A 57,671-nucleotide genomic window follows, 5' to 3' on the forward strand; every position below is an offset into this window, starting at 1 on the left:
TTATTCAGTCTACCGCTACTGTAAATGATAAAAATCAGACCTAAGGTGTATTTTTTTATCGTCTTTTAGTCCGTTGTTGCCTGCAAAATCCTTCATTTCAAAAAAATAGCAGTGAAATAAGACGTAGGTTCTTTCAAACGTTAGATTTTTAATCCAGCTTCAAAGAATCTATTGGCATCAAATTTCTCTGCTATTTGTTATGCTTAGATTTAATTGCTATTTGTAAAAAAGTTAATTCAAAGCACCTAGTAAGAGCTATTTAGGCAATAGGGAGCTTTAACAAACCGCGAAATACATATTTTAATTGATCCACTCCATTATAAAATCAGCTAAGGCTGAAATACCTTTTTTACATTATTCAGCTTCTTCAATATCTTTTGTTATATCGGCTAATTTTATTTCATTTGCTAAATATTCCGGACTTTCTGTCGGAAAATGTTGTCGAAATTCAGCTAATTCCATTACGTCTACTTGTCCTTTTGTCAACTTGAAATCCAAGACATGACCGCCGAATTTATGGTCATCACTAATAAAATGTAAATGAAAACCTGCTGCAGCCGCCCCATGAAATAGCTTGGGCGTAAAAAAACCCACGATTGTCCCAGAAATTTCAGCGGCTGAAAATTCGGGTTGGTTGCGTGCAATTTCGACAAATCTTGGATAGGGTTTAACTTGTTTAGGTGCTATCCGTACATGCATATGCTTAAATGTTCCCGCAATTTTGATAGCCGCAAATAGATTATGGCTAATTTTATTTAAAATTTCTGCTTTTAATTCATCATCTGTTATAGCAGAGCTTGGAAATTGAAGATCGGATTCAAAATGAGTAACCGCTGCATAAGGCGTCAGTTCTTCTCCGCTTAGTTGATGAATGGCCCCTGTCTGGTCAGCATGATAGATTACACCGTCTAAGAAAATGACTTCTCCATTGGAACCTTCCAATGTCCCTAACCCAAAATCACCATAGTTAGACAACGTGCCAATTTTCTCTGTTCCCTCCATTAAATCTTGCATCAAACCGCCTAAAGTTCCATGTTGATAAATATAATTTTTAGTTTTCACTAACATATCAAATCTCCTCTTATTTCAAACTTAACAAAGAAAATAAACCTTTTTTACTTTATTAAGTGGCCACTGTAGCTGCTGGTTATCTTTTAATAAAATTGATCGGGCAAAATTGTTTTACCTAATTCCTTGTTATCAGAATAATCAATTGGAATGTCAATGATTACAGGACCTTCTGTTTCTAAGCCCGTTTGAATTGCCGCCTCTAATTCCGCTTTTGAAGTTGCCCGTAATCCTTTTGCACCAAATGCTTCGGCATATTTTACAAAGTCAACTGGACCAAAATGCACCCCTGAAGAACGATCGTATTTCATTTCTTCTTGAAATTCCACCATATTATAGCTGCCATCATTCCAAATCAAATGAATAATTTTTTGTTTTAGGCGCACTGCCGTTTCAAGTTCTTGGGCTGAAAATAGGAAGCCGCCATCACCAGAAATTGAAAAAATTTGCGTATTTGGTCGTACTAACGCCGCTGAAATTGCCCACGGTAACGCAACACCTAGTGTCTGCATCCCATTACTAAATAAAAGCTTGCGTGGTTCATAACTGCGAAAATGTCGTGCCATCCAAATATAGTGGCTTCCGACATCTACAGTCACTGTCATTTCATCGGAAACATTTTTTTGCAAAGTATCAATCACTTCTAATGGGTGAACACGTCCAGCGTGAGGCGCACTTTTTTGCATGCCATTTTTCAATTTATCTTGTAGCGTAACCAGGTAGTTATTCGCATCTGAGGATAGGCGATAATCCACAATCTTGCCACTTAATTTTTCAATCGTTTTAGCGATACTGCCAATCAATTCTGCTTCTGGTTGCATATATTGATCAATTTCCATCGGCACTTCATCAATCACGATAATGCGTGCATCTTTTTCGGCATTCCAGTTTCGTGCTTCATATTCAATGGGATCATAGCCAATTGCTATTACTAAATCACTACGTTTTAATAACATATCACCAGGTTGATTTCGAAATAAACCAACACGTCCAAAGAAGTGATTTTCTAATTCCCGTGAGATAATACCCGCACCTTGGAAAGTTTCTACTACTGGCATTCCGGTTTTTTTAACTAACATTCGAATTGCAGCTGTTTCTTTTTGCCCAGAAGCACGCATTCCAACTAATAATGTTGGTAATTTGGCTTCATTAATTCGTTTCACTAGATCATCTATATCCTCATCAGAAGCAGCTCCCAACTTAGGCGCTGACAGAGGCTTGATTGCATCACTGTTTACCACACCATCGGTAACATCTTGCGGAATTGATAAAAAGCTGGCCCCTTTTTTAGCTGTTTTCGCTATCCGATACGCATTGGCAATGCTTTCTGAAAGATTTTCTGGATCTTGAATTTCTGAACTATATTTTGTGATTGGTGCAAATAATGCTGCATTATCCATACTTTGATGTGTTAATTTGGAAAGATCAGAACGTTTGACCTGTCCAGCTAATGCTAAGACAGGATCACCTTCAGCTGTTGCGGTTACTAATCCTGTCGCCAGATTACTTGCGCCAGGACCGCTAGTTGCGATTACTACACCTGGTTCTCCCGTTAAGCGTCCAATTGCTTGTGCCATAAAAGCAGCGTTTTGCTCGTGACGCGCCAAAATCAACTGCGGGCCATGATCTTCTAATGTATCAAAAACACCATCAATTTTTGCACCGGGAATGCCAAAAATAAATGGGACATTATGATTTTCCAAACTATTGACAATGATTTCTGCACCTTTTTTACTCACTGTATTACATCTCCTTAAAAACTGTATCACTAACGATTATTAATTTAACACTTATTCCTTTGTTTTTCAACAATGTAACACTATCGTATATTGTTTTACTGAAAATTAATTATTTTTTCAATTCATTTAATGTTTATATTTATTTTTGCTATTTGAAACTACAATGTTCAGCTGAATAGTCAGGTATAAAAATAGCGAGCGCAAAAAGTTAGATTTTTGGTCTAACTTTTTGCGCTCGCTACAATACTGAGACATTTTTTTATACTAGAAACGTTAAAATTTCCGATTACCTCATAATCAAATAATCCTAACTACCTTTAAAAAAAGTCACTACCAGCCCAGTGGTTAATCGGGCCAAATTTATGCCCGATGAAAAGTTCAGCTGCAATTGCCTTATTGACAAATTCTTTAGCAATTTTTACCGCTGTCAACACATCGTTTCCTTTGGCCAACTCAGCTGCAATACAAGCTGACAAAGAATCTCCGGTACCATTTATTCGCTCTGTTTTAAAGTATGGGGCTTTTAACCAATGACTTTCTCCTGTCGCTAATAACAAGTAATCCACAACTTCTGTTTGTTTTTCATCCTGATGGGCACCTTTTATTACCACATTTTTAGCTCCCATCTTCTGTAAAACAAGAGCTGCTGTTTCAAAATCTTTTGCGGTATTTAATTTTATGCCCGTTAATTTCTCTGCTTCATAAAAATTTGGCGTTAAAACGAAAGCTAAAGGAAGTAATTCTTCCTTTAAGGTTGCCAAAGCTTCTTCTTCAATTAACATATTGCCGTGTTTTGTCATAATAACCGGATCAACAACTAAAGGACCAAAATCATACAACTGGTAATTTTTAACAATCGTTCGAATTAGTTCTGAATTTCCTAACATGCCAGTTTTGCTAGCGCGAATCTGGTAATCTGCTGCTAGTAATTCAAATTCTTTATCAATAAATTCTGTCGGTAATGTTACACTGGCCTCAATCCCGTAGGAATTTCCAGCGACACAAGCAGTCATAACGGATGCCCCATAGACCTTTCTTGCAAAAAAAGTATGTAAATCTGCTTGCATTCCGGCTGAACCATCACTATCAGAACCAGCAATAGTCAGCGCTTGTGGATACTGTTCCATACCTGTCAATCTCCTTTTTAAATCGTGTAATTTTTGTTTGAAAAATGCGGAACCTTTTCTCTCGTTTATTTGACGACAATCCTGCGCAATAATATGATACCATCGTCATTGGGAAAACTTCCTAGCGCTTGTCTAAGCTATAAGTATCGCGTTATAGCAGACTAGTCACCTTCAGGGTCTTAACCCTAATTTTCAAGCAATAAAATGCGCCATCGCAAAAATCTAGTCTAAAGTAGCTGAAGGTAGTTTTCTAGTTTATTCAGAACTTTAAAGGCTGATATCTCTCTTTGCCATTTGGTGCAGTCTTCTTAATTATATTTCCTTTACCCTTTTTTAACGTGGCTATCAGTGTTTTAAAATCACCCGTAGCACTAGTTGAAGTAACTAAATCCAAGCTGAATATATTATAGCATTGATAGCTTTTTTACAGGTATTCTAACTATTCGCATTTGTTGCAAATTTTATTTGCGATATTCTTTGCTTGATTTTACTAACACACTAGATAAACTGGCTCCTTTACTTTCTATGTTCAACTGAATACTACTAGGGGGGAAAAATCTCTAAAAATTTTTTATTACTTATCTCAGACACTCTGACTTCTATTTTGAAATCTATTATTTTCTTAATAAAACAACAAAAAAAGAGTTAAAACGTGAAAGTTCTAACTCTAAAAATCATTAAATTACAATGTATCTATGGTACTGCACTCAGGTTTAGTCTTTAGTCAAAATTCCTACGCACTCCACATGGGTTGTTTGTGGAAATAAATCAACCGGTTGGATTTTTTTACATGTGTATCCTTTTGCCTCAAAATCAATTAAATCTCGCGCCATTGTACCTGGATTACATGAAATATAAATAACTTTTTCTGGATTCATATCACAGGCAGCATTAATGAAGTCTGTTGTTAATCCTTTTCGTGGTGGATCAACGAAAATAACAGCTGGCTGCATTTCTTCTTTTGACCACTGTCCCATCACCTTTGTTGCATCCCCAACAAGATAAGTCGCATTATCAATTTCATTTAATTTAGCGTTTTTCTTTGCATCGGAAACGGCAGCTGGAATGGATTCCATCCCGTACACGTGTTTAACGCGATCTGCTACAGACAAACCAATTGTACCAATACCCGCATAAGCGTCAATGACAACATCATCTGGTTTTAGGGCAGCCATTTCAAAGGCTGTTTCATACAATACTTCTGTTTGTTCTGTATTGACTTGGTAGAAAGATTTTGCTGAAATTCGGAAAGTTTTTCCTAGCAATGTATCTTCAATGTAGTCTTGACCATAGAGAACTTTTTCATGTTCCCCTAAAATGACATTCGTTTTTTCAGTGTTAACATTTTGCATAACACTAACGACTTCTGGAATTTCTTTATGAATTTGAGCGGCGATTTCTTCACCTTTAAAGAATTTATTGCGCAAGGTTACCAATACCACCATCATTTGACGAGAATAATGACCTTGACGAATAACAATATGGCGCAGTAAACCTTCGTGTTGTTGCTCATTATACGCTTTTACATTGAAGCGTTCCAAAATATCGCGAACTTTAATAATCGCAGCATCAATAGCGGGATCTTGAATATAAAAGTCTTCAATCGCTACCAAGTCGTGACTGTTCTTACGATAAAAACCAGTTTGTAGCTGTCCATCTTTACGCCGTACTGGAATTTGGGCTTTATTGCGGTAGCCGGTAGGTTTTGCCATTCCGATTGTGGGTAAAACAGGAATATCTGGCATTTTCGCAATTTTTTGTAAAACATTTTCAATCTGCTTTTGTTTAAAAAGCAGTTGTTCTTCATATGTTAAGTGGCTTAATGGTGCAATCCCGGTACGCAATAGATCTTCGTTTGCAACTTCAACCCGTTTTGGGCTTTTTTCTAAGTAAGAAACAACACGCCCAATACCAAATTTTTTACCGACTTTAATTACTTTTAAAATAACTTTTTCACCGGGAAGTGCATTGTCTGCAAACAATGGGTAATGATCAATCTTTGCGACCCCCATTCCTTCATAAGTTAAATCTGAAATCACAACTTCGTACTGACTATTTTTCTCCACTGGATATACTTGATCTGTTTTTTTCATAGTTCCTCCTAAATTTAGAACAAAAAACAACCTTAACGGCTGTTGACTGACTTTGCTTAAAACAATCCTTGTTTATTCTAAGGCATAAACTTGACTTATACAACCAAAAACTCCACATCCGCTAAGAGGAATGTGGAGTTTATAATTATTTCTTATCATTTGAACTAGCGATTTGACCATCGCCATCAATATCTTCATCCGTTAGTTTTTCAACTTCTTTAATAAAGTCACGACTAACCTCTTCATAGTCAGCCTCTTCTTCTTCATAACCGACAATTGCATCGTCTGGAATTGCATCTAGATTCGCATACATTTCAATATGATGATGGTGGTTGACAAAAGTCATTGGGGCATCACCGCCGTATTCACCATCTAAATTAATCATCAAGCGATTTTTCTCACCAACGGTATCAACTTCTAAACGATTCGTTTTGGTATAAATAATCCGTTTATCATTGATATGTTTCCCACCATTTAGCATTAAAGCGACCAGATGGACAATTTCAAAAATATTAGCTGTCTTGACAATAATCAAAGAAAACTTACCATCATCTAATTTGGCATCTGGTGCAATTTGTTCAAAACCGCCCACTGAATTCGTCAAAGCTAAGAAAAACATGGAAGCATTGCCTTCGTATTCGCCTTCGTCATATTTCAAGTGCATTTTAATTGGTTTTACCCGTGGCAATAATTCTGCCCCTTTGGCTAAGTATGCCAAGTAACCAAAAATACTCTTTAACTCTGAAGGCACTTCATACGTCAATTCTGTCAAATGCCCACCAGCAGCAATATTAATAAAATAATTTTCTTTTGCCTGACCAATATCCATTTTGATCGTTTGTTTTTTCAAAATAACTTCTGCCGCAGATTTCAAATTATCTCGCGGAATTTTTAAGGCTCTAGCATAATCGTTGGTTGTTCCTGCAGGGATAATTGCCATTTTGGGACGTTTTTTTAATGGTGCGATACCATTCACAACTTCGTTAATAGTACCATCACCACCTGCTGCAACAATTAAATCAAAACCAGCTTTAGCAGCACGGGTAGCTTCATTTTTAGCTGAGTTTGGTTCAGGGGTTGTTGCAAAAGCACTAGCTTCAAAACCGGCTTGTTCCAATACCTGCAAGATATCGGCCAAGCTGCGTTTTGTTGCCTCTTTACCTGATGTTGGATTGTAAATCACGCGTGCTTTTTTCATACTCTTATTAGCGTTTGGCCAATTCAGTCTGTAACAATTGGTTAACCACGGCCGGATTCGCTTTCCCTTTCGTTTGTTTCATAATTTGTCCCACTAAAAAGCCAACTGCACGATCTTTACCATTTTTAAAGTCTTCAATTGATTGCGCATTACTATCTAACACTTCATTAATAATTGGCAATAATTGAGCAGGATCAGATAACTGTACTAATCCTTTTGCTTTTACAACTTCACTGGCATCGCCACCGTTTTGAATTAATTCTCGGAAGACTTTTTTAGCGATTTTAGAGCTGATTGTGCCATCTTGAATTAAGACAATCATGCCTGCTAAGTTTGCTGGTGTAAGTTTTGTTTCTTCTAATTCTAGCTTTTCACTATTTAAATAAGCAGAGACTTCACCCATCAACCAGTTGGATGCAAGTTTGGCATCTGCACCTTTTTGTAATGTTGCTTCAAAGAAATCAGACATTTCTTTTGTTAAAGTTAAGACTTTAGCATCATATTCTGGTAAACCAAAATCATTCATATAACGTAAGCGACGAGAAGCCGGTAATTCAGGTAATGTTGCTTTTACTTTTGTGATCCATTCATCATCAATGACAAAACGAGGAATATCTGGTTCTGGGAAGTAACGGTAATCACTTGAACCTTCTTTGACCCGCATCAAAATTGTTTTGTTAGTTGTTTCATCAAAGCGACGTGTTTCTTGTTGAATTTCGCCACCTGAAAGTAAAACTTTAGCCTGACGTTTTTCTTCAAAAGCTAGTCCTTTTTTAACAAAGCTCATGGAGTTTAAGTTTTTTAATTCCGTTTTGGTACCAAATTCCTCTTGCCCGTAAGGTCGAATCGAGATATTGGCATCACAGCGCATAGAGCCTTCTTCCATTTTTACATCTGAGACATCTGTAAATAAGATAATTGAACGTAACGCTTCTAAATACGCATACGCCTCTTCTGGAGAACGCATATCTGCTTCTGAGACGATTTCGATTAGCGGCGTTCCTTGACGATTTAAATCCACATAAGAGTAACCACCAATACCGTGCATATTTTTACCAGCATCTTCTTCTAAATGAACCCGCTCAATGCGAATTTTTTTCTTTTGGCCTTCTACTTCAATTTCAATCCAGCCATCATGTCCGATTGGTTGGTCAAATTGGGAAATTTGGTACGCTTTAGGATTATCTGGATAAAAATAGTTTTTACGGTCAAAGTGCGTTTCTTTTGAGATTTCACAGTTCAAAGCTAAAGCTGCTTTCATCCCGAATTCGACGGCTGCTTTATTCATGACTGGTAATACCCCTGGATAGCCCCAGTCAATTACGTTAGTGTTACTATTTGGTTCAGCCCCAAAGTGAGCTGGCGCTGGTGAAAAGATTTTAGAGTTGGTTTTTAGTTCCACGTGAACTTCTAACCCAATAACTGTTTCAAAATTCATTATTTATTCCCCCCTAAAATCACTGGTTTTTGTAAATGAAAGTCAGTAGCACCTTCAAATGCTGCTGCTGCTTGATACATTGTAGCTTCATCAAATTGTTTGCCGATAATTTGTAAGCCCACTGGTAATCCTTCAGAAAAGCCTGCTGGGATAGACATCCCAGGAAGTCCGGCTAAATTGACTGGAATTGTTAAAATATCACTCATATACATCGTGATCGGATCATTAATTTTCTCACCTAAGCCAAAAGCTACAGTTGGTGAAGCAGGTCCAATAATTAAATCGTAGTCATTAAAGACTTTGTCAAAATCTTGTTTAATTAAGGTCCGTACTTGTCCAGCCTTTTTGAAGTAAGCATCATAATAGCCAGCGCTTAACGAGAAAGTTCCTAACATAATTCGACGTTTGACTTCTGTACCGAAACCTTCGCTACGAGATTTTACGTAAACATCTTCTAGATTTTCCACATTTTCAGCGCGGTATCCATAGCGAATGCCATCAAAACGTTGTAAGTTTGAGCTTGCTTCAGAAGAAGCGATAATATAATAAACCGCAACACCATATTTTGAATGGGGCAGACTAACTTCTTCAACTGTAGCGCCTAATTTTTCAAAAGTTGCCGCAGCTTTTTCAATCGCCGCTTTAACCCCAGGTTCCACACCTTCACCAAGATATTCTTTTGGCAAACCAATTTTTAAGCCTTTTACGCCTTTTTCAAGGTTAGCCGTAAAATCAGGAACTGAAATACCCGAGCTCGTGCCATCTTTTTCATCATAGCCACTAATTGCATTTAAAGTCAGTGCGTTATCTTTCACGTTTTTCGTTAATGGTCCAATTTGGTCCAAAGAAGATGCAAAAGCGATCAAGCCGAAACGTGATACGCGACCATATGTCGGTTTCATCCCCACAATTCCATTAAAAGCAGCAGGTTGTCGAATTGAGCCACCCGTATCACTACCTAAAGAAACCAGCACTTCTCCTGCGGCTACTGCTGCGGCAGAACCGCCCGATGAACCACCGGGAACTTTTGTTTCATCCCAAGCGTTTTTGGTCTTTTTAAAATAAGATGTTTCACTACTACCGCCCATGGCAAATTCGTCCATGTTTAATTTACCAACAGGAATCATATCAGCTTGATAAATTTTATCCATGACTGTTGCATCATAGATTGGTTCAAAATTAGATAAAATTTTAGAAGCAGCTGTAGTTAAAATATCCTTGGTTACAATATTGTCTTTAATCCCAATCGGAATACCCGCTAAAATATTATCTTCAGCAATTCCTTTTAAATCTAAAGCTTTTGCTTGTGCCAATGCTTTTTCTTCACTAACTGTAATAAAAGCATCCACTTTTGGTTCTGTTTCTTTAATGCGCGCAATTGTTGCTGCTGTTAAATCAGTGGCTGTGATTTCTTTTGCAACAAGTAAATCATGTAATTCGCTTAAATTTTTATCGTAAAAGTTTTCCATTAAGCGCCAGCCTCCCCATTGTCAATAATTGCCGGCACTTTAATAAAGCCGTCTTCTTTTTCTGGTACATTTTTCATTAAATCAGCCCGATTCATTCCAGCCTCTGCACGGTCAGGGCGCATAACGTTAACGGTTTCCACTACATTGGAAGTAAAGGGAACGCCGGTTGTATCAACTTCTTCTAAAAGTTCTACCATTTCGATAATTTTACCCAATTGATTGGTAAATTCTGCTGCTTCTGTTTCAGAAAATGAAAGTTTTGCAAGCTTTGCTACATGCTTAACTTGTTCTTCACTAATTGCCATACTACCCCTTCTTTCTTGCCACTAAGTATTTAAACGTGGTGTGTAAAATACTTTTTCTTTTCTATAATGAAATAATTCCGCCTATTTTTCAAGTCACTAATTGAAAATATAAGAAATAATCTCTTTTTGTTCGGGTTTTTTCGCTACGAAAGCTTGTGGTCCCTCCACAGAATTAATTTGAACTTCGACATTACCATTCACCGAGTCAAAAATTGACTCTACTTGTTTTCCGACATATTGCGTGAAACTTGTAATTTCAGTTTTACTATAATACTTTGTTTCAATCGTAATCGTTAAGTTTTCTGCCTGCTCATCGACATAATAAATCTCACCGGTAACACCTACTAAATTTGGAAAGAAATTTTGAACCGCCGATTGAAAAGAATTAAACTTCGTACTCATGCCATCTTGGGTCGCGATATTTTTGGCATCGGCAGCTACAGGAAGTGCCAAATGACTTTCGTTAACTCCTTTAAAATCAGCAATCGTCGTATCCCCGTTTTTGCTCACCGCGGTATAGATGTAATTTCCTCCGTTGATATCTTCTTTACTAGCTTGTTCAAAGATGCCAACCACGATGGGGATATTTTTCAAACCATCCATTTTACGTACTCTTGTAAGGACAGCGTTGATCGTTTTTCTAGCATTGGCCATCAATTCATCCCGGGAGATTTGCGTTTGACTATCATCGCCATAATAAACTGAGTTAAAAGCAAAGCCCAAAGACATTCCCGCTAAAGTTTTCCCATCTTCTTTTAGGAAATCTTGTTCCATTAATTGTTGAAAAATGATAGGTTGGCTTTTGTCCGCAGGATTTAATCCTTGATTATTTTCGTCTGAATTACGTTCCAACCATTTTTCAATTGTATCATAGTCTAACTTTTGACCTTCTTGGAAAAAATATTTGTCAGGTGAAAAAGTCTGATGGGATAAACGCAACAATCCTGTTTCAAAATTATCTTGATTGTAGCCACTGTTTAGTTTTGTGGCATTTAATTCTCTAGCTGCACTCGTTTTGTAACGACCATCATTAATCACAGCTTGATATTCGGAGCGGTCAATTCGACCAGTCGTCATATTCTCGCCATTATTTTTTCCGCCATTGTCTACATTTGTAACGCCTTTGTCTAAATTGCCGCAACCTGTAAGCAACAGTACTAATGCGCTTGTTAAAAACAATGATTTAATCTTCATTAACTAAACTCCTATCTAGCGCTTCTACCATCTGCTCTTCATTCCAGACAGTAATGCCTAACTCTTCTGCTTTTGAAAGCTTACTACCGGCATCTTCTCCCGCAACTACAATATCAGTTTTTTTCGACACGCTACCAGTAACTTTCCCACCAAGATTTTCAATTTTTTCTTTGGCTTCATTGCGATTGTAATGGGTTAATTTACCCGTTAAAACAATTGTTTTACCATTAAAAGGTGAATCAATTTCTGATTGCTGAACAACTCTTCCTTTAAAGGAGAAGTTAACGCCTGCTGTTTTTAACTCTTGTAGGAGTTCGTGTACCTCTTCGTTTTCAAAATAAGTCACAACACTATCAGCAATTGTTTCACCCAAAGTATCCAATGAAATGATGCTTTTTTTGTCTGCTATGGCAATTGACGCTAAGTCGCCAAAGTTTTCGGCTAAGATCTTTGCCGCTTTGGCACCAACATGGCGAATTCCCAAACCAAACAACAAACGCTCAACAGAATTATCTTTACTAGCGGCAATCGCTTGTAAAATATTGTTGGCCGATTTTTCTTTGATTTTAGGTAACGTCAACAACTGCTCACGCGTTAAACTATATAACCCCGCAACATCGGTTAATAAGTGGTGGTCATACATTTGAGCCAGTACTTTGGGCCCTAAACCATCAATATTCATCGCGTCCCGGGAAACAAAATGACGTAAGCCTTCTTTGATTAAGGCAGGACATTTGGGATTAATACACCGTAAAGCCACTTCATCGTCTAAGTGGACCAACTCACTGCCACAAATTGGACAAGTGGTTGGAATTGAAACAGGCTGACTATCTTTTTTTCGTAAAGGCAAGACGACTTGCGCTACTTCTGGGATGATGTCACCGGCTTTGTAAATTGTAACAGTATCAAAAGTGTGCAAATCCTTTTGTTTAATAAAATCAACATTATGCAAACTAGCACGACTAACGGTAGTACCCGCTATTCTGACAGGCTCCATGACAGCGGTTGGGGTAATCACACCGGTTCGGCCAATTGACCATTCAATATCCAGTAATGTCGTTTGCGCTTCTTCTGGTGGAAATTTATAAGCAGCAGCCCACCGGGGTGCTTTAACTGTGAAGCCTAATTCATCTTGTTGGTGAAAATCATTGACCTTAATTACCACCCCATCGATTTCATATGGCAGTGTTGTCCGCCGTTTGTGGAATTCTTCGATATAAGCCCAAATTTCATCAATATTTTTGCATAGGCGCCGCTCTTTGTTAACGTGAAAGCCAACATTTTCTAATTGCTTTAAAGCAGTATATTGGTCATCAACATGTAGTGGTCCAAAATCAACTACTGTATATAAAAAAGTATCTAAATTTCGTTTGGCCGTGACTTTGGGATCTAATTGTCGTAAACTACCTGCCGCAGCATTCCGGGGATTAGCAAAAATCGCTTGTCCGGCTTCGTCTCTTTTTTCATTTAAAGCCACAAAGGATTTTTTGGGCATAAAACATTCACCCCGGACTTCAATTGTCAAAGGTTCTTGTAAACGCAACGGAATCGAACGCACCGTTTTTAAATTCTCGGTAATATTTTCGCCAACTGTTCCATCTCCACGAGTAGCCCCCCGAATAAAAAGCCCCTCTTCATAGCGTAACGTCACCGAAAGTCCGTCGATTTTCAATTCACAAACATACGTAACGTTTTCTCCTAACTCTTTTGTCACCCGGTTTGTAAAGGCGATGATCTCTTCTTTATTAAAGACATCATTCAAACTATATAAGGGCACATCGTGAACAACTTTTTCAAATCCTTGTAATACTTGTCCACCTACCCGTTGTGTTGGTGAGTCAGGTGTCACAAGCTCAGGATAGCTTGCTTCGATGGCAACTAAATCGTGATAAAGTTTGTCATAGACATAATCTTCAACTGTCGGATTATCTTTAACATAGTATTCATAGGCATAGGTGTTTAATTCTTGTCGTAAAGCAGCTGCTTTTTTTGCTAATTCCGTTATAGATTCTGACATGCACACTTTTCCTTTCTAAAAACTAAACTTTTTCGATTGGGGCAAAAGCTGCTAACAGGCGTTTGATTCCTTGCTCTGGAAAAGCAACGTCCAATTCCATATCTTTTGCCGTCCCGTTTGTTTTTACCACGGTTCCAACTCCCCATTTTTTATGGCGTAATTTATCTCCAACTTGCCAAGCTGATTTCTCGCCACCGGTATTTTGTTTTGCAGTTACCCCGGTAATAGACGGTTGTTGGTATGTTCTGGTTGCTTGAGCTTTTCTAGCAGAAAAAGGGCGACTATTTGCGGGCTGTGCTACTTGACCAGCTTTTGTAAGTAGGTCATCTTCAATTTCTTCTAAAAAGCGAGAAGGGCGGTTGTATTGGGTTTTCCCGTATAAGGTCCGAGTGAAAGCGTTCGTTAAATACAATTCCTCTTCTGCCCTTGTGATTCCTACATAAGCCAAGCGTCGCTCTTCTTCTAATTCACTTTCTTCCATTAGCGCTCGTGATAAGGGAAATACCCCTTCTTCTAAGCCAATTAAAAAGACAACAGGAAATTCCAGTCCTTTAGCAGCGTGAAGGGTCATTAACGTCACTTGACTATTTGACTCTTCAAAACTGTCCACATCTGACAACAAAGCCAAATCATTTAAAAAGACCGATAATTTATCGTCTGCATTTTCTTCATCGCCGCTATTTTCCCGCTCGTAATTTTTATCAAATTCTTGTGTTACTGTTAAAAACTCTTCTAAGTTTTCTAAGCGATTTTGGGCTTCTAGCGTGTTTTGGCGCTTCAATTCATCTTCGTAACCACTTTTTGCTAAGACCTCTTTGGTCAATTCGGTAACAGTTAAATAGGTGCGCATTTTTTGAAAGTTTGCGATTAGTTCGGCAAAATCAGCCAACTCTTTCCCTGCTTTACCACTAATATTGGCCAATGCTGAATTTTCAGCTGCTTCTAAAAGTGAAAAGCCGTGGAGATTACCAAATTGTCGCAATTTCTCTAAAGAAGTAGTACCAATACCGCGTTTTGGTACATTAACAATTCGTTCAAAACTTAATGAATCAGCGGGATTGGCAATGACTTGTAAGTATGCCAGAATATCTTTAATTTCTTTTCGATCGTAGAACTTATGGCCGCCTACCATTTTGTAAGGCATATTTGACTTCAATAACGTTTCTTCAACCACACGAGATTGGGCATTGGTCCGATATAAAATAGCGAAATCACCGTAATCACGTTTTTGCTCTTGTTTTTTTTGCTGAATTTCACTGACGATAAATCGTGCCTCATCTCGTTCATTGTCACCACGATAATAAGTGATTTTCTCGCCTGAATCGTTTTGTGTCCAAAGCTTTTTGTCTTTGCGATTTTGGTTATTTTGAATTACTTGGTTTGCGGCATTTAAAATATTTTGGGTGGAACGATAATTTTGCTCCAATAAAATAACTTTAGCGTCAGGATAATCTTTTTCAAAGTCCAAGATGTTTTGCATATCTGCTCCCCGCCAACCATAAATACTTTGATCGGCATCTCCCACCACACACAAATTGCGAAAACGCTCAGCCAACATATTAACTAACGTATATTGGGCATGGTTGGTATCTTGATATTCATCGACATGGATATAATGAAATTTATTTTGATAATAGTGCAGTGATTCAGGATGCTCTTTAAATAAACGAATTGTATTCATGATTAAGTCATCAAAGTCCATACATTCATTTACTTTTAATTCTTGTTGATACATATCATAACAACGGGCAACAATCTCTTCAAAAAAGGCACCTTGTTGTGCTTCATAATCACTTGGTGTTAAAAGTGCATTTTTAGCATTTGAAATCGCCGCTAAAATAGAGCGTGGATCATATTTTTTTGGATCGATATTCAATTCTTTTAAAACACGCTTCATTAAGGTTAATTGTTCAGAACCATCAATAATGGTAAAATTCCGCGAATAGCCAATATAATCTACCTCTCGTCGCAATATGCGAACACACATTGAGTGAAAAGTAGAGACCCAGACATCTTCACCACCAGCCGGGATAATTTTATTCACCCGTTCTTTCATTTCTTTAGCAGCTTTATTTGTAAAAGTAATCGCCAAAATATTCCAAGGATTTACTTCTTTTTCTTCAATTAAATACGCGATTCTATGAGTTAACACGCGGGTTTTACCACTTCCAGCTCCTGCCATGAGCAACAATGGACCTTCTGTATTTTTGACAGCTTCTTTTTGACGAGGATTCATTCCCTCTAATAATGGATTGGGTGACACATAACAACATCCTCTCTAATTCAATCTTTTTAATTATAGCATTTTAGCCTCTTTGGATAAATTGAAAAAGGAAAAAATCTTAGGTTTTTTATAAGTTCACAGGAATATAAAAAGAAGTAAAAAGCAGACACAATTGTGCTTTGCTCTTTTAGCCGAAATTTATTTGTCCTATTAAAAAAAATCCGCTATGATAATAACGCAGTCTATTTTGACAAGTGGATGAAGGAAACGGCGGGGTTAATGTGAAGAAGTTTTTGGATACGCTAGATAAAACAAAAATAAAATATATTGGAAAAGGAATTTTAGTTGGGACTTTGGCGGGAATTGTGGTGAGTGTATTTCGCCTTTGGATTGAAAAGATTGGTGAAATTTTACCTGTCATTTATCAGTACTTAAAAGTACAGCCAATTTTTTTAATTCCTTGGACTATTTTGATGCTTTTATGTGCCATTGTCGTTGGTGCTTTAATTAAAAGCGAGCCCAATATTAAAGGAAGTGGGATTCCTCAGGTTGAAGGACAGTTGAAAGATGAAATTTCGGTTTTGTGGTGGTCGGTTTTGTGGAAGAAATTTATCGGCGGTATTTTAAGCGTTGGTACAGGCTTATTCCTTGGAAGAGAAGGCCCCTCTATCCAGCTGGGGGCCAGCTGCGCTCAAGGTGTTGCTACTAAAATGAAAGCTGGAAAAAGCGAAGAGAAAATTTTACTGTCCAGTGGTGCAGCTGCTGGTTTGGCCGCTGCCTTTAACGCACCTGTTGCCGGCTTATTATTTGTCGTTGAAGAAGTTCATCATAATTTTTCCCCATTGGTTTGGTTGACCTCTTTTGCTGCCGCTTTAATGTCTAATTTCGTTTCTTTAACTATTTTTGGCTTACAACCGGTACTGCATTTAGGTGATATTCCTTCTTTGCCGTTAAGACATTATTGGCTACTTATTTTATTAGGAATTGTCTTAGGGATTTTAGGCCGCTTTTATCAAATTATTTTACTAGCACTAGAGAAATGGTATGGCTTTTTAACCTTACCGGCTCATTTGCGTGGTATTATTCCATTTCTTTTGGTCATTTTTGTCGGCCTATTTTTTCCTAATTATCTTGGCGGCGGCAATCAAATCATTATTGCTTTAGGGCAACATTCCCCTACTTTAATCGCATTATTTGGTTTACTGAGCTTGCGTTTTATTTTTTCGATGATTTCTTATGGCTCCGGACTTCCTGGTGGGATATTTTTACCCATTTTAACTCTAGGCGCAATAATAGGTAGTCTTTTTGCTAACTGCGCTGTGATTTTCTTTGGTTTAGAGCCCACCTTTGTTAAAGATTTCATCGTGATCGCCATGGCAGGATATTTTGCTGCCATCGGTAAGGCACCGCTAACTGCCATCATTTTGGTCACTGAAATGGTTGGATCACTCGTACATTTAATGCCCCTCGGCTTGACTGCACTAGTAGCATATGTCGTAGTAGATATTTTAGGTGGCGATCCAATTTATGAGGCACTTTTGGAGCGACTTGTGAAAGGCAAAAAGACGCATTTAACCGGGCAAAGAACAACTGTCGAAATCCCAGTTTTGGCTGGTAGCAAACTAGATGGGACGTTGGTTCGTGATTTTGATTGGCCAAATCATATGCTCTTAGCACTTTTACGTCGTGGTGATCGTGAAATTCTCCCCCATGGGGATACAGTTATCAAAATGGGGGATACGTTAGAAATTCTAACAGATACGACCCATGCTGGTGATATTGTCCGCACTATTAATGAACAAATGTGATAAGAAAAACGGCTAGAACAAAAAACGCAAGACCCAATAGGATCTCGCGTTTTTTTTATTCTTGTGGGAATAAGTAGACCATCGAATACGGCGTTCCAGAAAAAATATTGGAAATCATATTACCTGCTAATACCTGATGCCAAAAGCGGTTTTGATGACCATTATTCCCCCAAAAGATACCAATGTGACAATCCGCTCCATATTCTCCCCAACGCCCTTCAAGGTATAAAATATCACCTTTTTTAGCACGACCACTTTTTAGTAATGCGTTGATGGAGCCATACGTGTAATATTTACAATTTTTCTTCAAGGCATCGCGCCACAATGTAGCATTTGCCGCACCGCCATACCCTAAACGTGTAATTGGCGCTAAATTAGCCCCGCTGTTACGCATTGCTGCAGCTACAAATCCCGTACAGTTCATACCTTGTCCATATTTATTGGGACGACCCTTTGGTTGCATGAATACTTCTTGATTGCTGATACCACCATAGCCTAACCCCCGATAGCGCGTTCCAACATAAAAGCCATTTTTCTCATTGGCCGTCATATGCTTTAATACTTTTCCCCGCGTTGTTCCCAAATATGCAGCTGTACCTTTTTTAATCCGGACCGCTGCACTATTGACATAACCTAGCCACTTGCCTTTGCCATTATAAATGGAATAATATTTTGCCCCGTTAAAATGTTGATAATAGCCGCGAGCTTGAACACTCTGATTGAAAATAGCAGAGGTTTTCCCACGTTTTTTAAAATTGAAATCATTGTAAGTTAAATAATTACGGGAAATAACAACGCCTTCATCCCCTAGTTTTTGATACATTCCGCCTTTGCCATTACCGATTTTTGCACTTGCGGCATTCACATAACCCAGCCACTTGCCTTTGTTATCGTAAACAGTATAATAACGGGCCCCGTTAAAATGTTCATAATAACCTCGGGCTTGATACGTTTTTTTGTATAAGTTCTTAGTGGTGCGTAATTTTTTAAAATTAAAATTACTGTACATCCAATAGTTAGCGTTCGTAAACGTAATGTAACGATTACTACTTTGGTAAATACCACCTTTGCCATTCCCGGTTTTTGCACTTGCAGCATTCACATAACCCAGCCACTTGCCTTTGTTATCGTAAACGGTATAATAACGGGCCCCGTTAAAATGTTCATAATAACCTCGGGCTTGATATGTTTTTTTATACAGCGTTTTAGTTGTCCGTAACTTTTTAAAATCAAAATTACTGTACATCCAATAGTTAGCGTTCGTAAACGTAATGTAGCGATTACTACTTTGGTAAATACCACCTTTGCCATTACCAGTTTTAACAAAATTTTCTGGCACATAGCCAATCCACTTACCTTTATTATCATAAATCGTGTAATATTTCTTCCCATTAAAGTGGAGATAAAATCCCCGCGCATCATAAGTTTTTAAATAGTAAGCAGTGGTTTTATTACGCAACGCAAAATTAAAGTCCTTATATATATCACCACTTTTTTCCACAAATGTGACGTATTGGCGATTTGCTTGATAAATACCTCCTGCAGAAGTTTCTTTTAAAACCTTAGCGTCAACGATCCCAACAGCATTATTTTTGTTATCAACAAGCACCTCATACCGTGTACCAGAGTAATCAATATAATAGCCTTTAGCTTTTAATGTCTTACGTAAAATACTCTTAGTAGATTGTGGAGCCGAAGAAAAATTAGCAAATAAGACATTTTTCTCCTCTAGTGTGACAAAATATTTTTCTACTTCATAGGAAATCTCATTTCCTTGTGAGAAGTCACTTGTGGTAACATCTGCCACCAAAACATACCCCAGATCTTTGTCCCCACTAGTAAGTAAGTAGTAGTCTTGTCCTTCTAAAGTAATCGTTTTAGTAACCTGATACGTTTTATTTAATTGCTCTTTGTTTGGTGTTGTGTAAGTATTTAAATCTGTCAAATTTTGATAAATTTTTAATGAATAATTTTGATTGGTCAAAGTGACAAATTTTGCTTGAACCAAGTTGCTTTTAATAAAGGCAGCCTTTTTATTTTGCAATTGCTTTTCTGATTGTTTTTCTGACTGTCTTGTTGAACTTTGCGTAGTGCTTGAATCAGTCTTTGTTTCTTCATTCAACGAGCTACTCGTTTCATTTTTTTCAATCGTCTGTTCACTGCTACTTGTAAATTCTTCACTTAAATTTATTTCCTCTGTTGAAGAAGTAAGTGAAGTATCGCTTCTTATATCCGTTTCTGATACAGCTTCACTATTGACGCTACCTTTTGTTTCTGTCAGCGTTTGTGCTACTACTTGCATCGGCACCACACCTTGCAAAATACACAATAAACCAAACCAAATCCCTAATTTTTTCATTTAAATGCACTCCTATTCTACAGGGCCCAAATTTTTTTTGCCACATCCTCATTCACGTACACAGAAACTTGTCCACCATTTACCGGAAACAAACCACGACCATTTTCATCCAATAAAACATGAGTATCATTATTTTTCAAAACATCAACAAACGTTTTCCCAGCATGAATTGCGCTGATGGTCATCTCTTTTTGATTGGCATCAGAATCCGTTAAAATGACTGCAAAACCAGATGATTCTTTATCAAAGTCCCCTGTAAAAACCCAACCAATGCAATCAGGATCATCAAAGTAATCCACTTCGTTACCATAGGCTAAGTGTTGGCGGATTTTAAGTAGGTACTCAAGCTTTTCCCCCACTGGTCCAATGTTTTGTGTTTTAATACCATACAAATCTCCCCAAAAAATAGTGGGCGTGCCAATTTTACGTAATAAAATTAGCGCATAGGCATGAACTTTAAACCAGCCCTCCACCCATGATTCTAAACTTTGTCCTTTTTGAGTATCGTGATTATCCACAAAAGTTACTGCATATTCAGGCCTTGACTCTACTAGAGTTCCCGTAAAAATCTCCCGTAAGTCAAAGGTACCGTTTCCGCGACTAGCTTGATAAAAATTAAAGTGTAAAGGCACGTCAAATAAATAAATTAGGTTGCCAGAAGAATCAATATAGTTTTCCAATTTGTCTAACTCATCGGTCCAATATTCTCCTACTACAAAAAGCGGTGCCCCTTTTTCTTGCCTTCGCTTCAATAACCAATCAACAAAAAAGTCAAATTGAATATGCTTCACTGCATCCAAGCGGAACCCATCGACATTCGTCTGTTCTAAAAACCATTTGCCCCAACGATCCAACTGTTCGATTGTTTCTTCATAAGTCATGTCCAAATTACAGCCCATCAAATAGTCAAAGTTACCATTTTCCGAGTCGACATCTGAAACCCAGCCCTTATCGGCAAGATTAAAAATTGCATGATCTTTATTATGGGCATCATAATCAACGCCAGAAAAATTCCGCCAGCTCCATATATAATCATCATATTTTCCTTTGCGACCTGGAAAAGTAAAGCGCGTCCATGCCTCAATTTCTTCTTCATCACTAATTTGCTGATTACGATTATCCCAACTGTATTTAACAGCTGAGACTTTTTCTGTCTCATCAGCTCCCATAAAATGATTAAAAACAATGTCTGCATAAACATCTATTTGATTTTCTTGTAACTTTTTAATTGCCGTCAAATATTCTTCTTTTGTACCGTATTTGGTTGCAACTGAACCTTTTTGATCAAATTCACCTAAATCATAGAGGTCATAAGTGCCGTAACCAACGTCATTTACACCTGCAGACCCTTTTGCTGCTGGAGGTAACCAAAGTGCATTGATGCCCAATTTTTTAAAGTAATCAATTTCTGTAACCAATGACTGCCAATGATTACTGTTGGCCTCAAGTTCCCATTGAAATGCTTGTAATAAAGTTTTATTCATTTTACCAACACCCTTCTACTTATAATTAAGCCAAAGTTCTCAACTTTTTTCAATTGTTAGCCCTTCCACTGCAGTTTTTTAACCCTTTTTAATTCCTTTTGTGATTTGTTTTGAACGTTTTTGACTGTTTGTAGTTGAATTTGAAAGAAAAACGTGCTACTATATGGTCGAAGGAGGAATTGTAAATGCTTACAGAAGAAAGACAACAAAAAATTTTGCAACTCCTTGCTCAAAATAATATCGTCAAACTGCATGAGTTAACCACCTTATTAGATGCTTCTGAATCAACAATTCGACGTGATTTACAAGAATTAGAGAATCAAAAATTGCTAATTCGGATCCATGGCGGTGCAAAGCGAGCAGGTCAGCACATTGGTTTTGAAGCAGACATGCAGACAAAAACTAAGGAAAATGTTTCTGCTAAACAAATGATCGCTAAACTCGCAGTCACACAAATTCAAAAAGATGATGTCATTTATTTGGATGCCGGAAGTAGTACATTAGAATTAATTCCCCTACTTACGACTGGAACATCTTTAAAAGTTGTGACCAATTCCGTTAAACACGCTGCACAATTGATTGATTTAAATATCGATACCATTATCTTGGGTGGAGCCATTAAACTTTCAACCAATGCCACGTTGGGAAATACCAGCTTAAAACAATTGGCTGAATTTAATTTCAACAAAGCGTTTTTAGGGATAAACGGAATTGACTTAACTGCAGGATATACTACTCCTGATCCAGAAGAAGCAATTTTAAAAAAAGTAGCCCTACAACAAGCAGAAGAAGGATTTATTTTGGCAGACCATAGTAAGTTTAATCAAATTAGCTTTGCAAAAGTAGCACCATTAGATGCAGCTACCATCCTGACAGATTATTGTCCTGAAGAGCACGTAGAATTGTATCGTGAAGTCAAAATATTGGAGGCAAAAAAATGATTTACACCGTTACGCTAAACCCCTCAATCGACTATATCGTCCATGTGGATGACTTAAAAATCGGTGAAGTAAATCGGATGAAAAAAGATCTGAAATTACCTGGTGGTAAGGGTATTAACGTCTCCCGCATATTAAAGCGGAATAATGTTGAAAATATCGCCTTAGGATTTTTAGGTGGTTTTACGGGTACTTTTATCACTGACTGGCTAAGTCAGGAAAATATTGAACAAAACTTCACCCAAATTAATGCAGATACGCGGATTAACATTAAGTTAAAGGCAGAAGATGAAACGGAAATCAACGGTCTAGGTCCTGACATTTCAGCAAAAGACATTGCCGATTTAAAAGCAAAATTAAGCACTGTTACTAAAGGAGATATCGTCGTTTTATCTGGCAGCGCTCCTGCTAGTTTACCAAGTGGCTTTTATCAAGAGCTTGTTCAATTAGTAAAAGAAAATAAAGCTGATTTTGTTATTGATACGACCGGTCAAGACTTGATGGATGCTTTGACTAGTCAACCGGTATTAGTAAAACCAAATAACCACGAATTAGCAGAAGCTTATCACACTACTTTCAACAGCATTTCAGATATCATTCCTTTTGGTAAGAAACTGCTGAATACCGGGGCTCAAAATGCCATCATTTCAATGGCTGGCGATGGCGCACTGCTCTTCACAAAAGAAGGCGTTTACCAATCAAATGTATTAAAACGCCCCTTAAAAAATTCAGTCGGTGCAGGCGACTCTATGATCGCAGGTTTCATCGGCGCCTATAGTGAGAATAAGGATGCAGTGAATGCCTTTAAATGGGGCGTTGCCAGCGGAAGTGCCACTGCGTTTTCAGATGATTTGGCACAAGCAGAATTTATTCAAGAACTATTAACTGAAGTTGTAATTGAAAAAATTGCCGATTAATTTCGGTTAAAAATAAGCTGTCGTTTTAAGATTAAGGAGGAAAACAATGAATATCAATGAATTATTGATTAAAGATGCCATGATTATGGATCTGAAGGCCACTGACAAAAAAGGTGCAATCGATGAAATGGTTCAAAAAATGTATGATGTCGGCCGAATTTCAGACATCGCAGTTTACAAAGAAGGTATTTTAGCCCGAGAAGCACAAACTTCAACTGGTTTAGGTGATGGGATTGCGATGCCCCATGCAAAAAATAAAGCCGTTAAAGAAGCGACAGTATTATTTGCTAAAAGTAATGCCGGTGTTGACTATGAAGCACTAGATGGTCAACCCACTTATCTATTTTTCATGATTGCCGCTCCAGAAGGTGCAAACGATACCCATTTACAAGCGTTAGCTGCCCTTTCTCGTTTGCTCATTGATGCTGATTTTGTTGCACAATTAAAATCAGCCAAAACACCAGATGAAGTGCAACAACTATTTACCGACGCACAAGCAAAAAAAGACGAAGAAGCAAAAGCTGAAAAGAAAGCTGCCGAAGAAGAAGAATTAAAGAGCTTTAATCGCAAATACATCGTTGCTGTTACCGCTTGTCCAACTGGTATCGCCCATACTTACATGGCCGAAGACGCCTTGAAAAAACAAGCCAAAGAAATGGGTGTTGACATTAAAGTTGAGACAAACGGCTCAGAAGGAATTAAAAATCGTTTAACGGCTGAAGATATTGCTCGCGCTGATGGTGTCATTGTCGCCGCAGACAAAAAAGTTGAAATGGATCGCTTTGATGGCAAACATTTAGTGAACCGCCCTGTTAGTGATGGTATTCGTAAACCAGAAAACTTGATCAATGAAGCATTGAGCGGTTCTGCGCCAGTATTTAAAGGCGATGGTTCTGCCTCTAGTAGTTCAGATGAAAGCGCAGATGGCACAGTAGGACAACGGATATATAAAGACTTAATGAACGGTGTTTCACACATGTTGCCGTTTGTTATCGGTGGTGGTATTGCCATTGCTTTATCCTTTATGATTGACCAATTTATGGGCGTTCCAAAAGACAGTTTAGCGCAATTAGGTAACTATAATATACAAGCATCTTGGTTCAACCAAATTGGTAGTGCAGCGTTTGGTTTTATGTTGCCAGTCTTAGCTGGTTTTATTGCTTCAAGTATTGCTGATCGTCCTGGTTTAATTGTTGGTTTTGCCGCAGGTGCTTTAGCAAATACTGGCGGTGCTGGCTTCTTAGGTGCTTTAATTGGTGGTTTCCTTGGTGGTTATGTTATCTTGTTCTTACGGAAATTATTTAAAGGTCTACCAAAATCACTTGATGGGATTAAAACTATTTTGTTCTATCCAGTATTCGGACTTTTAATTACTGGTTTTCTAATGCTTATCATCAACGTACCCATGAAAGTAATTAACGATGCGTTAAATACTTTCTTAACTGGTTTAAGTGGTTCTAATGCAGCTTTACTTGGCGCTTTACTAGCTGGTATGATGGCAGCAGATTTAGGTGGCCCAATTAATAAAGCAGCCTATGTTTTTGGTACAGCAACATTAGCTACGACAGTCGCTTCTGGCGGTAGTGTGGTAATGGCTTCTGTCATGGCCGGTGGTATGGTTCCTCCATTAGCAATTTTTGTAGCTACACGTTTATTCAAAAATAAATTTACGAAAGATCAACAAGATGCTGGTTTAACAAACATTGTAATGGGACTGTCTTTTGTTACCGAGGGCTCTATTCCATTTGCTGCAGCTGATCCGCTACGTGCTATTCCAAGTTTCATTATCGGTTCTGCAATTACAGGAGCATTAGTTGGTGCTAAAGATATTCTGTTACTTGCACCTCATGGTGGTATTTTCGTAGTATTCTTAGTCAGCAACCCAATTTTATATCTAGTATTTATTGCCATCGGGGCAGTAATTTCTGGTATCATTTTTGGATTATTAAAAAAAGACGTTAACTAAACAAATAAAACTTCGTCAAAAGACCAACGATTCATATTGATGAATTGTTGGTCTTTTTTATAACAGACATTGCTAGTGAAAAATTACTACTCTTTCCCACTCCTAATTTTTTGAACTTCCAATTTTACTTCTAATTGCCAATACTTGTAAATACATAGGCAGCTTCCTAATAAAATAATCGCTAGGGCTAACGGAATTTTCATGAAAAAATCCGGTAACATTAACAGTAAGATTGTCAGAACACCCGTTGGTAACATATACTTTTTAAACAATAAATCTTCCATTTTTTAACCCCCTACACGACTTTTATTTCATTCGTATTTTTCATTGCCGAAAATGGTACAAAATTGACGCGCAAATGATTTTTTTTCTTTTTCATATCAAAATATACACGCTGTTTGCGTTTTTTTAACCGTGTAAAATGGATATCTTGCATCCGCTCTTTTAAGATTTTATATGGCACTTTAGTTAGAAAATCATCCGGCAGATAAATATTTAAGATTGCTAAATATTCATGGTAGCGATCATCGGTGATATTTATTTCTAAGTAGTTCCGCAAATAAAATTCATATGCGCAAAGACCCTCATCCAGAGAATACTGCGGATTTAAAACAAGATAATTCATCATCTTCATTCCCTGCTCATCGATCCAAGGAAAATAAGCCTGCGCATTTAAAACGCCTTTGACACGTCTTTCTTGGTAATTATCGTGAACAATATCATAAACACGGGTCACAAAATGTGTTGCTTCTTTTTTAGGTGTTGGCTGTAACCGGTCATTTTGGTATTGAACTGTCTGAATGACATTTTCTGTGTATGCGTATTCAATTAAGGGTTCACGTAATATTCCAACGCCATTATCCCAGGCTAATTGATCAATCCCCATCTGGTCTCTAAACAAGCGCTGATAGCCCAAATTCAAGTCTTCTTGCCAACGATAAGGATCTTTGTAAAGTTCAACGAACCACACATCTTCTGCAGTTTTTGTTACTTGTTCAACTTGTTGCACTTCTTCTACCACCGCTAATGGAATGATTTTATGATAACGAGCAGTGAAGTAGACGCGCCAACAGGAAGTTAAACAAAAACCACGATAAAAAATGTCATACCCGGCAAACTGATTACAATCTACCACCGTTTTATTTTCTTTATTACGGATTTTAGGTAATTTTTCTATTTCTGCTAGCGGCTGAAATACTTGGCGCATTTTTATATCATCGGTATTGTGATACAAATACTCATCGTAATTTCTGATGTAGCCAAATAAGCCGCGTTCCTTCATTTTGACATCGACATAATTTAAGATTATTTGCTTGTTTTTTAAAAAGATTTCTTGTGAAACGAGATGCTTTTCTAATAAATTACCATCGACCAAATGAAAATAAGATTCATTGGGACCTTCTTTTACAATAAACTCCAAATCTTCTTGCTCAGTTAATTGACTCAAAAGTTGATGAACACGCTTTAAAGAAAAAGACTGCATCTCTTCATGGTTCACAATCATCTGCTGTGGTTGATAGAGCAGGCGAACAAAGACAAGCCAGTCTTGCAAATGACGCTTGATCATTTGGTCATTTAAGTTGATATATTGCACTGTGATAAACATCTTATTTGTCAACTTCATCATCTCACCGCCTTTTAATCTTTCTATAATTTTATTATAACTAATATTGGCGTTAAAAAAAAGTAAAAAGGAATCGTTTTTTCTTAAAAATCCTACTAAAACGTGCTAAACTCTAACTGGAGGTGGATGGCGATGGGTTTGAAATTTGAACGAGATGATTCATTAGATAAAATGTTTGATGATTTGGTAATTTTACCGGACAAAAAAGAGGAAGTTGATGTTTCTCGCTTTTTAAAACCAGAAATAAAAAAAGAACAAAAAAAGAGCAAAAAAACAGAGTCGAATCAGAAATGATTCGACTCTATTTAATTGCTTTTTCAATAGCTTGCCACGCTTCTTCTTTTCCTTCTTTGGTCACCGAAGAAAAAATAATGAACGTATCTGATTTATCAAAATCCAAAGCTTTTTTAATGACTGATTCGTGTTTATTCCATTTGCCACGGGGAATTTTATCTGCTTTTGTTGCAACTACGATTACAGGTAAGTCGTAGTACTTCAAAAACTGATACATTTGAATATCTTCTTGACTAGGGGAATGGCGTAAATCGACTAAAGATACTACTGCCTTCAATTGTTCCCTTTGAGTCAAGTAAGTTTCAATCATCTGCCCCCATTTAGCCCGTTCACTCTTAGACACTTTGGCGTAGCCATAGCCTGGAACGTCAACAAAGTGCAATGTATCCTCAATCAGATAAAAATTGAGAGTTTGGGTTTTTCCGGGCTTAGAAGAAGTTCGGGCAAGATTTTTTCGCTGGATTAGCGTATTAATGAAAGACGATTTTCCGACATTAGAACGTCCTGCCAACGCAATTTCTGGTAAATCTGTTTCGGGATATTGTTTTGGCGCTACGGCACTAATCACAATTTCTGCGTTATGAACTTTCATCTATTTCACTCCTTTAAAAATCAAGCTAAAAGCTGGGTACGAGCCCCAGCTTTTTTGTTCATTTATCCCGCTTTTTTCTCAGCATAAATAACTTTTGGTGTACCAACACCTGTGACAGCGTCTTCTGTGATGATAACTTCTTTAATATCTCCATCGCTTGGCACATCAAACATGACATCCATCATAATATCTTCAATAATCGAGCGCAGACCCCGCGCACCAGTATTACGCTCAATCGCTTTTGCTGCAATTGCTTTTAGCGCTAATGGTTCAAAGGTTAATTCAGTCTCATCTAAAGACATCAACTTTTTGTATTGTTTGACTAATGCATTTTTAGGCTCCGTTAAAATGCGGACTAAATCATCATTTGTCAATTTATCTAAGGCAGCCATGACTGGCAAGCGCCCGATAAATTCTGGAATCAAACCAAACTTCAATAAATCTTCAGGGATGATGTGTTGCATCACACTTTCGTCATCACCGATTTTTCTATTGTTCGTGCCAAAACCGATGATTTTTTCACCCATTCGATTTTTAACAATTGTTTCAATTCCATCAAAAGCACCACCAACGATAAATAAGATGTTAGTCGTATCAATTTGAATCATTTCTTGATGAGGATGCTTTCTGCCGCCTTGTGGTGGTACACTTGCTTCTGTGCCTTCTAAAATTTTAAGCAAAGCTTGCTGCACGCCTTCACCAGAAACATCTCGTGTAATTGAAACATTCTCACTCTTACGGGCAATTTTATCGATTTCATCAATATAAATAATCCCTTTTTGGGCTCTTTCAACATTGAAGTCAGCCGCTTGTAAAAGTTTTAATAAAATATTTTCGACATCTTCACCCACATAACCAGCTTCTGTCAAGCTTGTAGCATCCGCAATTGCAAATGGAACATTAAGAGAACGGGCTAAAGTTTGGGCTAAGAAAGTTTTTCCTGAGCCGGTAGGCCCGATTAAACAGATATTACTTTTTTGTAATTCTACCTCATCTTCGCTACTTTCCGCATTCACACGTTTGTAATGATTGTAAACTGCCACAGCCAATGCTTTTTTCGCACGGTCTTGGCCGATTACATATTCATTTAAAATTGCTAAGATTTCTTTTGGTTTAGGTACATCGATGAATTCCCGCACTTCTTCATCCATGAACTCCTCGTCAATGATCTCTTTGCATAAGTCGATACACTCGTTACAAATGTAGACCCCGGGACCGGCGACGATCTTACGCACTTCTTCTTGCGATTTACCGCAAAATGAACAACGTACAGTTTCATTTCCGCTAGTGTTGTCGTACATGGTCTCACCCCTTGAAAAATTTCCGTACTCTTAACGAGTGCTGGATAACTGATTTAAACAGTCTTAAACTATGATAGCATACTATTTACGAAAGAAAAAGTAGTTGCTTTCATTGTAGCCAAGTACAATCGTTTTTTAATAAAATATAAAGCCAGCTTCCATTTTTTTAAGGGCAATAAAGCAAAAAAAAACCACCAGCACAAGCTGGCGGCTTCAATTTTAAAAATTATTTTTCAACAGCTGTTCCTGTAACAAGTTCAACCGCTTTTTTCATTGTGATATCATGTTTTAACATATCTTCTGTTAAAACGCGTTTGATTTGATCAACTGGCATGTTGTATGCTTCAGACAATTCAGCGATTTCTTTTTCAACATCTGCTTCTGTTGCTTCTAAGTTTTCTGCAGCAGCAATAGCTTCAATTACCAAGTTTGTTTTAACTCGGTTTTCAGCTTCGCCTTCAAATTGTTTGTGTAAATCTGCTTCTGTTGAACCAGTCAATTGGTAATACATTTCAGGTGAAATACCTTGACGTTGCATGTTGTTTAAAAATTCGTCCATAGAACGGTGTACTTCATCATGAACCATTACATGTGGTAAATCAAGAATTTCAGCATTTTCAACAGCAGTTCTAATAGCTAATTCATCTTTAGCATCTTCAGCTGCTTTTTCTTTTGCTTCTGTTAATTCTGTCATGTATTTTTCTTTTAATTCTGCTAAAGTTTCAACGTTTTCGTCGACGTCTTTTGCAAATTCATCATCCAATTCAGGTAATTCTTTTGTTTTTACTTCGTGAACAACTACTTTGAAGATAGCTTCTTTACCAGCTAAATCTTCTGCTTGATAGTCTTCAGGGAAAGTTACAGTAACATCCACATTATCGCCAGCTTTATGATCTACTAATTGTTCTTCAAAACCAGGAATGAATGAACCTGAACCTAATTCTAATGAGTAATTGTCGCCTTTGCCGCCTTCAAATGCAACTCCGTCAACAAAACCTTCAAAGTCAATCACAACAGTGTCGCCGTTTGCAGCTGCTTCGTCTTCTTTAATCACTAACTCAGCTTGTTGTTCTTGTTCTTGTTTTAATTTTGCGTCAACGTCTGCTTCTGTGACTGTGCGATCTTGTTTTTCAACAGTTAAGTCTTTGTAGTCCCCTAATTTAACTTCAGGTTTAACCGTAACTTCAGCTTTGATTACCCAATCTTGATCTTTTTCCATGCTGTCAATGTCAATTTTTGGTTGAGAAACAGGATCGATTCCGGCTTCTTTCACTGCAGCTTCGTAATTTTCTGGTAATACAGCGTTCAATGCGTCTTCATATAGAGCTTCTTCGCCGTACATACGGTTAAATACTTGGCGTGAAACTTTCCCTTTACGGAAGCCAGGTACATTTAAATTTCCTTTTACTTTGTTGAATGCTTGTGTCAAACCTTTTTGAATTTCAGCTTGATCGATTGAAAATGTTAATACACCATCATTGGTGCCAGTTTTTTCCCATTTTGCAGTCATGTGTTTCCCTCCGAATAAACTAATTTTACTATGAAATACTTTCATGCATACTTTTAAATAGTACACTAACCCTTAGGAATTGTAAACATTTTAAGGTTATTGAAAGTAAAAAAAACTTTAGAAAATCACTTGATAAATTTGCCGAATTTTTTCTTTTTGTTTTGTGATGTCAGCTAGTTTTTCTAGCCCCGCTACTGCTTTATTATTTCCCATCATTGCCTGATATTCTAAAATATAACTTTGCTCCCACCTCTTTAAATCGTCAGTGAAAGGTACAAAAGGATACGTTACAGCTAATTGTGCACTTAGCTCAGTTAAGCAGTAATTTGCCAGTTGGATGTCTGTCGCGGCAATTTCTGTTTCAAAATATGTTTTTAATTTTTGATAAGCTGGGACTTCTTCGGGTAATTTAAGTTCTTTTAAATTTATAGTCGCTATTGTATTATCCCAACGGGCACAACGAATGACTTTATCGCAGCCTAATAAAACGAGCTCCTCTACTAAGCGCGGCCGCAAAAAATTATTTCGGCATTTGGGTAAAAAATCCTGCATTAGCCCGATAAATTGAGGATAAGTTAACTGCCCCACAAAAACTTCCCAGTCCGCTGTTATAATCGGCATTAAACTTTCATCCCACTGATTTAAAAGCTGTCTTTTTACTTGCAAACTTTCCGGATCTAATAAATCAATTGCCAACTCCAATTGTTTGATCTGTTGGGTTAATGTTTTTTTTTGCTCTTTTGTCAAAAGACTGTTTTGTATAACTAGCTTACGAGCAGTTAAAAACTGTTGATTTAATAATAAAATTCTTACATAGGTAGTTATTGTTGTCGCCGTTTTCTGATATTCAACTGCAAAGTCTTGTGCTATTTGCAGTGCACTTTTAAAATCTTCACTTTTTAATAAAGCTTCTGTATAGAGCTGATTAATCTCAAATGACATTTCCATCTCATAAGCTTTTTGTAAATAAGTAACGCTCGTTAGAAACTCTTTTTGTTCCATTGCTTTTTTTGCTAAACGAATATTTCGTTGCAATTCATCTGGAAAGACAATTTTTTCACCCATTTTTAACACCTGCTTTGTTAAAATTAAGCCCGTAATTCTTTATTAAAAGCTTTCAAAACATTAATGGTAATTACCGAAGTGTCCGAAAAATAATCACCCACGTGTTGTTTGTGATCTGTAAAGGCTGCTACGATGTACCCTAAAACAAACGGAAATCCCTTTAAGATAAAGCGGCAAACAGTTTCCCTGACAATAACTGTCCCCCAGGAAAGTTCTGTTTCACTTAAAGAAACTACGCGAATGCCAAAGACCATTTTCCCAATAGTTTGTCCGTGATTTAATTTTGTCAATAAAGTGAAATACGCTAAATAAATCGCCAATGACAAAAGACTAGAAAAACTTAAAAAATTAGTTGCTATTTCTATTGCCGCCACGCGATATGTTAAACCTACTGTTGCGTTTGTAATCGCATGAATACACATTAAGTCAAGGCAATAGGCAAACATGCGAATCCAAAAACCAGCATAAAAATAGTTGGGGAAATACTTTTTATTTTCATTTTTTTCATTTAGCAACGGACGCCATATTTTCTGCTGCTTTTTTACTTCTTCTTGGGTGAAGTTTTTTTTATCATCTTTTGTTTTAAATACTTTTGGACCTTGTATTTTATCGCTCATTTTATTGTCCTCCGTAATAATAAAGAGGTTTTGGTGCCTGAGCATTTCCAAGCGATGCAAATAAATGCACTAATGTACTATCTTCACTTGGTGCTAGTCCTTGTAATTTAGCTGCCTTATTGCCTAACCAAGAAGAATAAAAACCGGTATCGCCAACAGAATATTCAATTACTTGCGCGTTGGTTAATTTTTGGTCTTTTTTTAGTGCGGCTAGCGCATCTTCTGGAAAACCAATTTCATCAACTAATCCATTTGCTTTTGCTTGTGCTCCATCGTAAATACGACCATCAGCAATTTTACGTACGGCAGCTTCTGACATACCACGACCTTTTGCTACCACTTTAACAAACCGGTCATAGGCATTGTTGACATACGTTTGCAAGACTTCTTGATCTTTTTGCGTGGGTTTTCTAGTAGTAGAGCCCATGTCTTTTAAGGCCCCACTTTTATAGGTTTCATCGGTGATACCTAATTTCTCCATTAAACCACTATAGTTTACCCCAGACATAATGACGCCAATGGAACCTGTTACCGTTTCATCGGTAGCAAAAATTTTATTAGCAGCTGCTGAGATATAATAACCACCGCTGGCAGCCATATTTTTCATACTAACATAGACAGGAATCTTTAATTCTTTAATTTTGGCAAATTCCTTGGCAATTTCAGCACTCTCATAAACTCCACCACCAGGAGAATTTACTTCTAACAAAATCCCTTTAATATTTCCATCCCTCTGAATTTCTTGTAACTGTGCTAGGAAATCTTGGTGACTATACGTTGCCGTCGAAAAGATACCACCACTACCTGTATCTGCAATCGTACCGTCAACAGTCAATTTGGCAATCTGTTTATCAGCATCGCCATCTTCAATGACATTTTTTTCCAATTGATTTGACCCATACAATAATGCATTTAATCCTGCCAGTGCTTGTTGGCTCTCGGCCTCATTATGGGTGGCAACCCGAGAAGACACCGCTGAAAAAACAAACAACCCAACTGCGATAACAACTGCAATCCATCTTCTTTTATTCATTTTCTACTCCTTTAATTTTGACTATTAATATAAATTTTCAATTACAATGACAGTTTCTTCTACACCTGTAGCCTTTACTTTTTCGGCTTTTTCACTTAACGCAAAACCGCCAAAATATTCCTTACTAACAGGATCTTGCACTTCAAAATAGCGCGCTTTTTTCACTTCAATACTTTCTGGTGAAACCTCTTGCAAACTATCCCAGCCTGTATCTAAAAAAATTTTGGTTTCTTCTGTGATTCCAGCTGTCGCCTCTAATTTTGCAACAGCGGCTTTTAATTGTTTAAAAGACATGCAACGTACGATATTGTCCATTTGGTCCTCCTTTTATTTTGATAGAATAATCCATCACCCGTTTTCTTCGTATCCCTTACGATGAAAAGAAAGGTTTTATCTTTCTCATTGTAGCGAAAAGAAAGCAAAAAAAACAGCGATTAAGTAAATAATTGTAAATTAGAAAAAAATAAAAATGCAACGTATTTAAAAAAAATAAAATTGGAACGCTTAAAATAAGACTATACCAATTAAAGAAAATAAAATTTATAATTGACAAAACCCAAGATAAATAATATCATTTTGGATGTCGTAATAATTAGACCAATAAAAATGAATCTATACCAATTTATTTTTATCCTATCTTTTACTTAATAAAAGCACTCCAATAAGAAGACAAAAAGAAAACAAGATTGAAATAAGAAAGAGGTTTTTTTACATGTGTGGAATCGTCGGAGTCGTTGGAAGAAACGACGCAACAAAAATTATCTTAACTGGTTTAAAACGCTTGGAATATCGCGGCTATGATTCAGCAGGAATCTATGTCGCTGGCAAGAACAATAATCTGCTTAAATCTACTGGTCCCATTAAAAATTTAGAAGCAAAATTAACCCCAGCTATTACTGGCACAATGGGCATTGGACATACACGTTGGGCCACTCATGGTAAACCAACTGAGGAAAATGCGCATCCTCATACAAGTGAAAATGGTGAGCTGGTTTTAGTACACAATGGCGTTATTGAAAATTATGACGAATTACGCCAAACGTATTTGAGTGAAGATACATTTTACGGTCAAACAGACACTGAAATTGCCGTTCACTTAATTGCCCATTTCAAAAATGAAGGCTTACAAACAAAAGCTGCCTTCAAAAAAGCATTACGCTTAATCGAAGGATCTTACGCTTTTGCCTTAGTTGATACACAAGATGATACAACTATTTATGTCGCAAAAAATAAAAGCCCTCTTTTAATCGGCTTAGGGGATGGCTTTAATGTTTTATGTAGTGATGCCTTAGCAATGTTAGATCAAACGAGCCACTTTGTGGAATTAATGGACGGTGAAATGGTCACACTAACCGCAACAGATGCAATCATTGAAGATGCAGCTGGTCAAATTATCAACCGTGATTTTTATGTTGCAGAACTGGATGCAAGTGACATTGAAAAAGGAACTTATCCTTATTACATGTTAAAAGAAATTGATGAACAACCAGTTGTCATGCGTAAAATTGTACAAAAATATCAAAATGAAGATGGCTCAATTGCGATTGATCCCAACTTGTTAGCTACTTTAGAAAATAGCGATCGCGTTTATATCGTTGCATGCGGCACTAGCAGTCATGCTGGTTGGGCAGCTAAGAAATTTTTTGAAACCTTAACGCAGTTACCTGTAGAAATTCATCTATCCAGTGAATTTGGCTACAATATGCCACTACTATCGGAAAAACCATTTTTCATCTACTTGAGTCAAAGTGGTGAAACAGCTGATAGTCGTCAAGTTTTAGTAAAAACAAATGAATTAGGCTACCCTTCTTTAACTATTACAAATGTAGCCGGCTCTACTTTATCAAGGGAAGCAACTTATACTTTGCTGCTTCATGCGGGCCCTGAAATTGCCGTTGCCTCGACTAAAGCTTATACCGCTCAAATCGCGGTTATGGCTGTTTTAGCTAAAGCTTTGGGAACAAAAAAAGCTATTCTTGCAGCGAATGAATTTGATTTATTCCACGAGTTAGGTTTAATCGCCACAGCAATGGAAACAATGATTAATGAAAAAGAATTGCTAGAAGAATTAACCGCAGAATACTTAACACACACCCGCAACGCCTTTTACATCGGCCGGGGTAATGACTACTATGTTTCAATGGAAGCTGCTTTAAAACTAAAAGAAATTTCTTATATTCAAGCAGAAGGTTTCGCAGCTGGCGAATTAAAACACGGAACAATCGCCCTAATTGAAGATAGAACCCCTGTAATTGGTATCATTACTGACGCTGCAACTGGCTTACACACGCGGGGAAATTTACAAGAAGTAAGAAGTCGCGGGGCCAATACCCTTGTCATCGCAACAGAAGAATTAGCAAAGCCAGATGATCAAATTTTATTACCCACGGTTCATCCGCTGTTGACTAGCCTACTAGCAGTTGTCCCAACGCAGTTAATTGCCTACTTTGCAACCTTACAAAGAGGCTATGATGTTGATAAACCACGAAACTTAGCAAAATCTGTCACCGTCGAATAAGACCGCTACTTTAACCTGCTTATGACCATCCGTTGTCGTAGGCAGGTTTTTTAATAGCTTTTTGGTAAAACCTTATTATGGCATTTCTTTGTGTTTATAGGTCTACAAAAAGCAAACGTTGGCTTTTTTATCCATTTCAAGCTATTTTAAATGAAGACGGAGGTGCTTTATGAAAACTTTATTAAAAAATGTCCGCGTGGAAACTGGCTATCTGACAGAAAATGATTTCACCTACGGAACTGCGACGAAAAATATTGCTGTGGCCTTTGAAAATGGAATAATTACAGCGGTGTTTACCAGTGACCAAGTAGATACCAAAACCGATTACACCATAATTGATGGACAAAATGCTTTAATTTTACCTCAATTGCGGGAAATGCACGTTCATTTTGATAAAAGTAAATTAGGTATTCCCTGGACACCGATTGAGCCTGTAAAAAACCGCGTGGAACGTTTCACAAAAGAAATTGCCTATTTAAAAAATGCACCGGTCTCTTTTAGCCAGCGCATGGAAAATTTAATTCATTTAGAACTTTCTTATGGCGTTACGCATTTTCGCTCCCATATTGATGTTCATCCTGCTGTGGGGCAAAGTTATTTAGAGGCCGCACAAGCTGTTTTAGCAAACTACCAGGATCAATTGGATTATGAATTAGTGGCTTTCCCCCAACACGGTCTCCTTTTATCCCACGCCTACAATGAAATGAAACTGGCGTTACAAAATGGTGCTAATCTCGTTGGCGGAGTCGACCCAATTAGTATTGATAACAACTTAGAAAAATCTTTAAACCAAACGTTTGATTTAGCAACACAATTTGATGTGCCCATTGATTATCATCTTCATGAACGAGGTGATGACGCCAGAAAAGCTTTCGCTAAAATTTTAGCGCTAACAGAAGAAACCAATTGGCAAAAAAGAGTTACGATTAGTCACGCTTATGGGTTACGAGATTTAAATAAAAGTGAGCAAGCTGAATTATTTTCACGTCTTGCCGCCAATCAAATAACAATTATTTCCAGCATCCCCTTAGACTTTGTTATTCCGCCTTTAACAAAATTAAAACAAGCCGGTGTGAAAACCCAGATTGGTTGTGATAATATTTACGATTGCTGGTCACCTTTTGGTAATGGTGATGTGATGGATAAACTTAATCGCTATGCAGAAATGTTTGACTTAACCTCACAAAAAGAGTTAACGGAAAGTTTAGAATTGGTCACCGATCAAAAATTAATCGCTCCTAACGGTTGGTTAAAAAGTGGGATGCCCGCTAATTTTACTTTGGTAAATGCCACCTCTACAGCCGAATTTGTAGCTCGAAAACTCCCTGTTAGTGCCAGTTACTTTAAAGGCAATATAGTAAAATAATTTTAGCTATACTTGTGATTGGAACTGCAAAAAAAATGACAGATTACAAATTGTAATCTGTCATTTTTTTTATTTAGCACCAATTTCGGCTTGTACGACTGCCGCGATCTTATCAACATAGTAATTTACTAATTCATCCGATGGCGCTTCTGCCATTACGCGTAATAATGGTTCTGTCCCTGAAGGTCGAACCAAAATACGTCCTTCACCATTCATTTCTTTTTCCGCTTCTTCAATTACAGCTTTAATCGCTGGAACTTCCATCGCACCATTTTTGTTTGTGACGCGAATGTTCACTAATTTTTGCGGATAAATTGTTACCTCTGCCGCTAGTTCAGATAATTTTTTGCCGGTTTCTTTGATGATACTTAACAATTGGATACCAGAAAGCATTCCATCACCTGTAGTATTAAAATCGAGGAAAACCATGTGACCTGATTGTTCGCCACCAAAATTGTAATCATTTTTTCGCATTTCTTCGACAACATAACGGTCGCCAACTTGGGTAATCACATCTTTTAAGCCAATAGCTTCTACTGCTTTATGGAAACCTAAATTACTCATTACAGTCGTTACAATTGTATCTTGTTTTAAACGTTTTTTTGATGCTAAATATTTTGCACAAATGTACATAATTTTATCACCATCGACAATATTTCCTAACTCATCCACCGCAATCACACGGTCACCATCACCATCAAAGGCAAGGCCTGCATCAGCACCTTTTTCAACGACAAAAGCCGCCAATTTTTCCGGATGAGTAGATCCAACACCATCATTGATGTTTAATCCGTTAGGGGAAGTTCCCATCGTATAAAAGTCTGTTTCTAAATCAGCAAATAGGCGGTTGACACTTGTTGCAGTTGCACCATTTGCAGCATCAATACAAACTGTTAAACCTGATAAATCTCCTGAAATAGTTTGTTCTAAAAACTGTGAATATTTCAAAAGACCTTCTGGAAATTCTTCAACTGTCCCCAAACCTTCAGCCGAAGGACGTGGCAGAGTATCTTGTGGTGCATCCAGTAGCGCTTCGATTTCTGCTTCCTGATCATCCACTAACTTGAAACCGTCACTTCCGAAAAATTTAATACCATTGTCTTCAGCAGGATTATGAGACGCTGAAATCATGACTCCTGCACTCGCTTTTTGCACACGGGTTAAATAAGCCACACCCGGCGTTGAGATGACGCCCAGTGTAAACACTTCAATGCCGACAGATAATAACCCGGCAACCAATGCATTTTCCAATAATTGACCAGACATACGGGTATCGCGGCCAACTAAAACTTTAGGCCGATGTTCACTGTTCTCATGTTGACTTAATACATAGCCACCACAACGCCCTAATTTAAATGCTAATTCTGGTGTTAATTCAACGTTAGCTACGCCACGAACACCATCCGTACCAAAATATTTACCCATTATTCTTACCTCACAAAATTGTTTTAGTTAATTTTATTCATTTGCCGTTGCATCAACAGCTGATTGACTTGTCTCGCTGGTTTCCACCGTAGTTGTCGCTGGAGTTGTTTCAGTTACGCTAGAAGAAGTTTGTGACTGTCTACTAGAGGAATTCGTCGTTTCCGTGCTTGTTGTATTGTGTACCGGCGTGATTTCTACTTTGACTGTCTTTGGTGATGCGACGATGCCATCTTCGGTTGGAACAACCACTTCTCTGGTTGTTTTCTCTGTAATATTCGTAATATCCACCGGTAGCGCGAGACTTTCAATTCCATCAAGTTTTGATTGTGGCCCTCTTAGAACCGTTGAAAGGGCATCTAATTTAAAATCATAATGGGAAATCCCATTAGGCAATGTCCCTACTTGCGAAGCATAAAGACTGACAATTTTTTCTGGCGCTTTTACTTTTACAATAACTTGCGCTTCTTGGGGATCTGAAACAACACTCAAACGATTCCCCTCTTTATCCAATGCTTCAATCGTTGCTTTTTCTTCAAAGTCAGCACTAGCTGTTTTAGAAGGATCGATTGTTGCAACTACGCGATCAATTTGGGCTAACGTCTTTTCACCAGTGGTAATCTGAGCTTCTTCTGGTTTTACCGTTACACTATCAACCGAGAACCCTTCCCCTAAATTAGAAGAAGAAACAACCGGATGGATTTTAAAAGATTGCGTTACTTTCTTTTCAATCGTCACGGTAACTTTAGTTGGATTAATCGTATAGCCCACAGCGCTACTGCCGTTTTGAATCCGTAATTTCACTTCATGGGTACCTTCTCCTAATCCGGTTAAATCACAAACGACACGAAATCCTCTGGTATCCGGATTTGCTTCAGCATTTAATTGGATACGATTGGCACTACTTAATTTCACCGAAACATACGGATCAAAGCCTAGAATATAATATTTATCCGAGTCATAAACCGGATGAATTTGCACTTTATTAACTGTTTCTTCAAAATTTTCCGGATTTGTGTTCAATGTCGTTTGAACATTACGTCCGTTGGCATTAAAAAATAAAATCAAGCTGAAAACCAACGCTAAGAAGCCATACAAGATATTGCTTTTGCGACTTGAATTCATTTCTTACCTCCTTTAGCGATACTTTCGATAAAGGATTGCAGCTGGTTTTTCTTTGTCTCTGTTTTTTCTTCTGGAATTAATTCTCTGTGTAAAATTTTCAAATATTCTTCTTGGGATAATTCTGACAACAGTTGATTATTCAAAGTAATACTTACCCCACCAGTTTCCTCTGAAACAACTACGGTAACCGCATCACTAACTTCACTAATCCCAACTGCAGCTCTGTGGCGTGTGCCAAATTCTTTTGGAATTAACATACTTTCTGATAGTGGCAAATACGCACAAGAAACAGCAATTTTGTCATTGCGAATAATGACTGCACCATCATGTAGTGGCGTATTGGGTATGAAAATATTAATCAAAAGCTCACCTGTTATATCCGCCTCTAATGCAATCCCTGTTTCAATATACTCTTCTAAACCCGTATTTCTTTCAATGGTGATTAACGCACCAATTTTACGTTTGGACATATATTGAATCGCTTTGTCTAGTGATGTAATCAGCTGTTCATCTTCTTTTTGCTCTTGTTTGGTCGTCTTAAAGAGGGTACTACGTCCAAGATGTTCCAACCCACGTCTTATTTCAGGCTGGAAAATGACAATAGCCGCTATCACTCCATAGGTAATAACTTGATCCATCAACCAAGACAAAGTATGCAAACCAATGAGTTCAGCTCCAAACCGGATCGCAATAAAAATTGCTACTCCTTTAAATAGCTGAATTGCTTTGGTGCCGCGAACAAGTTGGATTAACTTATAGACGATATACCAGACAACCAGAATATCCAAAATATTAACGAAAAAGTTCCAAGAAAAAATATCGACATTAAACATTTGTTTCCAATAATCGATATTAAATAATTCTTGAATGCTAAATGACATAGGCAGACTCCCTTTACAATTGGACTTACTTCAATAGTATAGCACAGCTTTTCTATCCCCTCACCTGCAAAACCATGGAAGTTACAATTTTTTCACAACTCTTTTTCATTTTTCTTTGAAATCGGTCTACTTAAACACAACATTTCCCATTTCTTTAAACTTTCGCTAAACTAAAAAAGAGAAACAATGAGAGGATGAAAAAAATTGGATATCACAATTATTAATGCAAACGAAACAAATGGCGATGTGGGAATTATAATTGGCAATAAAAATGCGAAAAAAACACTTGTAGAATTTATTAACTTACGCTGTCCTTATTGTCGTCAATGGTTTTTAGAACATGAAGATTTATTAAATCAAGAAGTGGCAAGTGGTAATCTAAAACGGGTTATAAAACTCTACGATAAAGACAAAGAAAGCTTACAGCGGGGTAATGTCATGCACCAGTACGTCACAAAAGGTGATGCGACAAAAGCTTTAGCAGATATTAAAAAAATCTTTTTATCCCAAGATTTATGGGGAGATTTATCTTTAGATTCTGTTGTTAAATTTGCTGAAAGTGACTTGAAATTAGCCAACTATGCCGATGAGCTGACTCAAAAAGCGATTATGGATGAGGCAAAAAGAGCCAACATTCAATTTGTCCCGACAATGATTATCGACAATCATATTTTTGATGAAGGAATTAGTGAGACTACATTATTAGAGTATCTTCATCAATAAAAACGTAAAAAAACCGAGGGTAGTCTGTGTCGCTTTTATTAGCAGCACAAGCTAACCTCGGTTTTTTTCATTAAAATTAGCAGTACAGGTAAAACATCTGCCAACTATTTCTTATGGTCTTTTTTACGCCTTTTGTAAAAAATTTAACTTGCCTGCTCTCGTAATCGATCAGCAAATTCATTAATTTTGCGAATGCGGTGGTTAATTCCCGACTTTGAAATAGCACCAGAAGGAATCATCTCGCCCAGCTCTTTTAAACTTACCTCAGGATGTTCCAAGCGTAACTCGGCAATCTCTTGTAATTTTTCAGGCAAAGCCTGCAACCCCACCCGTTGTTCGATAAATTCAATATTTTCGATTTGTTTTGACGCTGCATCAATTGTTTTATTTAAATTAGCGGTCTCACAATTCACCAAACGGTTAACCGAGTTGCGCATATCTCGGACAATTCTGACATCCTCAAATTTCAACATGGAATTTGTAGCACCAATTAGCGTCAAAAAATCGGCAATCTTTTCGGCTCCCTTTAAATATGAAATATAGCCATTCCGTCGATCTAAAGTTCGCGCATTTAAATCATAATAATTGAGCATTTCACAAATATCTTGATTGTGCTCTTCATAAAGCGAATAAATTTCCAAATGATACCGACTCGTTTCCGGATTATTCACCGACCCAGACGCCATAAAAGCTCCCCGCAAATAAGAACGCATCTTTTGGGCATTTCCCATAATCTCATCAGAAATATGGGTTTGAAACATCAGACCATCCATAATCGCAAGTTCATTTAAAACTTCTTGCGTTTTTTCCTTCAAACGAACGATATAGACATTATTTTTTTTCAATTTCATCTTGCGTCGTACTAATAGTTCGCTACGCACCCCAAAATGATCTTTTAATAACGAATAAATCCGTCGAGCAATCGCAGCATTTTCTGTTTGGACGTTTAAGACAAATTGATGGTTGCTTAAACTCACCGACCCATTCATCCGAATTAAAGCTGCTAATTCAGCTTTTGCATGTTCTTTATGCACTTCTAAAGTCGTTAATTCTTTTTTTACATCCGCAGCAAATGACATCACAATCACCCCTTTCTACTACAAAAATTCAATTGGATCAATGAATTGCTATTAATACAAAATACGTAACAATTCTTCTACAACTTTTTCACCATCATGGAAAACCCCACCATCTCGCAACTGTAAAAAATCAGCCGAGACAACGCGACAACCTTCTTTTCGCAACGCTTTAAAATCGTGTTTTACTTGCACCAAATATTCATCGTAAACTTCTGGATCCATATATCCTTCAGGAACCTTTTCTGTATTTACTAAAACAGTATCCACGAAAGGTTTCTTTAGATGCTGATGAAGAACTTGAACGTGATTGGCGTCTGTGAAATGCTCGGTCTCTCCTTTTTGGGTCATGATATTGCAAATATAAACTGTTTCTGCTTTTGTTTCTAGAAGCGCTTGTCCAATTTCTGAGATCATCAAATTCGGCAAAATACTTGTAAATAAACTACCGGGTCCTAAAACAATCATATCTGCTTCCATAATCGAAGATACTACTTTTCGAGCCGCTCTAGGCTCACTATCTCCGTCTTGATTACGGACAAAAACATGATCAATTGTTTTACGATCGATGGCAATTTTAGACTCCCCAATCGCTTGGGTACCATCTTTAAAAACCGCATGCAAAACTAATGGTTTCTCACTAGAAGGATAGATATTGCCGTCAACGTGCATCATTTTTGTTAACAATTGAATTGCTTCATACGTACTGCCACGCATTTCAGACATCGCTGCAATAATCAAATTTCCAAGGGCGTGATTTGCCAAAAACTTATCACTTTTTTTAAAACGATATTGAAAAATATCTGCGTAAAGTTTGGGCATGTCAGATAACGCGACTAATACATTGCGTAAATCTCCTGGTGGCGACATGGCAATGGAGTCGCGAATTTCGCCACTGCTTCCTCCGTCATCAGCAACAGTGACAACAGCTGTAATATCAATTCCTTGATTTCGTAATCCCCGTAAAATGACTGGTAGTCCCGTTCCGCCACCGACTACTACCACTTTTGGTTTGCGGATTCGATACGTCTTCATTTTCATGAGCGATTCACCGTCTCTTTACGTTTATCCTTATCGCGGTGCGTGATATTAACTTTATAATTTTTACTTAATGCTTGGCCCACTCGCTCAGTTAATGCAACCGAACGATGTTGGCCACCGGTACATCCGATTGCAATCGTCAAGCTACTTTTCCCTTCTTTGACATAACCAGGCATAATGGTTTCCAACAATTGATAAAATTGTTGATAAAATTGCTCAGTTTCTGGAAAAGACATTACGTAATCATACACCGCTTGATCTTTACCAGTTAATGGACGTAGCTCTGGAATATAATGTGGGTTGGGTAAAAAGCGAACATCCATCACAATATCCGCATCAATTGGCAGACCGTATTTAAAACCAAAAGAAATCATTTCAATGCGAAATCCGCCTTCACTAGACGTTTTAAATTCTTGATTAATTTTTTCTCTTAATTGGCGAGGGGTTAAATTAGTCGTATCTACCACAAATGTTGCTTTGGTTTTCAAATCTTCTAAAATAGCCCGCTCTTTCCTGATACCTTCTGTAATTAAACCATCCATAGCTAATGGATGCACTCGTCTGGTTTCTTTGTACCGGGAAACCAGTTCTTCATCTGAAGCATCTAAGAAAAGAACTTGCGTATCAATAAAATTTGTATTTTCGATATCCACTAACATTTCTTGAATTTCTTCAAAAAAAGAACGGGAGCGTAAATCAACAACCAAGGCAATTCTCGTTACTTTACCAGATTCTTTAATCAGTTCCCAAAATTTAGGAATTAAAGACGGCGGCATATTGTCGATACAAAAATAGCCCATATCCTCAAAACTTTGAATTGCCACTGTTTTACCGGCACCACTCATACCAGTAATAATGACTAATTTTAAATTGTCTTGCATATTAAAAGCTCCTCTCATAGTTAAATCGCCGTTTCAAAGAAACGACGATTTCTCACAAACATTATAACATTCCGGGCGTATCATTAGCAATAAAATTACCCCAGGAAATAAAAAAGCTTTATAAAATAATCAAAATAGCGACGCAGTTATAGCAACACTTGTAAATATCTTTTAAACCTAACTAAAAAACAGACCATTTATTTATAAATGATCCGTTTTTTTATAAAGCAAATATAAATTTTTTGTAAGAAAAAAATTGATTTGACACTATCTAGCTTTCAAACTAGCTAGTTTCATGAATCAATTCCGCTGACAAGCTAAAATTTGCGAACATGAAAAAGGCATGGACACAAATTTTACTCGTATATCACCGGGATAAATGATCCCCTCAGCTCTTTTTACGATCTGCTAACGCGCGTTCAATTGTTCGATCAACTAAAATCGACTGCGCATCAACCACATTGTAAGGATTGTCTGTAGCGAATTCTTCCATTAAGGATAATTCTGTACAGCCTAAAACGGCGCTGGCGCAGCCACACTCTTCAATTGCTTCGGCCAAAATTTCGTAATAGAGTTCCTTATTTAAAAAATCATTTTCTTTAATATCACGATAAATTAAATCATTTACTTTTTGTTGTAACTTACTTTCAGGCAACATCACTTCAAAGCCAACTTTTTCCAGTTCCCGTTGGTAGACTCCGGCTTTTACACTGCCCTCGGTACCTAAAAAAGCAACTTTGCCCCCTTTTTGTCGGCGACTCATCTCAATAGCTGCCTCTCTTGGCATATGCAAAATTGGAATCTCTGTTGCAGCTTGTAATGTTTCAAAAAAGTAATGGGCTGTATTACAAGTTAAAACAATAAAATTCGGTTTTAATAAATTTTGCTTGGCAATATCATCCAATAAAAAAGGTAATGGATTTTCTGCTGTTGAATCTAAAATGTACGCCGTACGGTCAGGAACAGTAGCATGATTAAACAAAACATAATTTAAATAATCCTGATCTTTATGGGTAACAGTACGATGGTTCAACAAACGAACAAAACTTTCGGTTGCTTGCGTGCCCATCCCACCTAAAATACTAAAAAAGTTTTCCACTTAGTTTAGCCTTCTTTCTCACTGAAGTATTTCTTAAAGCCTGTCACGTAGTTGTGGAAAGCGTATTTCATCAATACATAGCGACGAATAGATGAATCTTTATCATAAAATAACGTTGTGCCATAACGGCCAGCTTTGATTAGTTTTTCCGCGTATTGTTTATCTGCATTGTCTTTAGCATATTTGCGAAAAACTTTTTTTGGTACGCCAAGCCAAACTTTTGCCTTGGGATTATCCTTACGTCCATATTCAGTCTTTCTAAAGACGCTATTAAATACTAAGTCTTCGGTCACATATTTTGCTAAATTAAATCCGCTTAAGGTTACAAAGAAGCTGCTACGCCCTTGACGCAAGTTAATTTCAAACAATTTATATTGCCCGTCACGGCGATCGTATTTCATATCAAAATTGGCAAAGCCAACGTAATTAATCTTTTCTAAAAAACTTTTAATGGTTTGGTAAATTTCGTCATTTTGATCCGGTACGATCACAACGTAATTGCCAACTGCCGCCGGTGCTGGATCTTCTAATAAAGGATGACCCAAAAACATAAAACGCGTGTTACCCTTTTGATCGACATATGCGTTTAATACCCGCATATTGCTGTCATCCCCGGGAATAAAGTCTTGAGCAATCATTTCACTTTGGTAACCAGCTTTATATAAACGATCTAAAATCGTATTGAACTCTGTCAAATTATCAATGATAAAAGCTTTTTTACGACCTTCAAAGTCTACAGACAACCATTCCACACTATTCGCTGGTTTTAACGCTACAGGAAAATCAAAAGGTAATTCTTGATTTAATTTTCCCGCTGCGACCATATCTTTTGTAATGATCAATGTCTTGGGGTAAGGCAGCTGGTATTTTTCACAAATATCATAAAAACTAACTTTATTAATTAATTTTTCAAATAAGGAATAATCGTTGGCAGCAAAAACATAATAATCTTTCAAATCTTCTTTGTGTTGGGACAGTAATTCTGCATAGCCGTCCCCGCAGGCTACTAATAAATACTTTATACTTGGATCATTGTACTTAGAATTAGCCAATTCCAGTAATTTCTCACTAAAAACAGGATCTTGATCAAAGCCTGCAATCACATTTACATCCACAATTTTACTGTACTTTGTTGGCGCTAATTGAAAAGAAGCATACGCCGTTGACTTCATGCCATATTCTTCATAAAAAGCTCGGGCCATGCCATAAACATTCATATCACTACCTAATAATATGGGGACAAAAGGTTGTTGTTCCACTTTTTACCACACTCACTTCATGTTTTACTTTAAATAATTTCAATATCTTCCTTTAATACAACATTCGTATCATACCATAAAGAAAAAGAGCAATCAAAAGCTATCTTCTGACTGCACCCTTTCTAAAAGAAATATTATTGATTTAAACTAAAACTTTTTTCAAGTAGTGACCTGTGTAGCTTTCTTTTACTTTAGCAATTTGTTCAGGGGTCCCTTTGGCAATAATCATACCACCACCATCGCCGCCTTCTGGACCAAGGTCAATCACGTGATCGGCTGACTTAATGACATCTAAGTTATGTTCAATCACCAAAACTGTATTTCCTGCGTCAGCTAACCGTTCCAAAACTTTTAGTAAACGCGCAATATCATCTGTATGAAGCCCAGTAGTTGGTTCATCCAAAATGTAAAAACTTTTTCCATTGGAGTTTTTATGCAATTCACTGGCTAACTTCATCCGCTGCGCTTCTCCACCTGATAAAGTTGTTGCAGGTTGACCAAGGGTAACGTAGCCCAAACCGACATCCACAATTGTTTGTAATTTGCGATGAATTTTTGGAATATGTTTGAAGAATTCCACCGCATCTTCTACTGTCATATCTAAAATTTCAGCAATATTTTTACCTTTGTAATGAACTTCTAAGGTTTCAGAATTATACCGTTTCCCATGACATACTTCACACGGAACATATACGTCTGGCAAAAAATGCATTTCAATTTTAATAATCCCATCACCGCGGCAGGCTTCACAACGACCACCTTTTACGTTAAAGCTAAATCGTCCTTTTTTATAACCTCGAATCTTTGCCTCATTGGTTTTGGCAAATAAATCACGAACATCGTCAAAGACACTAGTATAAGTAGCTGGGTTACTGCGTGGTGTACGTCCAATTGGACTTTGATCGATATCAATTATTTTTTCAATTGACTCATAGCCGGTCATTTTTTTGAATTTCCCTGGCTTGTTGGAGTTACGGTTAATTTTTTGTGCCAAGGCTTTTTTCAAAATTTCATTCACTAAGGTTGACTTTCCAGAACCAGAAACACCAGTAACTGCAATGAATTTACCTAAAGGAAATTCGACGTTTACATTTTTTAAGTTGTTTTCTGCGGCACCGGTAATCTTTAATTTGTTGCCATTACCTTTTCGCCGTTGTTCAGGTACGGAAATGACCTTTTTACCTGATAAATACTGACCAGTAATCGAATTAGGATTTGCGGCAACTTCTGCTGGCGTACCAGCAGCGACAATTTCCCCACCTTGTGCGCCAGCACCAGGACCGACATCAATCAAATAATCAGCAGCCCGCATGGTATCCTCATCGTGTTCCACCACGATTAAAGTATTTCCTAAATCACGCATCTTCCGCAGCGAATCTAACAGGCGATCATTGTCTCGTTGGTGCAAACCAATAGAAGGTTCATCTAAAATATACAATACCCCAGATAAGTTCGAACCAATTTGAGTGGCCAAACGAATTCGTTGCGCTTCACCACCAGACAATGTCCCAGCAGCGCGACTTAACGTTAAGTAATCCAAACCAACATTTTGTAAAAAGTTCAAGCGATCGCCAATCTCTTTTAAAATTGGTTTAGCAATCATTTGTTCTTGTTCTGTCAGTCTCACAGTTTCAAAAAAGTTTAACGCTCCATGAATAGCCTTTTCACTGACTTCACCAATATGGGTACCATTAACTTGGACCGATAATGCCTGTGGATTTAAACGATAACCATGACAAGCTTCACACGTAAGTTCTGTCATATAAAGTCGCATCTGGTCACGGGTAAAATCACTATTGGTTTCATGATATCGCCGTTTAATATTTGTCAAAACGCCTTCAAAAGGCACCTCTACATCTCTGATACCGCCAAAGTCATTTTCATAATGAAAATGGAAAGTCTCACCATTTGAACCGCGTAAAACGATTTGTTGTTGTTCTTCGGGTAATTTTTCAAAAGGTGTATCTAAATCAATTCCAAAACTATCACAGGCTTGTGCTAACATTTCTGGATAATATTGTGAACTAATTGGATTCCAAGGAACAATCGCTCCTTCTCTTAGTGTTTTACTTTGATCAGGAATCACTAAATCCAAATCCACTTCCAATTTAACCCCAAGGCCATCACACTCAGGACAAGCTCCAAAAGGTGCATTAAAAGAAAATAGACGTGGTTCCAATTCTCCTACAGTAAATCCGCAATACGGACAAGAGTAGTGTTCACTGAATAATTTTTCTTCTTGACCGATTACATCTACTACAGCATAACCTTTTGCCAAATGTAAAGCAGCTTCAAAGGAATCAAATAGGCGAGAACGAATCCCATCTTTAACCACAATGCGGTCAATTACAATGGCAATTTCATGTTTCAAATTCTTTTCTAGTTCTGGTACTTCACTGATGTCGTAGATTTCACCATCTACGCGTACCCGGACGTAGCCTTCTTTTTGAATCAATTCAAAAACTTTTTTATGTTGGCCCTTTTTTTGATACACAATGGGAGCTAAAATTTGAATTTTCGTTCTTTCTGGTAAAGTTAGAACCTCATCTACCATTTGTTCAACTGACTGACTCGTAATTTCAATATGATCATTGGGACAAATCGGGTGCCCAACACGAGCATACAACAAGCGCAAGTAGTCATTAATTTCTGTGACTGTCCCAACTGTTGAACGCGGATTTTTACTCGTTGTTTTTTGATCAATAGAAATAGCTGGACTTAAGCCATCAATACTATCAACATCTGGTTTATCCATTTGCCCTAGAAATTGTCTAGCATAAGCCGATAAACTTTCCACATAGCGCCGCTGTCCTTCAGCGTATAACGTATCAAAAGCAAGTGAACTCTTTCCTGACCCGGAAAGACCCGTCACTACAACTAGCTCATCTCTAGGAATCGTAACATCAATATTTTTTAAATTATGGGCTCTGGCGCCATGAATCACGATTTTATCATTTGCCATATTTTTACTCCTTAATGAGATTAACAGCACCAAAAGATGCTGTTAATCTCAATTTATTCCGTAGCTTTTAATTCTAAAATTGTATCGCGCAAAGTGGCTGCTGTTTCAAAATCTAATGCTTTGGCAGCTTCTTTCATTTCTTTTTCCAACTTAATTAACAAGATATCTTTTTCTTCTTTAGTTAATTCATCATAGTTTGCCAACGTAACTTCTTCACCTGTGTCATCACTAGCTTTGGTGATGGCAATCAAATCACGAATTTCTTTAATGATAGTTTTTGGCACGATTCCGTGATCTTCATTATATTTTTCTTGAATACTACGACGGCGGGAGGTTTCATCCATCGCTTTTTGCATCGAATCGGTAATCTTGTCGGCATACATAATAACTTTACCTTCTGAGTTACGGGCAGCACGACCAATTGTTTGAACTAATGAACGTTCACTTCTTAAGAAACCTTCTTTATCAGCATCCAAAATTGCAACAAGAGATACTTCAGGCACATCCAAGCCCTCTCTTAGAAGATTAATTCCTACTAATACATCAAATTTACCTAAACGTAGATCGCGAATAATCTCAGTTCGCTCCAATGTCTTAATATCACTGTGAAGGTACTTAACTTTAATCCCTAATTCTTTAAAATAGTCCGTTAAATCTTCTGACATCTTCTTCGTTAACGTTGTGACAAATACCCGTTCATCTTTTGCCGCTCGTTCATTAATTTCTCCCACTAAATCATCAATCTGTCCCATAATTGGCCGGACTTCAATCAACGGATCTAATAGACCAGTTGGCCGAATAATTTGTTGCACCACAGTGTTCGTTTGCTCTGCTTCGTATGGACCAGGTGTAGCTGAAACATAAATAATTTGATTGACGTGCTCTTCAAATTCCTCTAGTCGCAGCGGACGGTTGTCTAAGGCCGAAGGTAAGCGAAAACCATAATCTACTAACATTTGTTTTCTGGCTCTGTCTCCATTATACATACCGCGAACTTGGGGCATGGTGACGTGGGATTCATCGATGACAATTAGAAAGTCATCGGGAAAGAAGTCAATTAACGTATAAGGTGGCTCTCCTTCTTTACGGCCGTCTAAATGACGAGAATAATTTTCAATCCCAGAAGTATAGCCCATTTCCCGTAACATTTCGATATCGTAATTGGTTCTCTGCTCTAGTCGTTGTGCTTCAAGTAATTGATTATTTTCTCTTAAAACTTTCAAGCGCAAATCCAATTCATTTTGAATAGAAGCAATTGCCGACTCTAGATGATCTTCATTGGTTACAAAGTGAGTAGCTGGAAAAATTGAAACATGTTCTGTCTCGGCCATTATTTCACCAGTCAGGGCATCGACTTCTCGAATGCGATCGATTTCATCACCAAAAAATTCGATTCGTAATGCGCGCTCATCTCTTGAAGCAGGGAAAATTTCCACTACATCTCCTCGGACACGAAAACGTCCCCGTTGAAAATCAATATCGTTACGTTCAAATTGAATTTCTACTAAGTCTCGTAAAAGTTGATCACGGCTGATTTCCATTCCTACCCGCAACGAAACAACTTGTTTTTGATATTCCATAGGTGAACCTAAACCAAAAATACAAGAAACTGAGGCAACCACCACAACATCATTGCGTTCCAAAAGAGCGCTGGTTGCAGAATGGCGTAATTTATCAATTTCATCATTAATACTGGAATCTTTTTCAATATAGGTGTCAGAAGATGGAACATAAGCTTCGGGTTGATAATAATCATAGTAACTAACAAAATATTCAACCGCATTATCAGGGAAGAATTCTTTGAACTCACCATACAATTGGCCTGCCAATGTTTTGTTGTGGGCAATAATTAAAGTCGGTTTATTAACCTCTTTAATAACATTTGAAATTGTATACGTCTTACCAGTACCGGTAGCGCCTAGTAAAATTTGCGCTTTTTTTCCCTCGTTAACCCCTGCTACTAATTGGCTAATAGCTTCTGGTTGGTCACCGGCTGGTTCGTATTTTGAAACCAACTGGAATTGATTGGAGGTCACTCGATCAATCATTCACATCTTCCTCCTTAAAATATTTTATCTCTACAAAAATTGTATTCTTTTCCTATATAAAAGAAAATAGATACGCATTTTGTCCACGAAATATTTTAACATACCGAACATATTTTCGCTAGTTTTCTGCTACGTCTGAACCTTTTCTTAATGTTACTTTTTATAACATGAGTTGTAACTTTTTTAAGACTTTTTTTCTCATAATTCACAAAAAACATTGTTAAGCAACAGATTACTGCATATAATATTTCATATGTGAATTTTTATATCCACTTTTTATCTGCAGTTAAGAAGGCTTAATCTGCCTGCCATTTCTAAAGGCAGACAGAAGCCTTTTAACATTTATTTATAGGAGGAATTAACTATGAAAAGAAAGCTGATCTTATGTTTATCTTTTTTGGCAGGCTTTTTAACTTTAGCCGTCAATAAACCCGCTGCCGCTGCAGAAGAAACATACAAAATCGGAACTGATATCACTTTTGCCCCCTTTGAATTTCAAAACGAGCAAAATGAATATGTCGGTATCGATATTGATTTACTAAAGGCAATTGCAAAAGACCAGGACTTTAAAATCGAATTAAAACCCTTGGGCTTTGACAGCTCGATTCAAGGTGTCCAGTCAAATCAATTGGACGGTATGATCGCTGGGATGAGTATCACCGACGAACGTAAAAAATCTTTTGACTTTTCAGATCCTTATTACGATAGCGGTATTCAAATGGCCGTTGCAAAAGGCGATACCAAAATTAAAAACTACACCGACTTAAAAGGGAAAACTGTTGGTGCCAAAGTTGGAACAGAATCTGCAACTTTCTTGGAAGAAAATAAAGAAAAATACGACTATAGTATCAAATTATATGATGCCGCTGACGCTCTTTACGGTTCATTGAATAACAATACAGTACAGGCAATTTTCGATGATGAACCTGTTTTAGGTTACGCGGTTAGAAAAGGACAACCTTTACAATTAGTCGGTGACAAAGAAAAAGGCAATTCATATGGCTTTGCTGTCAAAAAAGGCAAAAATGCAGAATTACTAAAAAAATTCAACGCTGGCTTAAAAGACTTAAAATCTAGTGGCGACTATGATAAAATCGTGGCAAAATATGTTGCTAAAAGTGAAGATACTGCTGCTACTCCGATGAAAAAAATCGAACCCAAAAAAGCAGAATATGTCATTGCCAGCGATACTGCTTTTGCACCTTTTGAATTTCAAAATACAGATAATAAGTACGAAGGTATTGACGTTGACTTATTAAATAAAGCAGCCCAGATGCAAGGTTTTAAATTAAAATGGAATCATATTGGTTTTGCCGGTGCTGTCCAAGCAGTTCAAGGTAATCAAGCCGATGCTATGATTGCTGGGATGACGATCACCGATGAACGCAAACAAAGTTTTGATTTTTCTGAGCCTTATTTTGAATCGGGAATTCAATTAGCCATAAAAAAAGGCAATGACGAAATCAAGAGTTATGCTGATTTAAAAGGAAAAAAAGTTGGCGCGAAAATAGGAACTGAAAGTGCTGATTTCCTCCAAAAAAATAAAGATAAATATGGCTACACGATCAAACAATATGATACAGCTGACGGACTTTATGATTCCGTTCGCGGGGGGCAAATTGACGCTATTATGGATGACTATCCCGTAATTGGCTATGCTATTAGCCAAGGACAAGAACTAGCTACCCCAATCAAACGTGAAAGCGGCGGTTCATATGGCTTTGCTGTTAAAAAAGGACAATCTCCGGAACTTTTGGAAATGTTTAACGAAGCCTTAAAAGAAATGAAACAGACCGGTGAATATGACAAGATCTTAAATAAATACATTGCTGATGGCAACGAACAAAAAAAATCTACGGTTGATGAGTCAACCATTGGCGGTTTGTTGAAAAACAACTGGAAAGTTTTACTAGAAGGATTATGGAAAACAATCTCACTGGCTTTAATCTCTTTTGTATTAGCACTTGCAATTGGTGTTATCTTTGGTTTGTTTAGCGTTGCGCCAATCAAAGGTTTACGTATTTTTGCTTCAATTTATGTCGATATTATTCGTGGGATTCCAATGATGGTACTCGCCTTCTTTATCTTCTTTGGTTTATCAGATGCAATTGGCTTTACCATTCCCGACTATACGGCTGGGGTTATCACATTAACCCTGAATGCTAGTGCCTATATCGCTGAAATTGTCCGTGGTGGTATTAATGCAGTTCCTGTGGGACAAATGGAAGCTTCTCGTAGTTTAGGGTTAGGCTATACCCATACCATGCGCAAAATTATACTGCCCCAAGCTATTAAAATCATGATTCCATCATTTGTTAACCAATTTGTTATCTCGCTAAAAGACACCACCATTATTTCTGTTATTGGGGTTGTTGAATTGCTTCAGACTGGTAAAATCATCGTAGCCCGTAATATGCAAAGTACTTACGTTTACCTAATTATCGGTGTTATGTATTTAATCGTAATTACTGCCTTAACTCGTCTGGCGAAAGTTTTAGAAAAGAAGGTGAAATAAGATGGCAGAAAAAATTAAAGTAACCAACTTAGTTAAAAAATATGGTGACAATACCGTCTTAAATGATATGAGTATCACAATTAACGAAGGCGAAGTTGTGTGTGTAATCGGCCCATCTGGTTCAGGTAAAAGTACATTTTTGCGTTGCTTAAACCGACTAGAAGAACCTACCAGTGGCGATATCGAAATTGATGGTACCCACTTAATGGCTAAAGAAACGAACATCAACAAGGTTCGTCAGCATATCGGGATGGTATTCCAACATTTCAATTTGTTTCCTCATCTATCCGTGATGCAAAATATTACTTTAGCACCCACCGACCTTGGTCGGATGTCAAAATCAGATGCCGAAAAAAAGGCAGTTAGTTTATTGGAAACAGTTGGCTTAGCTGATAAAAAAGACGCCCTGCCTGGTAGTTTGTCTGGCGGTCAAAAGCAACGTGTCGCTATTGCGCGTGCACTGGCGATGAACCCAGATATTATGTTGTTTGACGAACCAACTTCAGCACTAGATCCCGAAATGGTTGGTGACGTTTTAAATGTCATGAAAAAACTAGCCAAACAAGGGATGACAATGGTCATCGTTACCCATGAGATGGGATTTGCAAAAGAAGTTGCCAATCGTGTTTTATTTTGCGATGGTGGCAAATTTTTAGAAGACGGCACTCCAGATGAAGTCTTCAATAATCCTACTAATCCGCGGACCAAAGACTTCTTAGATAAGGTCTTAAACGTCTAATTACATTAAAAAAAAGCAATCCTCTGCTAAGTTTTCTTAACAGAGGATTGCTTTTTTATGTGAATAAATCATGCGGTCAAAGATTATCCCTGTCAGGCTCCACGAATCAATCCTCACCCACAGGCAAAAATTTATACAAACGAAAAAAATTTTAATAAATTTTACTTTTATGTCTCAAAGCCGAAATATCCCTCCAACTTTTCTTAATTTTAAACAAATGTAAGTGTAATTTTATTTTTTCAGCAAATCACATTAATGTTTCGTTCCACCAACAGTTTTGATATCTTCTTGCCCAGAAGTAGCTATTGCGGCAATTGCTGCTGTTAGACCAATTACAATGTCATTTATACTCATTGCGGGCTGTTGTGGTTTTGTAACAACCTGTTCGAAAATGAAAGGTACGTGGATAAACCCACCTTTTAAATTTGGATATTTTTTATCAATTAAGTATTGCACATAATACATAATATAGTTGCAAACAAAACTACCCGCCGTATAAGAAATTGCCGCTGGAAGTCCTTTAGCATTAATTGCCGCTACCATGGCCTTTATCGGTAATTGGGTAAAATACGCGGTTTGCCCATCCGTAACTATCGTCTCGTCAAGCGGCTGATTTCCGGCATTATCGGCAATTCGCGCATCAGCCAGATTAATCGCTACCTTCTCAGGTGTAATCGCAAAGCGTCCTCCCGCCTGACCAATATTAACTACGACATCAGGTTTGTTTAATTCAATGGCATTTTCAACTACTATACCAGCTTGTCCAAATACTGTTGGAATTTCCAACTTAATAATTTTTGCTCCCGCAATTTCTTCTGGCAGACGTTTCACCGCCTCTAAGGCGGGGTTGATTTTTTCTTTGTCAAAAGGATCAAATCCGGTTACTAAAATCTTCATTTTAAGCTCTTCTTTCTATGCTAACTCAGTTAAAGCCGTGCTGATTTTTGCTTCATCTACTTGTTTACCAAGGTGATTTCCAGCTTGCTTCGTTAATAAAATTTTCTTAGCAAGATCCCTAATCATGGTTTGAGATAAATTCAAATTAAGTTCTGGTAAGGTAGTCGGCAGTTTCAAACTCGTAAATAATTGACGGTAATCCTCATACTCTGTTCTCCTTTTTTCAATTAACAACTGTAAAAGTAGTCCTACTGCAACAATTTGACCATGACTGCCTCTTACGCTCAATTGGCAATCTCCCATTATCACGTTATGAAAACTATGGGCCAAACTCAAGCCGCCATTTTCAAACCCCAAACCACTTAATAAAATATTGGACTCTACGACATTTTCAAAAGCAGCATTTATGATGCCATCCTTTTGTGCTCGTAGTGCACTTTTAATATCACGGATTAAAACGTCGTGACACGTTTTAGCTAAACTTAACGCTGCTAGGGTCGGTTTGGCACCAGCAATATTTACGCCCTGATCCTCCCAAACACTTCGCGCCTCAATATAAGTTGCAATACCATCGGCAAAACCTGCCACTAGCATTTCTTGAGGTGCCGCAAAGATAATTTTAGTATCCACTAGAACGATTTCAGGATTTTTAGCATAAAAATTATAGCGTACAAAATTTCCTGCATCATCATAAATAACAGAAATTCGCGACGTAGCAGCATCCGTCGCTGCCGATGTAGGTAAGACGGCAACAGGTAAGTGATTGTTATTTGCAACCATTTTCCCTAAATCCATTGCCTTCCCACCCCCTAAAGCAATGATAAATTGATAATTATCAGTTTGAATCATCTCTTTAGTCTTTGCAAAGAAAGTTGCTTGACTGCTGTGATCTACTAAAACAGCGGCACTTTCAATTTCTACTCTGTTTAAATTCTCAACCAACTGCTCTCCTACCATCTGCATCACAAATGCATCAGTCACAATTAAGGCTTTTTTACCTAATCGTTGCAAGCATAAAAGTTCTGTTTGAAAAGCCGCAAATCCTTGGATATAAACTTGGGGGCTAGCAAAAACGCGCATTCTACCACTCCTTTTATCTGACTATTCTAACTATAACTCAAAATAAGAAAAGCTTCACGAAATTATTTAATTTCACAAAATTAGATAAAGCGGCAAAAAACATAAGTCACTTTTTAACAAATATTTTTTAAGAAAATTAGGATATGGATATAATTTTCGTTACTATTTATAAAATAAACGGTTGTCTAAAATTAACTTTCTTCCAATTTCAAAAGAAAAAGAGTTCATCAGATTTCTCTGATGAACTCTTTTATCTTATTTTTTCTTACCGCCAAAGGCATCTTTCATTTTATCAAAGAAGCCTTCTGACTGTTGTTCAGTCAATTTTGTTCCACTAACTTCAGCAAATTGACGCAATGCTTGTCTTTGCTCTTCGCTTAGATTTTTAGGTGTAATCAATTTCACTTTTACGTGTTGATCACCATTTCCGCTTCCCCGCAATTTTGGCGCACCTTTACCACGTAAACGGAAATTCGTTCCGGTTTGTGTTCCAGCTGGAACTTTTAATTTCACTTCACCATGAACTGTCGGCACATTAATTTCATCCCCTAATGCAGCTTGAACAAAATTAAGTGGTAATTCATAATAAATTTCAGCCCCATCACGATCAAAAATGTCACTTTCTTCTACGCGAAAGACAACATATAAATCACCGTAAG

Annotated in this window: 45 protein-coding genes (1 of these 45 running past the window's edge); 10 read left to right on the top strand and 35 right to left on the bottom strand. The window is 37.4% G+C overall.

Annotated features, from left to right (window positions below; genetic code table 11):
- Window positions 1–354 precede the first annotated feature (354 nt).
- The 11 genes from budA to pcrA form a co-directional block, all read right to left on the bottom strand.
- The gene (budA, locus tag AC6R0T_RS07130; RefSeq protein ID WP_282462517.1) at window positions 355–1,068 is read right to left on the bottom strand and encodes an acetolactate decarboxylase; all 714 of its coding nucleotides are present in this window, start codon (window positions 1,066–1,068) and stop codon (window positions 355–357) included.
- Between the two features lie 86 nt (window positions 1,069–1,154).
- Window positions 1,155–2,807 (bottom strand): acetolactate synthase AlsS, encoded by a 1,653-nt coding sequence (gene alsS, locus AC6R0T_RS07135; RefSeq protein WP_303753987.1) that lies wholly within the window; start codon window positions 2,805–2,807, stop codon window positions 1,155–1,157.
- Between the two features lie 317 nt (window positions 2,808–3,124).
- On the bottom strand, window positions 3,125–3,934 hold the full coding sequence (thiD, locus tag AC6R0T_RS07140) for a bifunctional hydroxymethylpyrimidine kinase/phosphomethylpyrimidine kinase (protein ID WP_303753986.1): 810 nt from the start codon (window positions 3,932–3,934) through the stop codon (window positions 3,125–3,127).
- Window positions 3,935–4,647: 713 nt separating this feature from the next.
- On the bottom strand, window positions 4,648–6,027 hold the full coding sequence (rlmD, locus tag AC6R0T_RS07145; RefSeq protein ID WP_303753985.1) for a 23S rRNA (uracil(1939)-C(5))-methyltransferase RlmD: 1,380 nt from the start codon (window positions 6,025–6,027) through the stop codon (window positions 4,648–4,650).
- 145 nt (window positions 6,028–6,172) lie between these two features.
- Window positions 6,173–7,225 (bottom strand): diacylglycerol kinase, encoded by a 1,053-nt coding sequence (locus AC6R0T_RS07150; protein WP_303753984.1) that lies wholly within the window; start codon window positions 7,223–7,225, stop codon window positions 6,173–6,175.
- Window positions 7,226–7,232: 7 nt separating this feature from the next.
- Window positions 7,233–8,663 (bottom strand): Asp-tRNA(Asn)/Glu-tRNA(Gln) amidotransferase subunit GatB, encoded by a 1,431-nt coding sequence (gatB, locus tag AC6R0T_RS07155; RefSeq protein WP_206902759.1) that lies wholly within the window; start codon window positions 8,661–8,663, stop codon window positions 7,233–7,235.
- A complete protein-coding gene (gene gatA, locus AC6R0T_RS07160) occupies window positions 8,663–10,132 on the bottom strand; it encodes an Asp-tRNA(Asn)/Glu-tRNA(Gln) amidotransferase subunit GatA (protein WP_206902758.1) in 1,470 nt (489 codons plus the stop codon). The genes gatB and gatA overlap by 1 nt, the downstream gene beginning before the upstream one ends.
- Complete coding sequence (gatC, locus tag AC6R0T_RS07165; protein WP_206902757.1) at window positions 10,132–10,437, bottom strand: Asp-tRNA(Asn)/Glu-tRNA(Gln) amidotransferase subunit GatC; 306 nt, start codon at window positions 10,435–10,437, stop codon at window positions 10,132–10,134. The genes gatA and gatC overlap by 1 nt, the downstream gene beginning before the upstream one ends.
- Before the next feature lie 96 nt (window positions 10,438–10,533).
- Window positions 10,534–11,631, bottom strand: coding sequence for a CamS family sex pheromone protein (locus AC6R0T_RS07170; RefSeq protein ID WP_206902756.1), 1,098 nt, complete (start codon window positions 11,629–11,631; stop codon window positions 10,534–10,536).
- The gene (ligA, locus tag AC6R0T_RS07175) at window positions 11,621–13,648 is read right to left on the bottom strand and encodes an NAD-dependent DNA ligase LigA (protein WP_230710797.1); all 2,028 of its coding nucleotides are present in this window, start codon (window positions 13,646–13,648) and stop codon (window positions 11,621–11,623) included. The genes AC6R0T_RS07170 and ligA overlap by 11 nt, the downstream gene beginning before the upstream one ends.
- 22 nt (window positions 13,649–13,670) lie before the next feature.
- The gene (pcrA, locus tag AC6R0T_RS07180; RefSeq protein WP_206902878.1) at window positions 13,671–15,884 is read right to left on the bottom strand and encodes a DNA helicase PcrA; all 2,214 of its coding nucleotides are present in this window, start codon (window positions 15,882–15,884) and stop codon (window positions 13,671–13,673) included.
- A gap of 269 nt (window positions 15,885–16,153) precedes the next feature.
- On the opposite strand from pcrA, the gene AC6R0T_RS07185 reads away from it, so the two are divergent.
- Complete coding sequence (locus tag AC6R0T_RS07185) at window positions 16,154–17,680, top strand: chloride channel protein (RefSeq protein WP_303753983.1); 1,527 nt, start codon at window positions 16,154–16,156, stop codon at window positions 17,678–17,680.
- A 55-nt stretch (window positions 17,681–17,735) separates the two neighbouring features.
- Here the strand turns inward: AC6R0T_RS07185 and AC6R0T_RS07190 are convergent, their stop codons facing one another.
- Together AC6R0T_RS07190 and AC6R0T_RS07195 are read right to left on the bottom strand one after the other, a co-directional pair.
- Window positions 17,736–20,039, bottom strand: coding sequence for a hypothetical protein (locus tag AC6R0T_RS07190; protein ID WP_303753982.1), 2,304 nt, complete (start codon window positions 20,037–20,039; stop codon window positions 17,736–17,738).
- Between the two features lie 17 nt (window positions 20,040–20,056).
- Window positions 20,057–21,523, bottom strand: a complete 1,467-nt coding sequence (locus AC6R0T_RS07195; protein WP_303753981.1) for an alpha-amylase — start codon at window positions 21,521–21,523, stop codon at window positions 20,057–20,059.
- A gap of 185 nt (window positions 21,524–21,708) precedes the next feature.
- Between AC6R0T_RS07195 and AC6R0T_RS07200 the strand changes: the two genes are divergently transcribed.
- From AC6R0T_RS07200 to AC6R0T_RS07210, 3 genes are read left to right on the top strand one after another with little or no spacing between them, the layout of a single operon-like run.
- Window positions 21,709–22,464 (top strand): DeoR/GlpR family DNA-binding transcription regulator, encoded by a 756-nt coding sequence (locus AC6R0T_RS07200; protein ID WP_230710791.1) that lies wholly within the window; start codon window positions 21,709–21,711, stop codon window positions 22,462–22,464.
- Window positions 22,461–23,378, top strand: a complete 918-nt coding sequence (gene pfkB / locus AC6R0T_RS07205; protein ID WP_303753980.1) for a 1-phosphofructokinase — start codon at window positions 22,461–22,463, stop codon at window positions 23,376–23,378. Before AC6R0T_RS07200 ends, pfkB begins: the two co-directional genes overlap by 4 nt.
- A 46-nt stretch (window positions 23,379–23,424) precedes the next feature.
- Window positions 23,425–25,344 carry a PTS fructose transporter subunit IIABC gene (locus AC6R0T_RS07210; protein WP_303753979.1) on the top strand — a complete coding sequence of 640 codons (1,920 nt, stop codon included), beginning with the start codon at window positions 23,425–23,427 and terminating at the stop codon, window positions 25,342–25,344.
- An 86-nt stretch (window positions 25,345–25,430) separates the two neighbouring features.
- Here AC6R0T_RS07210 and AC6R0T_RS07215 read toward each other — a convergent pair whose 3' ends face one another.
- A complete protein-coding gene (locus AC6R0T_RS07215) occupies window positions 25,431–25,628 on the bottom strand; it encodes a hypothetical protein (RefSeq protein WP_206902749.1) in 198 nt (65 codons plus the stop codon).
- An 11-nt stretch (window positions 25,629–25,639) separates the two neighbouring features.
- Complete coding sequence (locus AC6R0T_RS07220) at window positions 25,640–26,971, bottom strand: hypothetical protein (protein WP_282462510.1); 1,332 nt, start codon at window positions 26,969–26,971, stop codon at window positions 25,640–25,642.
- A 129-nt stretch (window positions 26,972–27,100) separates the two neighbouring features.
- Between AC6R0T_RS07220 and AC6R0T_RS07225 the strand changes: the two genes are divergently transcribed.
- Entirely contained in the window at window positions 27,101–27,262 is a 162-nt protein-coding gene (locus AC6R0T_RS07225; RefSeq protein ID WP_206902747.1) for an SPJ_0845 family protein, read from the top strand.
- Between the two features lie 7 nt (window positions 27,263–27,269).
- Here AC6R0T_RS07225 and yihA read toward each other — a convergent pair whose 3' ends face one another.
- From yihA to AC6R0T_RS07260, 7 genes are all read right to left on the bottom strand, one after another.
- Window positions 27,270–27,854, bottom strand: a complete 585-nt coding sequence (yihA, locus tag AC6R0T_RS07230) for a ribosome biogenesis GTP-binding protein YihA/YsxC (protein ID WP_303753978.1) — start codon at window positions 27,852–27,854, stop codon at window positions 27,270–27,272.
- A 62-nt stretch (window positions 27,855–27,916) separates the two neighbouring features.
- On the bottom strand, window positions 27,917–29,155 hold the full coding sequence (clpX, locus tag AC6R0T_RS07235; protein WP_303753977.1) for an ATP-dependent Clp protease ATP-binding subunit ClpX: 1,239 nt from the start codon (window positions 29,153–29,155) through the stop codon (window positions 27,917–27,919).
- A gap of 226 nt (window positions 29,156–29,381) precedes the next feature.
- Window positions 29,382–30,665, bottom strand: a complete 1,284-nt coding sequence (gene tig, locus AC6R0T_RS07240) for a trigger factor (protein WP_206902744.1) — start codon at window positions 30,663–30,665, stop codon at window positions 29,382–29,384.
- A gap of 117 nt (window positions 30,666–30,782) precedes the next feature.
- Window positions 30,783–31,730, bottom strand: a complete 948-nt coding sequence (locus AC6R0T_RS07245; RefSeq protein ID WP_303753976.1) for a hypothetical protein — start codon at window positions 31,728–31,730, stop codon at window positions 30,783–30,785.
- Between the two features lie 23 nt (window positions 31,731–31,753).
- The gene (locus AC6R0T_RS07250) at window positions 31,754–32,347 is read right to left on the bottom strand and encodes an RDD family protein (RefSeq protein WP_303753975.1); all 594 of its coding nucleotides are present in this window, start codon (window positions 32,345–32,347) and stop codon (window positions 31,754–31,756) included.
- 1 nt (window position 32,348) lies between these two features.
- Window positions 32,349–33,380, bottom strand: coding sequence for a signal peptide peptidase SppA (gene sppA / locus AC6R0T_RS07255; RefSeq protein ID WP_206902741.1), 1,032 nt, complete (start codon window positions 33,378–33,380; stop codon window positions 32,349–32,351).
- Between the two features lie 24 nt (window positions 33,381–33,404).
- Window positions 33,405–33,695: a hypothetical protein gene (locus AC6R0T_RS07260; RefSeq protein WP_303753974.1), complete on the bottom strand. Its 291-nt coding sequence runs from the start codon at window positions 33,693–33,695 to the stop codon at window positions 33,405–33,407.
- Window positions 33,696–34,092: 397 nt separating this feature from the next.
- On the opposite strand from AC6R0T_RS07260, the gene glmS reads away from it, so the two are divergent.
- Complete coding sequence (gene glmS / locus AC6R0T_RS07265; RefSeq protein ID WP_303753973.1) at window positions 34,093–35,898, top strand: glutamine--fructose-6-phosphate transaminase (isomerizing); 1,806 nt, start codon at window positions 34,093–34,095, stop codon at window positions 35,896–35,898.
- Between the two features lie 169 nt (window positions 35,899–36,067).
- Window positions 36,068–37,264, top strand: coding sequence for an amidohydrolase family protein (locus tag AC6R0T_RS07270; protein ID WP_303753972.1), 1,197 nt, complete (start codon window positions 36,068–36,070; stop codon window positions 37,262–37,264).
- 69 nt (window positions 37,265–37,333) lie between these two features.
- On the opposite strand, the gene glmM is transcribed toward AC6R0T_RS07270, so the two are convergent.
- The 3 genes from glmM to cdaA are packed head-to-tail and all read right to left on the bottom strand — an operon-like array spanning window position 37,334 to window position 40,692.
- Window positions 37,334–38,689: a phosphoglucosamine mutase gene (gene glmM, locus AC6R0T_RS07275; RefSeq protein WP_206902737.1), complete on the bottom strand. Its 1,356-nt coding sequence runs from the start codon at window positions 38,687–38,689 to the stop codon at window positions 37,334–37,336.
- A 33-nt stretch (window positions 38,690–38,722) separates the two neighbouring features.
- A complete protein-coding gene (locus AC6R0T_RS07280) occupies window positions 38,723–39,811 on the bottom strand; it encodes a CdaR family protein (protein WP_303753971.1) in 1,089 nt (362 codons plus the stop codon).
- Window positions 39,808–40,692 (bottom strand): diadenylate cyclase CdaA, encoded by an 885-nt coding sequence (cdaA, locus tag AC6R0T_RS07285; RefSeq protein ID WP_206902735.1) that lies wholly within the window; start codon window positions 40,690–40,692, stop codon window positions 39,808–39,810. The genes AC6R0T_RS07280 and cdaA overlap by 4 nt, the downstream gene beginning before the upstream one ends.
- Window positions 40,693–40,896: 204 nt before the next feature.
- Between cdaA and AC6R0T_RS07290 the strand changes: the two genes are divergently transcribed.
- Window positions 40,897–41,415 carry a thioredoxin domain-containing protein gene (locus AC6R0T_RS07290; protein WP_303753970.1) on the top strand — a complete coding sequence of 173 codons (519 nt, stop codon included), beginning with the start codon at window positions 40,897–40,899 and terminating at the stop codon, window positions 41,413–41,415.
- A gap of 143 nt (window positions 41,416–41,558) precedes the next feature.
- On the opposite strand, the gene whiA is transcribed toward AC6R0T_RS07290, so the two are convergent.
- The 7 genes from whiA to uvrB all read right to left on the bottom strand — a co-directional run bounded on the left by whiA (window position 41,559) and on the right by uvrB (window position 51,781).
- Window positions 41,559–42,494, bottom strand: coding sequence for a DNA-binding protein WhiA (gene whiA / locus AC6R0T_RS07295; RefSeq protein ID WP_206902733.1), 936 nt, complete (start codon window positions 42,492–42,494; stop codon window positions 41,559–41,561).
- 51 nt (window positions 42,495–42,545) lie between these two features.
- A complete protein-coding gene (locus AC6R0T_RS07300) occupies window positions 42,546–43,532 on the bottom strand; it encodes a gluconeogenesis factor YvcK family protein (protein ID WP_206902732.1) in 987 nt (328 codons plus the stop codon).
- Window positions 43,529–44,413: an RNase adapter RapZ gene (gene rapZ, locus AC6R0T_RS07305; protein WP_206902731.1), complete on the bottom strand. Its 885-nt coding sequence runs from the start codon at window positions 44,411–44,413 to the stop codon at window positions 43,529–43,531. Before rapZ ends, AC6R0T_RS07300 begins: the two co-directional genes overlap by 4 nt.
- Before the next feature lie 388 nt (window positions 44,414–44,801).
- The gene (locus AC6R0T_RS07310) at window positions 44,802–45,512 is read right to left on the bottom strand and encodes an amino acid racemase (RefSeq protein ID WP_206902730.1); all 711 of its coding nucleotides are present in this window, start codon (window positions 45,510–45,512) and stop codon (window positions 44,802–44,804) included.
- A 5-nt stretch (window positions 45,513–45,517) separates the two neighbouring features.
- Window positions 45,518–46,729, bottom strand: coding sequence for a carboxylate--amine ligase (locus AC6R0T_RS07315; RefSeq protein WP_282462574.1), 1,212 nt, complete (start codon window positions 46,727–46,729; stop codon window positions 45,518–45,520).
- Window positions 46,730–46,913: 184 nt separating this feature from the next.
- Window positions 46,914–49,733 (bottom strand): excinuclease ABC subunit UvrA, encoded by a 2,820-nt coding sequence (uvrA, locus tag AC6R0T_RS07320; RefSeq protein WP_206902729.1) that lies wholly within the window; start codon window positions 49,731–49,733, stop codon window positions 46,914–46,916.
- 53 nt (window positions 49,734–49,786) lie between these two features.
- Window positions 49,787–51,781: an excinuclease ABC subunit UvrB gene (uvrB, locus tag AC6R0T_RS07325; protein ID WP_206902728.1), complete on the bottom strand. Its 1,995-nt coding sequence runs from the start codon at window positions 51,779–51,781 to the stop codon at window positions 49,787–49,789.
- A 364-nt stretch (window positions 51,782–52,145) separates the two neighbouring features.
- Here uvrB and AC6R0T_RS07330 point away from each other — a divergent pair, with 364 nt between their 5' ends.
- Both AC6R0T_RS07330 and AC6R0T_RS07335 read left to right on the top strand, forming a co-directional pair.
- Window positions 52,146–54,296, top strand: coding sequence for an amino acid ABC transporter substrate-binding protein/permease (locus AC6R0T_RS07330; RefSeq protein WP_206902727.1), 2,151 nt, complete (start codon window positions 52,146–52,148; stop codon window positions 54,294–54,296).
- Between the two features lies 1 nt (window position 54,297).
- Window positions 54,298–55,035 carry an amino acid ABC transporter ATP-binding protein gene (locus AC6R0T_RS07335; protein WP_206902726.1) on the top strand — a complete coding sequence of 246 codons (738 nt, stop codon included), beginning with the start codon at window positions 54,298–54,300 and terminating at the stop codon, window positions 55,033–55,035.
- Between the two features lie 252 nt (window positions 55,036–55,287).
- On the opposite strand, the gene pcp is transcribed toward AC6R0T_RS07335, so the two are convergent.
- The 3 genes from pcp to dnaJ form a co-directional block, all read right to left on the bottom strand.
- On the bottom strand, window positions 55,288–55,932 hold the full coding sequence (gene pcp, locus AC6R0T_RS07340) for a pyroglutamyl-peptidase I (RefSeq protein ID WP_282462501.1): 645 nt from the start codon (window positions 55,930–55,932) through the stop codon (window positions 55,288–55,290).
- A 15-nt stretch (window positions 55,933–55,947) separates the two neighbouring features.
- Window positions 55,948–57,012 (bottom strand): iron-containing alcohol dehydrogenase, encoded by a 1,065-nt coding sequence (locus AC6R0T_RS07345; protein ID WP_282462500.1) that lies wholly within the window; start codon window positions 57,010–57,012, stop codon window positions 55,948–55,950.
- A 255-nt stretch (window positions 57,013–57,267) separates the two neighbouring features.
- Window positions 57,268–57,671, bottom strand: the 3' portion of a protein-coding gene (gene dnaJ / locus AC6R0T_RS07350; protein ID WP_206902723.1) for a molecular chaperone DnaJ. Its footprint extends 766 nt past the window's final position; 404 of the gene's 1,170 nt are visible here — the last part of the coding sequence; the start codon falls outside the window, past its right edge; its stop codon occupies window positions 57,268–57,270.

The organism is Enterococcus sp. S86.2 (assembly GCF_059834485.2).

Bases quoted from the DNA above. Each gene is read 5' to 3' on its own strand.
- budA (WP_282462517.1), bottom strand. From the start codon at position 1,068: ATGTTAGTGAAAACTAAAAATTATATTTATCAACATGGAACTTTAGGC.
- thiD (WP_303753986.1), bottom strand. From the start codon at position 3,934: ATGGAACAGTATCCACAAGCGCTGACTATTGCTGGTTCTGATAGTGAT.
- rlmD (WP_303753985.1), bottom strand. From the start codon at position 6,027: ATGAAAAAAACAGATCAAGTATATCCAGTGGAGAAAAATAGTCAGTAC.
- AC6R0T_RS07150 (WP_303753984.1), bottom strand. From the start codon at position 7,225: ATGAAAAAAGCACGCGTGATTTACAATCCAACATCAGGTAAAGAGGCA.
- gatB (WP_206902759.1), bottom strand. From the start codon at position 8,663: ATGAATTTTGAAACAGTTATTGGGTTAGAAGTTCACGTGGAACTAAAA.
- gatA (WP_206902758.1), bottom strand. From the start codon at position 10,132: ATGGAAAACTTTTACGATAAAAATTTAAGCGAATTACATGATTTACTT.
- gatC (WP_206902757.1), bottom strand. From the start codon at position 10,437: ATGGCAATTAGTGAAGAACAAGTTAAGCATGTAGCAAAGCTTGCAAAA.
- AC6R0T_RS07170 (WP_206902756.1), bottom strand. From the start codon at position 11,631: ATGAAGATTAAATCATTGTTTTTAACAAGCGCATTAGTACTGTTGCTT.
- ligA (WP_230710797.1), bottom strand. From the start codon at position 13,648: ATGTCAGAATCTATAACGGAATTAGCAAAAAAAGCAGCTGCTTTACGA.
- pcrA (WP_206902878.1), bottom strand. From the start codon at position 15,884: ATGAATCCTCGTCAAAAAGAAGCTGTCAAAAATACAGAAGGTCCATTG.
- AC6R0T_RS07190 (WP_303753982.1), bottom strand. From the start codon at position 20,039: ATGAAAAAATTAGGGATTTGGTTTGGTTTATTGTGTATTTTGCAAGGT.
- AC6R0T_RS07195 (WP_303753981.1), bottom strand. From the start codon at position 21,523: ATGAATAAAACTTTATTACAAGCATTTCAATGGGAACTTGAGGCCAAC.
- AC6R0T_RS07200 (WP_230710791.1), top strand. From the start codon at position 21,709: ATGCTTACAGAAGAAAGACAACAAAAAATTTTGCAACTCCTTGCTCAA.
- pfkB (WP_303753980.1), top strand. From the start codon at position 22,461: ATGATTTACACCGTTACGCTAAACCCCTCAATCGACTATATCGTCCAT.
- AC6R0T_RS07210 (WP_303753979.1), top strand. From the start codon at position 23,425: ATGAATATCAATGAATTATTGATTAAAGATGCCATGATTATGGATCTG.
- AC6R0T_RS07215 (WP_206902749.1), bottom strand. From the start codon at position 25,628: ATGGAAGATTTATTGTTTAAAAAGTATATGTTACCAACGGGTGTTCTG.
- AC6R0T_RS07220 (WP_282462510.1), bottom strand. From the start codon at position 26,971: ATGATGAAGTTGACAAATAAGATGTTTATCACAGTGCAATATATCAAC.
- AC6R0T_RS07225 (WP_206902747.1), top strand. From the start codon at position 27,101: ATGGGTTTGAAATTTGAACGAGATGATTCATTAGATAAAATGTTTGAT.
- yihA (WP_303753978.1), bottom strand. From the start codon at position 27,854: ATGAAAGTTCATAACGCAGAAATTGTGATTAGTGCCGTAGCGCCAAAA.
- clpX (WP_303753977.1), bottom strand. From the start codon at position 29,155: ATGTACGACAACACTAGCGGAAATGAAACTGTACGTTGTTCATTTTGC.
- tig (WP_206902744.1), bottom strand. From the start codon at position 30,665: ATGACTGCAAAATGGGAAAAAACTGGCACCAATGATGGTGTATTAACA.
- AC6R0T_RS07245 (WP_303753976.1), bottom strand. From the start codon at position 31,730: ATGGGTGAAAAAATTGTCTTTCCAGATGAATTGCAACGAAATATTCGT.
- AC6R0T_RS07250 (WP_303753975.1), bottom strand. From the start codon at position 32,347: ATGAGCGATAAAATACAAGGTCCAAAAGTATTTAAAACAAAAGATGAT.
- sppA (WP_206902741.1), bottom strand. From the start codon at position 33,380: ATGAATAAAAGAAGATGGATTGCAGTTGTTATCGCAGTTGGGTTGTTT.
- AC6R0T_RS07260 (WP_303753974.1), bottom strand. From the start codon at position 33,695: ATGGACAATATCGTACGTTGCATGTCTTTTAAACAATTAAAAGCCGCT.
- glmS (WP_303753973.1), top strand. From the start codon at position 34,093: ATGTGTGGAATCGTCGGAGTCGTTGGAAGAAACGACGCAACAAAAATT.
- AC6R0T_RS07270 (WP_303753972.1), top strand. From the start codon at position 36,068: ATGAAAACTTTATTAAAAAATGTCCGCGTGGAAACTGGCTATCTGACA.
- glmM (WP_206902737.1), bottom strand. From the start codon at position 38,689: ATGGGTAAATATTTTGGTACGGATGGTGTTCGTGGCGTAGCTAACGTT.
- AC6R0T_RS07280 (WP_303753971.1), bottom strand. From the start codon at position 39,811: ATGAATTCAAGTCGCAAAAGCAATATCTTGTATGGCTTCTTAGCGTTG.
- cdaA (WP_206902735.1), bottom strand. From the start codon at position 40,692: ATGTCATTTAGCATTCAAGAATTATTTAATATCGATTATTGGAAACAA.
- whiA (WP_206902733.1), bottom strand. From the start codon at position 42,494: ATGTCATTTGCTGCGGATGTAAAAAAAGAATTAACGACTTTAGAAGTG.
- AC6R0T_RS07300 (WP_206902732.1), bottom strand. From the start codon at position 43,532: ATGAAAATGAAGACGTATCGAATCCGCAAACCAAAAGTGGTAGTAGTC.
- rapZ (WP_206902731.1), bottom strand. From the start codon at position 44,413: ATGCAAGACAATTTAAAATTAGTCATTATTACTGGTATGAGTGGTGCC.
- AC6R0T_RS07315 (WP_282462574.1), bottom strand. From the start codon at position 46,729: ATGAATGTTTATGGCATGGCCCGAGCTTTTTATGAAGAATATGGCATG.
- uvrA (WP_206902729.1), bottom strand. From the start codon at position 49,733: ATGGCAAATGATAAAATCGTGATTCATGGCGCCAGAGCCCATAATTTA.
- uvrB (WP_206902728.1), bottom strand. From the start codon at position 51,781: ATGATTGATCGAGTGACCTCCAATCAATTCCAGTTGGTTTCAAAATAC.
- AC6R0T_RS07330 (WP_206902727.1), top strand. From the start codon at position 52,146: ATGAAAAGAAAGCTGATCTTATGTTTATCTTTTTTGGCAGGCTTTTTA.
- AC6R0T_RS07335 (WP_206902726.1), top strand. From the start codon at position 54,298: ATGGCAGAAAAAATTAAAGTAACCAACTTAGTTAAAAAATATGGTGAC.
- pcp (WP_282462501.1), bottom strand. From the start codon at position 55,932: ATGAAGATTTTAGTAACCGGATTTGATCCTTTTGACAAAGAAAAAATC.
- AC6R0T_RS07345 (WP_282462500.1), bottom strand. From the start codon at position 57,012: ATGCGCGTTTTTGCTAGCCCCCAAGTTTATATCCAAGGATTTGCGGCT.